Consider the following 57,671-nt stretch of genomic DNA (forward strand, 5'->3'; position numbering starts at 1 on the left):
AAAAATATCAACTTCATGACTACTTGTTTCAAAACCTTCAGGAAAATAATATGACGTTTGAGCGAGTCTTTGAGCATATCATTACGTTTATGAAATTAAATCCCAGCGGCAATTATCGCTTAATGGTTGGAACAGATTCACAAGTTCATAAATCCTATACCGTTTTTATTACTGGAATTGTGATTCAAAACGAAGGGAAAGGAGTTTGGGCGTGTATAAGAAAAGTGATCATATCAAGAAAAATGACGCAGCTGCACGAGCGAATTTCTCTTGAATTATCATTAACCGAAGCAATTGTTTCGATGTTTACCGAGGAAAGAAAAAATCAATTGATCAATATTATTCTACCTTATCTGTATAATGGAGCTACATTTTCTATGGAAGGTCATATCGACATTGGAGCCGGAAAACGAAATAAAACTAGTGAGTTTGTGAAAGAAATGGTTACACGAATGGAATCAATGGGTGTTGAACCGAAAATAAAACCTGATGCTTTCGTAGCTTCAAGCTATGCTAATCGCTATACAAAATAGTTTAGTTATTTATGATGATATAAACCGACTCCCTCACAAAAAAACCGCTTATTCCAATATCCCTCCTATTCCCATTTATCAATAGATCCCTGGTAACGCATTAACGCGATGGGAGACTGTCCTTCGATATGGTAATGCACTATCTTCCCATCGCTTTAACGTACCAAAATGTGAAGTCCAGTCCCCGGTTAGATATAGTATAATTCTACTTTTACTGTTGTACCTTTGCCTATGTGGCTTTCTATTTTCATTGTGCCGTTGTGTTCTTGAATGATTTTATTACTGACAGTTAGACCAAGCCCGATTCCTTTATCCTTTGTTGTATAAAACGGTGTCCCTAAAAACCTTAATAAGTCCGTTTCGATACCGGTTCCTTCATCAATAAAGCTAATCATCACTTTTTTATCTTCCCTTTTTTCTACATCTATATGGACATTTCCTCCGTTAGGCATAGATTCTATCGCATTTTTGAGAAAGTTTACAAAGACTTGTTTTAGTTGATTTGGGCTGCAAAGCAGTTCAATATCGTCTTTTTCGAATATGCTATTAATTTGGACATTATGTAACAGGGCTTGCGGATGCAGGACATTAACCGTGCTGGCTAAGATTGAAATTAAGTTTTCACGTTCATATTGAATAGCTTGAGGTTTCGCCAATGACATAAATTCATTTACAATTATGTCAATTCGATCTAATTCGTCCATTATAATTGATAAATAGTGATCCTGTTTCTTTTTGTGAGTTGTTTTTTTTAATAGTTTCGAAAATCCTTTTAAAGAAGTTAGCGGATTCCGAATTTCATGGGCTACACCCGCTGCTAACTGGCCAATGATGGAAAGCCTGTCTAAATTACGGAGGGCCTCATCATTTTTAATCCGTTCTGTAATATTTCTCCCAACCGTGACAAACGAATCGATTTCTTTTTGGTCATTATAAATGGGAGAAACACTAAACTCAGCAAAAATAACATCGTTTTCAATTGTTTTTATTTTTTTTTGAAATAATTGCGGTTCTCCTGTATCCAACAGTTTTTGCAAGGTTTTTTTATAGGTTTCTACTTCTTCGGGAAAGAAAAATTCATGCAGGTCCCTGCCTATAAATTCCTCAGGAGGTATCCCCACCACTTTTTCATATGAAGGAGATGCATAAATGATTTTTTTGTCCTTCGTAAAAACCTTAATCATATCTGTAGTGTTTTCCGTAATTAATTTGTACAGTTTACGTGTCCTTTTTAATTCTCTTTCCAAGTTTACAAATTTTGTTATATCGCGAAAAATAGCAATTACAGCAATAATTTCTCCGCTTGAATTTCGAAAGGGGGAATAGGAAACAGCAATATCCAGGATGCTGCCGTTTTTATGAAATCGTTGGGTAATCAAATCGGTAAAGGTTTTTCCATTTTTGACTTGATTGATTGTTTCTACAGCTGTTTCCAGATGGGCCAACTCATCAATTCGTTTTCCGATTAAATCTTCTTCTGAATAGCCGAAAATCTTTGTATACATATGGTTTATTCGAATAATCCGATTTTCTATATCTATAATTGCAAATCCGTCCGCCGTACAATCAAGAAATAAATCAATTAATTCATCAGGATTATATAATTCAGTTTCAATTTCATCTCCAAAAATCGGAAAATTTTTCGACATAGAAATCTCCCCAAACAAAATTATCATTACCTATTATTTTACTGAATTTCACGGTAAAGGAAAGAATTTTTTCAGACTGCTGTATTAATACAGCAGGGGTCAGTCAACCGCTGCAAACAGGAATAATGCAAGGGGGACTGTCCCCGGCGCCTCACTATTAATGCGCTAAGTTTCAGTCCCCCATAAAGGTTTTCTTATTCAAGTTCATTGGTTAGGTTTTTTCTTAGTTTACCGACTAGTGAGTATAGTACTGGAACAAAGACTAGTGTTAATAGTGTCGATGTTGTTAGCCCCCAATCACGGCTTAATTATGTATCGCCCCCTCTCCATAATTATAACCAAAAAGGTGCCTGTCACCATCGAAAGACACTTCGCCAAAAGTGTCCTTCTGCGGCGCTCAGATAAATAAACAAAGGACCAAAATGGAAAATAGAGAAATGACCCAAGGTATAAGAAATAGTGACAGGCACCGTCCAAGGACATTTGTCCACGTACGGTGCCTGTCACCTTCATCATTTGTATTCGATTATAAATTAGTGTGTAAAAGGTCTAAAACCTTTCGTAGTTCCGTAACGCCCACTTGGCCAGGTGCGGATGCTTTCTTTGCCGCCCCAAAGGTCAGTGCAGAACCAAACACCTCGCCTGCCAAACGACTGATGACCCCTTTGCCGGCCATGGACATGGTAATGATGGGGCGGTCAGCATACTGTTCATTCATCGTATTGGTTGCATCCAACAGAATCAGCACGTCTGAAGTACTTGTTGGCATTACCGCAATTTTGGGCAAGTCTCCTCCCAATTCCTGTGCCTTCCTTAGCCTTGAAACAATTTCATCTTTTGCAGGTGTTTTGTCAAAATCATGGTTAGATATAATGACAAACACGTTGTTTGCATGCGCTGCTTCAATCAGTGCTTTTACATCATTTTCATCGTTAAATAACTCAACATCGATAATATCCACCAAACCTGTTTCGACTACGAATTTGTTTAATTCAACATAAAATGCCGTGCTTACTTCCTTCTCTCCGCCTTCTTTCGCACTGCGGAACGTAAATACAAGCGGCGTGTCCGGTAGAATCGCACGAATCTCAGCAAGCGCCTGCTTTACTTTCGTGATATCCTCTACATCTTCAAAAAAATCAACGCGCCATTCAACCACATCAAAGTCTGCTGTTTTTAGAAATGCTGCTTCTTCTATCAATTGTTCAGCCGTTTCACTCACCATTGGGACACAAATTTTCGGAGGTCCTTCTCCAATGGTGATGCCTTTAACTATAACTGTTTTTTTCATCCCGCTGCACTCCTTCTTCATTCTTGAATATAAGTCCGGAAAACTAAAATGTCTAATTAAACAGCTGAATTATTAATCTGCAAATTATCAAATAAAGAACCAATCATTCTACAAAATGTAGTGACAATTGGTCCTTCACAATAAAGATTAATTTGATTCATATAATTCCCAAGCCAATTTTAACGATTCGACAATATAATCGGCTACTTCTTCGACATCGTGATTGTCCGTTTCCACTTTTGAGTGATGTACGGAGTAAATTTCCTGTCTTTTATAAAATAGCTCTTCTATTTCTTCAGGAGACTTCCCTTGAAGGACGGGACGGCTATCAATAATGAGGCTGATTCGATCCTTCCAGCTCTCCCAGGATAAATCCAAGAAAAAAACAATACACGAAGAAAGGCATACATTCCTAATTTCTTCTTGTAAAAATGCTCCGCCTCCAACCGAAATAATCTGAAGCTTTTGGTTACATATCTTCGTTATCACGCTTTTTTCCTTTTCACGAAAAGCTTTTTCACCAATTTTATTAAATATTTGTGACACGGGCATATTGAATTCTCTCTCTATTACTTCATCAATATCAATAAAATCCCGGTAAAGCTTTTTGGCAACAAGCTTTCCGATAGTTGTTTTTCCAACACCCATAAATCCAATAAAAACGATACTTTTTTCTTTTAAAGGTACTGCATGATTTGGCAAACTAATTCAATCCCCCTTAAAAATAAAAAACGAACAAAACTACTTTTTCATTATTATATTCCTTCATTAAGTAGAAACACAATTTATTTTATTAGGAAGGGTATCTTTTAGAAATTGACTGAACCATAATAAAATAACCTTTTGTATGTTACTTTAATATAGATGTAGCTTAATTTTTTCATAAAAACTAACCAAGAAGGTGTTCGATATTGGATATCAAACATTTACAATATTTTATTGAGGTGGCAAAATCTAATAGTTTTTCGCGCGCAGCAGACCACTTATTTATCACGCAGCCGACCATTAGTAAAATGATTAAAAACCTGGAGGAGGAGGTGGGAGTTGCTCTTTTTGACCGCTCCAGAAAGCAATTAACCTTAACAGATGCAGGCCGGATTATTTTGGAGCAAGCAAAGTTAATTGATAAAGCCTTTATTAATTTAGAAACGGAATTAGACAATCTTTTTGGGTTAAAAAAGGGGCATATTCGAATTGGATTGCCTCCCATATTCGATGCATATTACTTTCTTAAAATAATGGGACGCTTTCATGAAAAATATCCCGGAATTACTTTTCAATTATTGGAAGACGGTTCAAAAAAAATAGAAGAGGAGGTTAGCAACAACCTTCTTGATGTAGGTGTCGTTGTTCTTCCGACCCAAAATAACAATTTTGAGTATTTCTCATTTTTAGAAGAAGACTTTAAACTAATCCTTCATCCATCACACCCTTTAGCAAAAAGGGACGAAGTCAGCTTAGAAGAATTGAAAAATGAGTCTTTTATATTGTTTAATAAGGACTTTGTCTTAAACGACCGGATCATCTTTTCTTGTAACAGCGTTGGTTTTACTCCTCATGTTATCTCTGAAAGTTCCCAATGGTCTTTTATACAAGAGATGGTGGCTTCAAAACTTGGTGTTTCCCTTTTGCCTGAAAGTATTTGCAGTCATCTAAATAAACATGTAGTACCTGTAAAAGTAATAAACCCTTCCATCCGCTGGAACCTCGCCATTATTTGGGAGAAAAATCAATACCTTTCCTATGCGGCCAAAGAATGGCTGCAGTTCACAAAAGAACAGCTCAAATGTTGATAAGTCTAATTCCGGCAAAAATTCCTTAAAATTATTTTTACTAAACTTGGTTAAACGGCTCCTTCAACGTGGAGCCGTTTCTTTTTTATTATATATATATTGCATAATTGAAAGCATTTACATAGATAAAAGCTATACTACAGATGAAATTTAACCATTTTACTTACCAAACAAAGCGGCGTACACTTATTTCAGGCAAGAAAAACCTTTTAATAATGTGGATATAGTATTTTTTGTCTAGAATCCCAACATGAAAGGAAGCAACTTAATGAAAGCAAAAAAAGCGAAAGAAAGCCGCATTATTAATACTGCTCAAGTATTATCCTGCGATTTAAATAACTATAATACACTGTTTGGCGGAGTTTTAATGAAAAAGCTTGATGACGCCGCAACCTTATCAGCACGGAGGCATTCCAGAGTGAAAGAATGTGTAACGGCATCTACAGATTCAATCGATTTCTTATGCCCTATTCATCAAACGGATTCAGTCTGCGTCGAATCATTTGTCACATATACAGGGAAAACCTCTATGGAAATTTTTTGTAAAGTTATCGCCGAAGATATTATGGACGGAGAGCGCCGAATTGCTGCCACGGCATTTTTGACTTTTGTAGCGTTAGATGAAAAGAAACGTCCGGTTGAAGTTCCAAGCATTATTCCAGAATCAGAAGAAGAAAAATTTCTATACGATACAGGGAAAGAAAGAGCAGAAATGCGCAAATTAAGAAGACAGAAAAGTAAAGAATTAGCTGAATATATTTCAGTGAAAAAACCCTGGGATAAATAAGAGGAGGAAAATATAATGATCACTTTGACTAGTCTTGATGAGTTAAAAGCCACTAGCGAAGCCTTACAGAATCTAAAAAAAGACTATCCTGCGCTTTTTAACAAATTTTTGGATATGGTTAATCTTACACGGGCCTTTCAGTTTAAATATAATTACATGGGATGCTTAATTATGGATGAAGACCCAGGTGAAGATAAACCGAATTATGTGTACGGTTCTGTTCTACGCCTGTATAAAAAAGAATTACAAAAATTAAAAGATGATCTCGATTCCCAAGTACTAAAACAATTTTTAACTAAATTCAGAGGTACCGGTTTCGCAAAAATCAGTCAATTAATACTTGGTATGACTCCTGAATCATTAGTAGGTGCCTCAAGTATTAGGTAACAGATTTTAGAAAACAAGCCTACTATTTAAAATAATTAATAACTGACTTAATGCCGGTTCCCCCTTTTTTAAAAATTTATGCTTTCCCTCTATTTTCCGCTTAAACGCAGGAACCACCCATATGGGTTCCTGCGCTTTTATTAAATGGAACCCATTTATTTTGTCATTTTTATCTAACAGCCATTTTTTTCTTAATAAACTGAACATAGTTAAACAACTAAACATATTTTAACAGAAAAAGCATAATAAAACCGTGGTCCCTGAAACCACGGCCTGTTATTATCATAGGAAACGAAAGAGTAATCCATCTTAGTTCCGCCAATAACTTGATGGATTATTTTTTTTGACTGGATTAATGTTATTCAACAGGCAGTTTAAAGTAATCAACATTTTTACCATCATTTATCACGGTAAATGGATCATTTTAATATGTTCTAAATTCCGATATATTGTTTCTCTTTCTGCTGTGATCAGAGTCATTTTTATGCATATATAGGCTCATATGCACAATTTTTAAGGCAATTAAATTTACAATATTGCTAACCCCGATCGGTGCACTCGATGCGGTGGCAATCAAGCCGCCTGAAAGTAAATAGGGTATTTTTTGATGGTTTTTTAAACCCATATTGTTTAGTAACATGACTAGAATTGGGGTTGTGATTAAAATACTTCCGTCATTATTGAAAAATAGTGTCATGAGAAAGCATAACAGATTAACATACCAGAATAAGCGAATACCTGACCCCTTAGCCTTAGCCGCGAGCTTCTCCGCCACCCAGTGAAAGAAACCAAAGCTCTCTAAAACAATTGCCATCACAATTGTCGCAATAATCGTGATAGCCGCCCCGCTGATTGTTTCGGTTATTTGTCCAAGGTCTGACAAAGAAACACTTCCACTGAGGATAACTATAATTGCACCTATTGTGGCAGGAATGGCCTCATTCATTCCCCTAGGCCTCCAAAGAATAAAGGTAAGTGTAACCACAAATGAGAATATGGTTATCCATACCACAGGTTGAAAAATCATTGTGATCTCCTTTCATACAAGCTAGTGATTCATGATGTCCATGAGAGACCTTACCTCCTCTTTTCGGGCAAATCCGCACCTGTCCCCCCCTTCCATCTATCCCTCTCGTCAGGTTGTACTATATCTATATGTATCACAATGTAGACAATCTTTAGGTTTGTACCCTTTTTTACAACAATGGTGCCTGACACCATAAAAAGACACTTTATCCAATCTGTACACTGAAGGTGGACACTATCTTAATGTTTTAATATGGGAAATAACGTAATGAAATGTGGGGAAGCTATTAATGAGACTTTACGAAAAGGACTCCTAAACATGAAAAAAAGCATTTGGTTACCACTGTTTAGCCTTGTTATTTTTATAGCTGTAAGCCCGATAGCACCTGCAGCCCGCGCAGAAATTACTAATTATTCAATTACAGTTGATAAAAAGACAACATCCAAAAAGGATAAGCCGTCTCCTTTAACCAATTTACCAGTGGTGGTTCATGGTTTGGGTTATATAGATGGCCATTTAGTAACAAACTCACTCGATGCTCTCCTAGTCAATTACAAGCGGGGATTCCGTGTATTTGAAATCGACTTGAATATGACGTCGGATCATCGGTTAGTTGCCCGTCATGATTGGACGCCTGAGCACTATCAATTTTTAGGGCAGGTGTATCCGCCTGTTGCGGGCCCCATTCCTTTTCAAACTTTCATGTCCCTAAAGATTCATGGTAAGTATAGTCCCGCTTCATGGGAACAAATCTTAGCATTGATGCAGATGTACCCGGATATTTTCATCATCACAGATACCAAGGAAATGGATAAAAAGAACGTTCGTTTGACCTTTTCCTACTTAGTAAATACAGTGAAACAATTAGATCCAACATTATTAAATCGTATCATCCCCCAAATCTATCACACCGAAATGCTTAGCTATATAAAGTCGTATTATGACTTTAAGTATGTTATTTACACCTTGTATCATCTAATCGATATCCCATCCCCGGAAGAGTTGGCAAATTGGAGCGAGCGCCACCATATTACTGCTATTGCTGCATTTCCTTTCCGTATTACGGAAGAAATGCGCACGGCATTGCAGAAGAAGGGAATTATTATTTATGCACATACGATTAACAATCCGAAGGAAGCTGCGATGTTTAAAAAGAAAGGAATCGGGATTTATACAGACTATCTCTTTTATAATGGAAATAATTTTACCGGACCGACTAACGAACGTTTACAATCCAACATTAAAAGCGACTGGTTTTACCAATCGCTTTTAATGTCCATTGCATAAGTTTATTCTGTGATACCAGTGTAAATGCGAATGGCATCTCTTAAAAATTCAGCAGCACCCGGCTGCTCTTTATCATAATAGGCTTTAAACCGTTCATCATCCACATACATCTGTGCAAGACCGGTGTGCGCTTCTTTACTGTACTCACTCCAATAAAAAGTAAGCCATTGCTTATGCAAATCTGCTGCCTTTTGCGCTAATTCACCTGCAGGGTCTCCGGTGGCGAAGGCTTGGGCCAATGTTTCCTTAACTTGTTTCTCCAGATTAGTGACTGCCTTAAATTGTTCCTGAGTCATGTTTTTTACTATTGTATTTGATTTGTCAATCGCTTCATTTCCGTATTTTCCCCGTATTTCCTCTCCGTACTTTTTCTCATTATCATCAATTATTTTTTGCTTAAATCCTTCAAACTTTTCTTTATCAGACATTTTCATTCTCCCTTCTGTTAAGGCAATGGTTTTCTCCACATTGGCAATTAACAAATCTAATTGTTTTCTTTTTTCCAGGAGTTTTTCACGATGTTCTATTAGTGCAATTGCTCCATCAAAGGAAGGTGCCGTAACCATATCCCTTATACTGTCTAAACTTACACCTAATTCTCTGTAAAAAAGTATTTGCTGTAGCCTGTCAACTTCCGCTTGCCCGTAAATCCGATATCCTGACGAATTGATTCTTGCCGGCTTAAGAATCCCAATTTCATCATAATACCGAAGAGTTCTCGTGCTAATACCGGCTAACTTCCCTAGCTTTTGCACGGTGTATTCCATTCGTTCACCTCCTAAAATAACGATACACCTTAACGTAACGTCAAGGTCAATTACTATTTTTAATTTTATCCAAATTATTTACAGGAAACTGCAAACAAAAAACACCGACTTTGGTAAGTAGGTGTTTGGCTACATCCTTAAAAGTTAGTAATTATTGTGAATTACCCGGATTGTAGATGATAGGAATACCGAACCAAGGAGCTACCGACATTAACGGGAAAATGCTGTTTATAAAACGATTAGCCGGGGATCACTTGAATCTGTACAGCTTCAGTCTATTTTCCTTTCATTTCATTCAACTCATCAATAAGCTGTTTCGTCCTTTTCGCATTTCCTTCAGCAAAATTTTCGAGGCGTTCCTTTAATTCATCATCATTGTGAATCCGTTCTGCGCTTATGAGATACGTCCGCATTAAATCTTCTTCAATTTCGATTGAATTTTCAAGAATTTTTTCAAGATTTTCCTTTTCTTCCCGATTCTTTCCGTTAAACATATTTAAACCCACGGGAATACCTCCTTTTCACCTTAATCGTTCTCTATTCCATTTACAGACAACCATTGATCCAAAACTATTCTTGTATTAAGGTTCCACGAAACCTTAAGATCTACTCGATAAACTAGAGGGATTAAGATATTTTCATTGATTTCTCAAATAAAATACATCATTTAACTTAAAAAGGAGATTTTAGTTAAAAAGTTGCTTTTATCTTCCTCCATTATTTCAATGGTTAATTAGCATTTTTTCCGCTTTCTGAACCCACTTGTAATAGCCTAACAAAATAAGAAAAAGAATTGGATCAACGATAGCGGAGTGCCATAACTTCCACCAACCATTATGAAAAAAACCCCATGGTTCAGGAAGTAATGTTATGGCTTCGTAAAATAAGATAACGATTACAAATACAAAAATGTAAGAAATTTGTTTAGTTAATTTATACTGAAAGGGATACCAATTTAAAAACATCATATTAACAGGTGGGATTAATATTGTATGGGGGAAAATTCCTATCCAATCGATTTCTTTTCTAAAATACCAATACCCATGAAATTTAAATTCAATGATGGTGTCGAATATCGTCTGGAATGCAATCGTAAATACCCATATATGAATAATTTGATTAGTGGTCAGTCTTTTGTTTGTTTTAAATGCCATGATATTAAATATAATTATCGAGGTAAAAAGTCCGATCATTTATATACCTTCTTAAATAAAATCTTCCACCCCAACAGCCAAGATCACTATGAAAATTTCTTGATTATTCTTAATTTGCTAATACAAGAAATCCTTATTCAAGAATTGTTCGTAAATTTCTAAATGATGTTGCTTTTTAAAGACAGATTATTAGCTGATATTCGTCTACCCCTGATATCCTTCATCAATAGAAATAAAAGCCGATAGGGTTTGAGAATCTTTTATAGGTTCTCGAACCCCATCGGCTTTTATTTAACGATATTTCAGCAGCACCCAGTACTCAACGTGGTTTTTAAATGTTTACTGCTAAACAGTCATTTTCCAATTTGATATAGCCAACCAGTTTTCCTTTTCCTTATAATCGGGCATTATTTTCCCAACAAGGCGCCAAAAGGAGCGGTCGTGATTCAGATGGACCATATGGCACATTTCATGAACGACTACATAGTCGAGCACCTCACGCGGTGCCATTGCCAGCCTCCAATTAAATGTTAACTGCAGCCTTGAATCACAGGTTCCCCAGGTAGTATTACTATCCGTGATACGTATAGAACGTGGTTTTGTTTTAAAGTGGCTTTGATAGGAGGTGACACTCTTTTCTACTAAGGCTTTACACCGGTGATAATAGAAGCGTTTTAGAGCTTGTTTTATTTTCTCATCCTCAAGCTGCTTCACATATATTTGTAACTCATCTCCCTCAAACACCACATAGTCCTGCTGAATATTTTTGTCTTGAAAGATCTGTATGGGATAGGTGTTTCCTAAATAAAGAAAGCTCTCACCATGCTCATAGACCTTTTTCTGCGGCCCATGCAGCCTATCCTTCATTTCTTTTAATTTTTGCTGAATAAGATCCCATTTTCCTTCTAATAACTGAAGCACTTTTTTATCAGGTGTCTCCTTCGGAGCATGGACTTCAACATTTCCATAGCTATCTATCGTTATTCCTATGGAGGTTCGGTTTTTGTACTTTATATCAAAACGTATTGTCTTACCTGAGTAAGTATGTATCATGTCATCACCTGTAGATCCTTTAATGCGTTATCCCCTGTATTTAATAGCTAGTCCTTTTAAGAAGTTCCTGGCGAATTTATCTCCGCACTCTTTATAATTCTTATGCCCTTCTTTTCTTAATAAAGCACCGAGTTCTCCTTTTGTTACCGTGATTCCCGCATTTTCGAATATATCCAGCATATCCTCAGTAGTTAATGCCAGTGCTATTTTTACTTTCTTTAACAGGAGATTATTAACGTTTGCGCTTTTCTTTAAAGCAGGTTCCTGTGTATCAGACTGTCCTGGTTTGGGCTCTTGTTTTCCTCTTTTAAAAATAATAAAGCCATTTAAAAATGAATCGAACATACTGTTATTACATTTTATTTGAAAGTCATTTTCATCATCATCATCATCTGATTTTGTTAGAATCTTTATCACTTCCGGCACTGTTACTTCCACGCCGCCAAGTTTAAATATCTCTGCCATTTCTTTATTTTTTAATTCTAGAGCATATCTCAATCGAATTAATATATCGTTATTATCCATCAATAAACCTCCTATTTTTAAAACTAGTGCCTATCCCCTAATGCAACAGGCACTACCTTAGTTCAATTTTTGCAACTGCCTCGACATGTGTAGTCTGGGGGAACATATCCACCGGCTGCACTTCCACCGTTTTGTATCCTCCATCCTCTAAAATCCTTAAATCCCGTGCCAGGGTAGCAGGATTACAGGATACATAGACAACCTTCTTCGGCTTCATTTCAATGATGGTTTGCAGTAAAGCTTCGTCACATCCCTTTCGCGGCGGGTCTACTACAAGTACATCCGCAGCATTTCCTTCTTTGTACCACTTTGGTATGACAACCTCTGCTTCCCCAACAGCAAACTCGGCATTGGTAAATTCGTTAAGCTCCGCATTCCGTTTTGCATCTTCAATTGCTTCAGGTACGATTTCCACACCGAATACCTTCTTCGCTTTTTGCGCTAAAAACAACGAAATTGTACCGATACCGCAATAAGCATCAATTACGTTTTCATTTCCACTTAGGTTCGCATACTCCAGTGCTTTATCATATAACACCTTTGTCTGAACAGGATTCACCTGGTAAAAGGATAAAGCGGAGATGGCAAATTTCACATCCCCAATATAGTCATAAATGACTCCATTTCCCCAGAGAACGGTTGTTTTTTCGCCTAAAATAACATTTGTGCGCTTTGAATTTATATTATGAACAATCGACTTTACCTTAGGGAGTCGCGTGCGGATTGCTTCGACCAGTTTATTTTTCTGAGGGAGATCCGCTGTTCTCGTAATAATCACAACCATGAGTTCTCCCGTTTGCTTTCCAAAACGCGCCATAATATGGCGGAGAACCCCTTCATGGTTTTCTTCCTGGTAGGCAGGAACACCGAGATCACTGCATATTTCCTTCACTGCCTGCACTGCTTCATTGATTTCCGGCAGCTGAATAAGGCTCTCATTGGTATCCACTATTTCGTGACTTCTTGGTTTAAAAAAACCTGCGATTAATTTCCCGTCTTTCTCCCCAACAGGGACTTGAGCTTTGTTTCGGTAATGCCATGGTTCCGCCATGCCTAAAATCGGATGAACCTTCACATTCTCCAATTTGCCGATACGGGTCAGCACTTGCCGAACTTGATTTTCCTTATATTTCAGCTGGCCTTCATAGCTGATATGCTCCAATTGGCAGCCGCCATACATATGAAAGTCACTGCCGGCAATATCAACCCGATAAGGGCTTCTATCATAAAGCTCAATCAAACGGCCAATTCCGTAACCCTTTCCAGTCTTAATGACTTTTACCTTCGCCTTTTCCCCCGGTAAGCCACCCGGCACAAACAACGGGTATCCTTCAACCTTCGCTACACCTGCTCCGTCATGGGTTAAATCCTCGAAAACTACATCTATATATTCATTTTTTTGTACCGGTATTGTTTTGTTCATCGATTTCTTCCTTTGCGCTATTTTGACTAGCAAAATTGTAACATATAATGAGGTCAACAATGAAATGAACGGTGATGAAATTCTTCCGGAAAAGCTATTCCGCCGGGTTTGGCAGGAATCTGCAGACTTAAACATTTATTTCGCGCAAATCCTTATTAATTCCGCGAACTTTCCCAATAATTCCGCAAGTTTCACACAAAATCCCGCAAACACCTATTTTCAAGTAGGTCAAACTTCAAAAACTGATTTTCCCCCTAAAAATAAGAGACGCCCTATCCCTAGGACGCCCCATCAATCTATTCTCTCATTTCAACCACTTTTTCTTTAACCTCTTCGATATTTTCCATTTTGTTATCCCAGCATTTTTGGCTAAGGTCGACCGGATAATCTTCGGGATTCATGATCCGCTTGTACTCATCCCAAAGTGCGTCGAGGTTTTGCTTTAAATAATCACGAGATTCTTCAAGGCTCGGAATTTCATAAACAAGCTCACCATTGGTAAAAATATCTTCATGAAGCTCTTTCGCTGTAAAATTAGTAACCACCTTATTAATGTAAGTATGGGTTGGATGGAACATTCTTAGTTTCTTCTCAGGAAACTTTTCGTCCTCCATCGCAATATAATCCCCTTCGGCATGGTGGTTTGTATTATTGATAATTCGGTAAATTTTCTTTAGTCCCGGAGTCGTTACTTTTTCCGGATTGGAGGAAATCTTAATGGTATCTTCCATAGTCCCATTTTCATTTTCAATGGCAACAATTTTATAAACCGCCCCCAATGCAGCTTGGTCGTAAGCGGTAATCAGCTTCGTACCAATTCCCCAGCTATCGATTTTTGCCCCTTGGGTTTTCAAGTTCATAATCGTATATTCATCCAAATCGCTTGATGCGACGATCTTTGCATCTTTAAAACCAGCTTCATCAAGCATTTTGCGTGCTTCTTTTGAAAGATAGGCAAGGTCACCGCTATCAAGACGGATACCGATAAAATTAATTTTATCACCTAATTCTTTTGCAACCTTGATGGCATTTGGCACGCCAAGGCGCAATGTGTCATACGTATCTACTAAAAACACACAGTCCTTATGTGTTTCTGCATACTTATGGAAAGCTGTATATTCGTCCTTATAAGCTTGTACCATTGAATGGGCATGAGTACCTGAAACCGGTATTTGGAACATTTTTCCCGCCCTAACATTACTCGTAGCTTCAAAGCCGGCAAGGTAAGCTGCCCGTGTTCCCCAGATAGCTGCGTCCATTTCCTGCGCACGTCTTGTCCCAAATTCCATTGCCACTTCATTACCGACAACCTGCTTGATTCGAGAGGCTTTCGTCGCAATCAATGTTTGGTAATTCACAATGTTAAGCAAAGCTGTTTCGATTAATTGGGCTTCCGCGAGCGGAGCATCAACACGTATGATTGGCTCATTGCCAAAAACCAGCTCGCCCTCTTTCATGGAACGAATCGTTCCCGTAAAACGCATATTTTTGAGATATTCTAAAAAATCATCCTTGTAGCCTACTTCATTTTTCAAATATTCCAGGTCTTCTTCGCTAAAACGAAAGCCTTGAATAAACTGAATCACCTTTTCCAAGCCAGCGAAAACAGCATAGCCGTTCCCAAACGGAAGCTTTCGGAAAAACAGTTCGAAAACCGCACGTTTATTATGTATTCCATCTCTCCAGTACGTCTCTGCCATATTAATCTGGTATAGATCCGTATGCAGTGTAAAACTATCATCCTGATAAATGTGTTTCATAATAGACCCCCGAATACTATTGCAGCTTTTTCAACATTATTACCCATTCTACCATTTTAAAAACTATTTAACCATAGCCCCAAATGATTGTTCAAAATGTCACAAGGCCACTTATAATCTTTTTGGTTTAAAAAGCAACTGAACAACAATCTTAAAGCCTTTTTTGTAAGCAGCTATACCTCTAACTATCCTGTTTATATAATTGTCCTTATTTAAATTTCTAGACAGGCTACGTTTTTTCCTTTAAAAAAGTCCGCCCCATTTGGAACGAACTTTTCGTTAACTATATCTCATTCCCGGCACCCAATCAGTTGGCCGGTCAAGCGGGCGAATATCATCAATTGGTACGAATACCTCTAAATGGCGGTACAGGTTTTCAAACTCAGATGGAAGCAATCCGCCAAATTCACCATCCAAATTAAGCTGCACTGTTTCTCGGGAGTGCACCTTAATACGATTTGCCTGGGTGTAAATAACATTCGGATCATTTACATGCTCTCCTCGAACGGCTAAAGTGGCAATTCGGATAAACTCAGCAAGATTAATTTTTTTCAAAATTAGCAATGAAAATAATCCATCATTAATCGAAGCATCCGGAGCAAGCTTTTCAAATCCGCCAATTGAATTAGTTAATCCTACAAGAAACAGCATTGCTTCGCCTTCAAAAAGCTTCCCGTCATATTCAATCGTCACTTCTGATGGTTTAATAGAAGGAAGCATTTCCATTCCTTTTAAATAGTACGCCAGTTGGCCAAGCATTGTTTTTAATTTGCTTGGTACTTCATATGTAAGTTCTGTAATTCTGCCTCCGCCGGCAATATTAATAAAGTATTTATCATTTATTTTTCCGATATCAACGGGAATCATATCCCCTTTTGTTATAATATCAACAGCGGTTCCAATATCCCTGGGAATTTGCAGTGCACGGGCAAAATCATTCGTTGTACCAGCAGGGATGATTCCCAATTTGGGCCGATACTCCTGTTCTGCCAGACCGTTAACCACTTCATGAATCGTTCCGTCCCCGCCTGCTGCAATGACAACATCATACTGACGCTCAACTGCAATCTTTGCTGCCTGAATCGCATCTCCTGCTCCGGTTGTGGCGTGACACGATGCCTCATATCCGGCCCTCTCCAACTTTTCAAGAATCTCGGGTAAATTGCGCTTAAGAATTTCCCGTCCTGATGTAGGATTGTATATTAGTCTTGCTCTCTTCATCATTTCATCATCCTATTATTTGAAATCAACTATTGGTTTTGCTGTTTCTATATTCTACCAATGAATATCATACCTTACAAACATTCTGCTAAGCCATAAATACTATTCTTTCCTTTAACTTCCGTCTATTATCATAACAATTTTTTATTTTTTTGCCAAAAAAACGAGCCAAATTTTTTTACCCCCCAAAAAAACGCGCGATACGGCTCGCACGTTATTCTTTAATGGTTAACCCCAATAGCTTTGCAAATCCTATTGCCTGTTCCGAGGAAACTGTACATCCTGCCAAGCTATCAATAGATGCATTAAGACTGCTAAATGTGCAGCTGCTGAGATCAATTCCCTTTAATGAGGTCCCAGTAAAATTCACCTCATTTATATCACAATTTTTAAAATCCACTTTATCAAGCTTAGCTTCATAATAATCAACATTTCGGAGGGAGCAAGAATCAAAACTAACTTGCTTCAAATCAGCATACCCAAATGCGCCTAAATTCATGTTACACTGCTCAAACAATACATTACGAACGGTAGCATCTGCAAGATTCAATCCTAATAGTTTTGATTCTTTAAACACAGCGCGATGGATAATCGCATCATTTAAGTTTGCATTTGACAGGTCGCACCGTTCAAAGAGACAATCCGTTAATTGAAGATATCTAAAAGAAACATCGATAAAGGTAACATTTTTAAATATTACCTCCTCAAAGCGAAGCTTTTCAATATCCTCACCAATTATAGTACAATCACTTATGATCGAAGCATAAATATAATCTTCTTCCCTATCGTTAAAATTCATCGGAGTTAAACCTTGGGGAATATTAGGCTGTTGTATTTTCAAACTTTTAGTCAAAATGATCATCCTCTACATTAGAAAACTTTATAAAATGTGAAAGAGGACACTTTCTGCCCTCTTTCACCATTCATTATAACCAGTTCAGCATTGTTATTCTACTAATCTCAAAATACAAACATTGCAGTCATGCGGTATCAAATATGGTTCTTGCTCGGGTAATGCTCGAAATAGTTCCTCAAGAGCCTTTTTCTGAACCTCTTCACTTAGACCGGATAGCCACGAAATTGATTTAACTCGTTCTACCCATTCCTGTTTTGTAAAACTGACCGAATAATTTAGCCTGTAAAAATCTCTTAATTCAAATCCGTTCTGTTTCCACTGTTCAAACCATTCAACAGGGAACCCGTTGATACAATGCTTATACTCTGCCATTGAACCAGCCGGTTTCAAACCGCCTTCTACATATTTCGGTAAAACCTCAAAAGTCTTTTCAACGGCCGCAGAACCAGTTAGGAAACCTGAGTCAATGACGATTAACGTCCCTTTTGCTTTCAAAATTCTTTTCACTTCTTGAATGGCTTTCTCGCGATCGAACCGGTGCCATGCCCTCATGACCGTTACAAAATCATATTCTGAATCCGGCAAACCTGTATCCTCAGCACTTCCCTGCAAAAATGGGATTGTGAAATTTTTCCTTCGGTTTAGGTCTTTTGCTTGTTCCATTAATTCTGATGAAGGTTCAACACCGACAACATCCGCTTTTCTCAAGGCTAGTTTCCTTGTTAACGCACCTGCCCCGGCACCGATATCAACGACCTTTTTTCCGGCAAAATTTATATTTCGAATAAACAGACCATCCATTAAATTTACTGGTATATCATCTCTTGACTTCGCATAGCTATAAGCAACTTGACCAAAATCAATTGGTTTCATGTTTATGCTCCTTTAATTATCCAAAAATTGAGATTTCAACAAAATAATACCACTTATATATTGTAAAATGCTATTAATAAGCTAGTATATTTAACAAAGGAATGGTTATTATGTTTTGGTTGTTACTTATCGCTTCCTACTTGATTGGAAGCATTCCTACTGCCCTAATTGTGGGCAAGCTGGTCTACGGAGTCGATATTCGCGACCATGGCAGTAAAAATCCAGGGGCAACCAATACCTTAGTGGTTCTTGGAAAAAAAGCAGCATTGTTTGTTCTGCTTGTAGACGTTGGAAAAGGAATTGCTGCTACCTATCTGCCTATCTGCTTCAACCTTGACTTCGAACCAGTATACTTTGGGTTTACCGCAGTTTTAGGTCATTGCTTTCCAATCTTTGCAGGATTTAGAGGAGGAAAAGCAATCGCCACAACGGCCGGCGCTTTAATAATTGCCAATTTCCCCTTGTTCCTCATCACGTTTATTACCTTCTTTTTGGTGATTTTTTTAACAAAGTATGTGTTTTTAGGCTCTCTTTCTGTCGGCCTTAGCATTTTTACCTATTCCTTTCTTTCACCGAAGCTGGAATCAGAACTGATCTTTTTCTTCTTTTCATTATTTTTAATTTTTCTCCACCGTTCCAACATCCGCAACTTCATCCTTGGAATTGAACCAAAAATCAACGATAAAAATTTAAACAAGAACCGCATCCCTCCAAAAAGCGGCTTTAAAATGTAAAAAAAACCCTGGGAGCAATAGCTGTCAGGGTTTCCCATTTATTTTAAAAGAGTGGCGATAAGGCTTTTGGCAACAATTTTCCAAATGGACCCATCTTTCTGGTAAGAAGCCACTAGATGCGTATACATTTCCATTTGCTTCTCCTGAAAATCTGCAGCATCTTTATCAGGCAAGGCAGCTCGTCTCTTTTCCACAAGCGCCTGCAGTTCAGGTGCCCTCGGCCCCCATACTCCAATTTCATTTCCTTCTTGATCGATAAAAATAAAAATAGGAATCGCTCTTGACGTACCGTTCGTTAAATATTGGTCCATTAACTCAAGATTTTGGTCACGTAACACGAAACGAACATCAATTCCGGCTGCTTCTGCAACCCGTAGCAAAATCGGGTTGTTAAGCAAGGCATCCCCGCACCAATCCTCTGTTAATACAATTGCCCGCAATTCTTTTGGTCTTAAAGACTCCAATCTGTTACTGTCCTCATCCTTTAATGTAAACCCTTCAAATATGGTAAGCATCTCTTCTTTATTTTTCGTCATCGAGTTTATGTACTCTTCTGCTGTTAGTCCTTTTTGAAACCATTCATTTAATCCCATCTTCAAACACTCCTTCCATTTTCTTCTTATGATAATCGTTTCAAAGATAACTAACAAATGTAACAGCCTACCAAGGCCTGTTAATGTTATTTCGTCATCACTTTTTATTATTTTAAAAAACTAATAAATATACACTAGAAATAGTATTAATTAGTTGATAGAATATTTTATATATAGAAAATATTATTTTGAATTTTTTCAAGAAATAACAAAGGGGGAACATGCATGTCTAATGAAACATTACAGATGATTTCGATTGGGATTTACTTAGCTGCTATGCTTTTCATCGGTTGGTATTCTTATCGAAAAACTAGCAATCTCACGGACTACATGCTTGGCGGCAGATCTCTAGGTCCTGCAGTAACTGCTTTGAGTGCCGGTGCTGCTGACATGAGCGGCTGGCTTTTGATGGGATTGCCCGGCGGGATTTATGTAACCGGTTTGGCAGATGCTTGGATTGCCATTGGTTTAACGATTGGCGCCTATCTCAACTGGTTGCTGGTTGCACCGCGATTACGTTCCTATACTCAAGTGGCAAATGATTCTATTACAATTCCAAGCTATCTTGAAAACCGTTTTAAGGACAAAACAAAACTACTCCGTATTGTTTCCGGTATTGTTATTCTTTTATTTTTTACTTTCTATGTTTCTTCGGGGATGGTTTCAGGAGCAGTATTTTTTGAAAGTTCTTTCGGAACCAGCTACCATACCGGCCTTTATATTGTCGGCGGCGTTGTTGTTGCCTACACCTTGTTTGGCGGCTTTTTAGCTGTAAGTTATACAGACTTTATTCAAGGGTTAATGATGCTTCTTGCCTTATTTTTTGTTCCGGCTATCGGTATTTTCATTACAGGAGGACCAACTCATACGTTTGATACCATTCGTGCGATTGATCCCTCAAGACTCGACTTATTTAAAGGAACAACCTTTATTGGAATTATCTCCGCAATGGCATGGGGGCTGGGATACTTCGGACAGCCGCACATCGTTGTACGCTTTATGGCCATAAAAACAATTAAAGAAACAAAAAGTGCCCGCCGTATTGGAATGAGCTGGATGATCATCTCTTTAATTGGCACCATCTTTACCGGTCTTATTGGTCTGGCATATTTCCATAATAATGCAGAGCACACACTAAAAAATCCTGAAGCAGTCTTTATTTCCTTAAGTCAGATCTTTTTCCATCCGTTATTTGCCGGATTTGCCCTGGCTGCTATCCTAGCAGCAATTATGAGTACAATTTCTTCCCAGTTAATCGTAACATCAAGTGCACTGGTAGAAGATTTATACAAAGTGGTCATGAACAAAAATGCCAATGATAAACAGCTTGTTTTCTTAGGAAGAATGGCCGTCCTACTCGTCGCTGTTGTAGCTTCAGCCCTTGCATTTAAGCAAAACAGCACTATCTTAAGCCTTGTTGCATACGCATGGGCAGGATTCGGAGCTTCCTTCGGTCCGGTTATTCTTTTAAGTCTATTCTGGAAGAAAATGAACAACTGGGGCGCCCTTTTTGGTATGATCGTTGGAGCGGTTACCGTTATCGTTTGGAAAAATGTTGGTCTTGGTGACACACTTTATGAAATCGTTCCTGGTTTCGTCCTTAACTTTATCGTCTCTGTTATTGTGAGCTTAGTTACTTACAAAAAGAACGCAGAAATCGAAAACGAATTTGACGAAAGCGTCCGGTTACTAAATAATGCCTCATAAGAAAAAAAACGCTCGGATTGTCCGAGCGTTTTTCCATTAAATTCAATTAAGCGTTCATCGCCTCAACCATTGCAGCAAGCTTCGTTACTGTTTTCCAATTTCGGACTGTTGCTTGGACACCTAACTTTGGCAGTTGGGTCGCCAGCTTGGAATCAAGGATGCTTTGACCAAAATATAGATACACATCCTTACCTTCGATTTTATATTCATCCCTATTACTTTCAACAGTGCTCAAATATTCGATTCCTTCTTCTGAAGGTACCCCTGATAAAAATGCTACGTTCACACTCTCTCCTTGAGGTAATGATTCTGTAGGGAAAGGGCAGCTTTTAAAAATCCGTTCAAATTCCTGCGCCGTTCTTAAAATAACAGGTACAGGGAAACCAAAATTCTTATTAATTTCTTCCTCCATCCGCTGACGCAGCTGATCAGTTTCTGCTTCCGATTCAAACAAAACATTCCCACTTTGGATATATGTTTTCACATTACGTAAACCGATTGTTTCAAGGAGCTGCTTTAAATCTGCCATTTTAATCCTTTTATGTCCTCCGACATTAATGCCGCGTAAAAGAGCAATGTAAATAGTCATCCCGGGACCTCGCTTTTTATTTATCTTCTTTAAATCTTACCATTTTGAAGATAAACTAAACGATTTTTTGATTATTATTTTAAAAATCTATGTCTTTACTTTTTTAGCAAATTATATTTAACCGCCTCTTACCGTATTACCTTTTAATCATTTACAAAAAAGATTAATAAATCTCTTTAATACTAGATAGACTAATGGAGAAGGTCTGTTGTTGTTCATCCTTTAAAGAAAGAATTTGTTCAGTAAGATTAAGATTACTAACGCAGCCCTTACATGTTTGTAACAAACCTTTTTTGTAATAAATAATTGTAATTAACCGATTTTTTCTTAATGCTTTGAGAATCATCAGTTTATATCCTTTCTTTAATCGCTATAACTAAATAAAGTGGCAGTGGTATAACCCCCATCCTTTATAACATCATCATAATATTTAATAAACCGCTTTCACAGTTTATGTAAATTTAATAATTATTTTTGTAATTAAAAAAAGCAAGCAGTGTGCTAAACTGCTTACAAAAAATTTTTGATAAGATGTTCTTTATATTTATTAAATTCATGATTGTAAACAGGTCTTCCAACCGTCCCATAAATCACCTTCACTTCAAGGATCCCAATATCTTTTAAAAAATTTAAATACTTTCGGGTGGATACTCTTGAAATTCCGACTTCTTTTACAACCTCTTCTGTTGAAAACGGGGCTTCCTTCATTTCCTGAATGACTTCCCAGATTTTTTTTAATGTATCTTTTGTTAATCCCTTTGGAAGCTCCTCTAGAATTGTTTTTTCTTCTCTTCGTAAAATTTGACTGTCAAGCTCTTCCTGATTAATCACTTGTTGTTTTTGAATAAACCTTGTTTTCTCTTGGTAAGCAGCTAACGCCGTGTTAAACCGTTCAAATTCAAATGGCTTAATTAAATAATCAACCGCTCCGTATCTTAATGCTTTTTTTATCCTATCCATGTCTGATGCTGCTGAAATAATAATAACGTCCGTTTCTTTCTCATTTGTCCGCAGGTAGGTTAACAACTCAAGTCCATGTTTCCCCGGCATAAAAATATCCAATAGTATGAGATCGATTTCCTGCTGTTCAATGATCTTAATGGCTTCATCTACTGTACGGGCCATCGCAATCAGCTGAAATCCATTCACCTTTGCAAGATAGCTTTTATTAAATCCCGCTACCATTGGATCATCCTCCACTATCATTACTCGGATCATCGCTCTCCTCCTCCGCTTTATATGGTAAATACACAGCAAACAAAGTTCCCTTCCCGGACTTAGATGAAATAATTAATTCTCCTTCCAATTTTTCAATCGCTTGCGAAATTAAATATAACCCTAAACCTCTATTTTCCCCTTTTGTTGAAAACCCTTTTTGAAAAACTTTATTTTGCTGATCTTCACTCATCCCGGTTCCTGTATCTTTTACCTCAATTGTCAGAATTTCATCTCCATACTCGAATTTTACGTCAATTTTCTTGACAGAACAATTGGTTACAGCCTCGACTGCGTTATCAATCAAATTACCAACAATCGTGATTAACTCATGGGTGATATCGGAATCTTCAGGCTGTGGCAACGGATGGTCACAGGATACATATAACTCTACTCCGGATTCCCTTGCATAACTTAGTTTCCCAATAAGAAAACCCGCTAACACCGGGTCCTGTATTTTTTTTGTAACGAAACCAATTTCGTTTTTTCGATGGTTTACCGTATCATTAATAAACTCTACTAATTTTTCATAATACCCCATATGCGCCATTCCCAGAATGACATGAAGCTTATTCATAAACTCATGCGCCTGTGCACGAAGCGTGTCTGCGTAAATACGTACTCCTGTCAGTTGTTCCGCCAGTAACTGGATTTCTGTTTTATCGCGAAATGTAGCAATGGCTCCCACTGTTTTATTGCCTACTATTACAGGAACCCGATTTACTAAAATGGTAATCCCATTTAAATTCTGTTCTTCATCCAATTCTGCTTTGCCTGTTTTTAAAACTTTGCTTAAGCGAGTTGTAGGCATATACTCCCCTATATGTAACCCAATAGGCTTTTCACTTAATCCTGCCTTTTGAAACAACCTTAAGGCAGCTCGATTGACAAGGGTAATCCTAGACTCCCGGTCAACTGCAACTATGCCCTCACGCACCGATTGCAGCATGGCGCTTCGCTCCTCAAAAAGACTGGCAATGGCAACAGGTTCCAACCCATGTAAGATTTTTTTAATATACCTGGCTAAAACAATTGCTCCAAGAACACCGATTAAAATGCCAATTAATGTACCTATATAAATACCCATTCTGCTCTTATTGACAGCCTTTTCTACATTATCCAGAGATATCCCGACTGCGACTGCCCCTATCTGTTTTCCTTCCGGATCTTTAATGGGTGTAAACGAACGTAATGAAGTTCCCAAGGTCCCTTTTGAGTAGGATACATGTTCTTTTCCTTTTAGAACAGGACCTTCATCTCCGCCAATAAAATGCTTCCCTACTTTATTAATATCCGGATGGGATTTGCGTATCCCCTTCATATCCATTACAACAACAAAATTAACATTTGTAACCTCTCTAATTTCATTTGCAAACGGCTGGATTTCCTTATCACTCCGTTTACCGCTCATGGCTTCAATGACAAGAGGACTACGAGCCACCATTCTAGCAACATTTTTCGCTTTTTCTGCCTGAGTATCCTCGACACTTACTGCTACCCTTTTACTGATAAGTAAATCTGTTATGAGAAGTGAAACAGCTACAACAAGACAAACAAAAATAATAATGATTGACTGTAAACTCCATCTTCCTTTTTTCATTTTCTCCTCCGTATTATAAGAAAGACCAGGGTTGGAGAAAATCATCTCCAAAGCTCTTCCGGTTAAATATGAAAAGACTGCGAAGCTTTAAAAAAGAAGCGCTTTGCAGTCTTAGTGTCCCTTATTTCTATTGGATTTATTTAGGTGCCTGATTTACACATGAACAGGCTTTTTTTCTTCTACTGATGTTATTAGACGTACTTTGATTTCATCTGTATTGATATATTTTCGTGCAACACCTGTTTTCATCGCAGCGTTAGCCACTGCTACTGCTACGTGAGCTGCAACTCTAGGGTCAAATGGATCGGGAATAACATAATTAGTATGAAGCTCGTTATCAGAAATTAAACCGGCAATAGCATAAACAGCAGCAAGCTTCATTTCCTCATTGATTTCTTTCGCATGAACATCCAGAGCACCACGAAAAATACCAGGGAATGCAAGTACGTTATTGACCTGATTCGGAAAATCTGAACGCCCTGTACCTACTACTAGTGCTCCTGCTTTGATTGCCTCTTCCGGCATAATCTCCGGTACCGGATTGGCCATGGCAAAGATAATCGGATCAGGATTCATCGAACGAACCATTTCTTCTGTAACGGCACCTGCAGCAGAAACCCCAACAAACACATCCGCTCCTGCAAGAGCATCTGCTAAAGTTCCCTTTTTATGTTCTTTATTTGTAATTCGAGCCATTTCCTCTTTAAATCTATTCATTCCAACAGGACGGTCTTCATAAATGATTCCTTTTGTATCACATAAAATGACATCATTTACTCCCATTTTAAGCAAGAGTTTGACAATCGCCACGCCTGCAGCACCGGCACCGTTTGCCACGACGCGAATATCTTCAATTTTTTTATTCGCCAGTTTAAGAGCGTTGATTAACCCCGCTGCAGTTACAATAGCTGTACCGTGTTGATCATCATGGAAAATCGGGATATCACAAGCTTTTCGTAAACGATCTTCGATTTCAAAGCATTGAGGAGCTGCGATATCTTCTAAATTCACTCCTCCAAAGGTCGGTTCTAATAACTTTACAACCTCCACGATTTTATCCGGGTCAGTTGTATCTAAACAAATCGGGAATGCATCTACATCTGCGAAGGATTTGAATAACACTGCTTTTCCTTCCATAACCGGCATGGCAGCACTCGGGCCGATATTTCCAAGCCCAAGTACAGCCGTTCCGTTTGAAACAACGGCAACGAGATTCCCCTTCATGGTGTAATCATATACTTTACTTTCGTCCTCATGAATGTCCAAGCAAGGTTCAGCTACACCCGGAGAATACGCAAGGCTTAAATCCTTGCCATTATTTACTGGAACCTTAGAAAAGACACCTAACTTTCCTTGATATTTTTTATGCATCTTTAATGCTTCGTCCCGTAAAGTTGTCATTCAGTATCTCTCCTCTTTGTGTGGTTTTCTCATTTACCCCAGATACGTAAGCGTTTCCACTTGTTTCTAAGATTTTTAAAATTGCACTCTTGTCTTTTTTCTCATTTTACTTTCTTTGTAAGTTCTAATATAGATTTTGTAACTTTAATAACTATTTTTGTAATTAAAAAAAGTAATCATTTGTAGACTGTGCCATATTCACATGGCTGTTCGGACTAATATGAAAGTAGTCTCCTCTTTTTTTCCGATCAAATCAAGCGCACGATTGGCAATGACCTCATTCGCATTCATGTTACTCTCATTTCATTCTCCTCATATCTCTTATGCAACATTTGATTCTTTAACAGAATCCATATAGTGCTGCGCCTTGTCTCTATCAAATTCGCCCTCCCATTTCGCCACTGAGATGGCAGCCAATGAGTTTCCTAATACGTTCACTGCGGAGCGAATCATATCCAAAATACGGTCGATGCCGGCAATCAAAGCGATTCCCTCTAATGGCAATCCCATAGAACCCAGTGTCGCCAGCACAACAACGAACGATGCACCCGGGACGCCTGCCATGCCTTTTGAAGTCATCATAAGTACAAATAACAATGTAATTTGCTGCATCAACGACATGTGTACGTTATACATTTGCGCAACAAACAGCGAAGCAAGCGCCTGATAAATTGCTGATCCCGTCAAATTGAATGTATATCCTGTCGGAATGACGAAAGAAACAATTGCCTTCGGACATCCGAATTGCTCCATTTTTTTCATGATGTTCGGGAGCACTGCCTCAGAACTCGCAGTTGTAAAAGAAAGGATAAGTTCTTCCTTTAAAATCTTAATAAGCGTAAAAATATTTGTTCCTGTCATTTTCGCGTTTATACCTAAAATCACAATAGCGAAAAACATTACAGTTACATACACAGCCAATACAAGCTTTCCAAGCGGAAGTAATGTGCTCACTCCGAAATGGGCAACCGTCACCGCAATAAGAGCGAATACTCCAAAAGGAGCAGCCTTCATTACTTGATTTGTTACCCAAAACATTGCTTCTAATACACCTTCAAAGAAATGAAGCACCGGCTTTCCTTTGTCCCCGATTGCCGCGACCCCTAGGCCGAATAGAACACTGAAGAAAATAATAGGCAATAGATCCCCTTGCACCATTGATTCAAACACATTTTTTGGAACGATGTGAACGATTGTTTCCGCAAAGCCTTTGTTTTGTGTAGCGCTTGCTGTTTGTTCGTATGATGAGATATCTCCTTTTGCCAGATGGCTCATATCTACACCAGAACCTGGGTGGAACACGTTTGCAGCCAGCAATCCAATCCCCAGCGCAATCGTTGTAATGATTTCAAAATAAAGAATCGTCTTGCCGCCAAGCTTTCCTAACTTTTTTATATCACCTACACCCGCCACCGCCACTACAAGTGCGGCTATTACAATCGGCATAACAATCATTTTAATTAAATGAATGAAAATGTCACCGATTGGCGTGATGTAGGCAATTGCTGTTTTGTTCCCGTAAACAGCAGCTCCAACCACTATACCTAATATAAGTGCAATAAAAATTTGCGCAGCTAATCCAAATTTTTTCATGTGTATCCCCCTTGTTAAACGCTTTCAATTTATTTCAATTTATATTAATGAATACTTAACTAAGTTTATAAGCAAAATTACATAACCCTACAAAACCCTACAAATCGATCTGAAAAAATTTTAAGTGTTAGAACAAAAGGCGCAAGCGCCCGGTTAGCGCACGACAGGACTGGAGCGCTTCGACTGAGATAAAGGAAACACGGAGAGCGTTAGCGATTCGATGTTGACTTATCGTGGGGAGAAGAGCGAAGTCCACTAGCCGCTGGGCGCTCCTCGAAAAAGCTATCGCTTTTTCTTCGTGCGATGCTAATGCTGCCGAAGCTTTCCTTATGGAGCTGGATTCAGATAACTTTTTCAAGTTATCCACACCAAATTAATTTATAGTTTCCTAAACGACAAAAAAAGCCCGACCGTAGTGTCCGAGCCTTCTCGTTGAGAACCCTGCGAAGGAAATAAAACAACTGGAATTATGACAATACCAATAATCACTTAACACGTCTTATAATAGGTTCATCTGCCATTTTTCGACCTGTTTTCCTTTTAAAAAACACTAATCAAACGTTTGATTAAATATGCCTCGATCCCTTTATAATAAAGACATTTTTCTTTCCAACATGAAAAAACAATGTCGAATCACAGGTTTACTTTTGTGAAGTGCAAAAATGTAAATCGCGGATGAAATCTTTACCACTAATCACAAACAATTCTCCAAAGAAAATGCAGTAAAATACACTTAAAGAATGCCTCTAAGTTTTCTCCAAGCCCTTTTTTCTTTAAAAAGCTATTTTGGGATTGACTGTTGTTTTAAGAAATCACCCTAATCTTGACCGTTTTACTTTTAAACGGTTATAAAATAAAACAAGTTATATGATGTGACCGGGAGCTTTTGTTCTGACCGAATAAGCCTTGCATTCGGACTGCCACAGCCTATTTCCAATTTATCCTGTCCGAATAAGCTTAAAATTCGCTATGCAAATATCTGCAAAATTTTTAAATACTAGATCGATTACACACCTCTGAAGTAACCCCTTATCGAACCATCGGAGTTGTTTTTTTCCATTATGGCTCGAAACCCTCCTGACTCAAAAAAAGCTGATCTGCAGAAAAAACGTGGTTGAGTCTATCAAAAACAATCCGATAGGCTGAAGGTTCATACCATTCTTCCAAACCCAATTTCTCATACAATGATTTCATCCCTAACTTCCTGGTCCGTTTACCGCCGCTGCCGTCTCCCATATAATAATCATCCACACAGACACGGCTGACCAATAACCTTAGTTTTTCCGGAAAGGCCTCACTGCTAGGCAAAACCGGGGCAATCGTTGCCTGAGTCGGTACTCCTGCTTCTCTTAATAACTGAAGTGTCTTTAATCTCGCGTTAATCGACGGGGCATCCGGCGTAAATTGTTTTCTTATCTCTTCTAAGTCCGTTTCTACGGTTATGCTTACCCGAACTCTATTCTTTAAGAGAAGCAATAAGTCTATATCTCTACGGACGAGCGGACTCCTCGTCTGCACAAATAAAAAATCAGGCGGGTCTTCCACCATCACTTCGAGTAAAGATCTCGTCACCCTCTCTTTATACTCGATTGACTGATAAGGGTCTGTACTCGATGACATAAAAATAGTTACCTTCCCTTTGGCCTTAGCTTTCTGAAGTTCCTTACGCAATAAAGCGGCTGCTTCCAACTTGATATCAACCCATGTCCCCCATTCACCCTTTCGGAAAAGCGAAACCGGCATTTGACGGACATAGCAGTATGAACAGCCAAAAGAACAACCCGTATAGGGATTCAAAGAATGAGTGTAACCACAAAGATACCCCGTTCCTTTATTAAGCAGTGTCTTTGGATTTTTGTAGAAAAGCTCACTTTTCATCCTGAATCCCCGCTTTCAAATTACTTTGCATCATGAAATATGATCCCCAATGTATATCTCGTTCCTGACGTAACCTTGCTGACTCCATGTCTAAGTGTTGTTCGATAATATCCGCGTGTTCCCATTACTGGTCTATTATTCGTTGGAAAAATAAGTCCTGCACCTTGTTCCAACGTAATCACATGCCCCTTGCTTTGCGCCCTCGGCCGCTGCTCCACCAATAAAAACTCTCCGCCTGTATAATCCGTCTCTTTTTGATTTAAGGCGAAAACCACCTGAAATGGAAAAAATACATCGCCATACAAATCCTGATGCAGACAGTTGTAGCCACCCACTTCATATTTTAAGATTAGGGGTGTTGAGCGGAGCTGGTTCTGTTGGTGACACTGTTCAAGAAATTCCGGAAATGTAGCAGGATAGGCGGCTTCTCGCCCCAGCTGTTCCTGCCAGCGGTTTGCCGTTTTAGCCAATTCCGGATAAAAGCCTTCACGAAGTTGTTGCAGCAAATCCGGCAGAGGGGCTTGGTAATATTTATACTCACCTTCACCAAACCGATAACGGGCCATATTAATCGTACTGCGGAAATAGCTTGCTTGCTCGTACGTATTCATGATTTCACAGCATTGGTCTTTGTCCAATAATACCGGAATCTTAGCGTATCCCTGCTCATCCAATGTCTGTTGCAATTTAGACCAATCTAAGGAAACAATACGTTCTTTCATACTCTCAGACATGCAACGCGCCACCTTCAACCGGCAAACCTTCCCGCTCCAACTTTAGTAGTTGGTTTTTCATTTCCAAACCGCCTCGATAGCCGGTAAGTTTACCGCTTTTTCCAATTACCCTGTGGCATGGAACGGTAATCAAGACAGGATTGGCACCAATCGCTGCCCCAACCGCACGTACCGCCGCCGGTTTTTGAATATGTTTCGCAATATCCGAATAGGACTTGGTCTGTCCATATGGTATTTTACAGAGTGCGTTCCATACTGCAAGTTGAAACGGCGTACCATTATAATCAATCGGTTTAGTAAAGCACTTTCTTTTTCCGAGTAAAAACTCGATAAGCTCTGCCACATACGGCTGTATTTTTTCATCATCACGAACAAGAGGGCTGCCGGGAAAATGTTTGTTAACCCAATTTGATAATTCCTCAAAAGGCTGATTTCCTACGAAACAAAGTCCTTTTAATGTTACAGCGAGATAAAGGTTCCATCCGTCATGTACCAACAAGGTCCAATATATCGTTGGTTTAGTCTTGGATCCCACTGTTTTTCACCTCCGAGGTTTTGTTACCGTTATTTAATTGACGAAATTCTGTAGGTGTATACCCCGTTTTCTTTTTGAACAAGGTAATAAAATAGGCAGTATTGGGCATTCCCACAGAAGAAGCAATATCAAGAATCGCATGATGAGAATCGATCAAGTACCCGATAGCCTTGTTAATTCTCGTTTGCTGAATATATTCAATGGGCGTTATCCCTTTAATTCTTTTAAAAGTGCGGTGCAAATGGTAAGGGCTGCCATGGCAGCTGTCAGAAAGGGTTTCCAGTGTCAGCCTTTCATTATAATTATTATCAATATACTTGGCAATCTGAGCTACCCAATCATAATCCGGAAGCCTCTCACCAGTTGGTTTGCAGCGTTTACATGGGCGAAAATTTGCTGACAAAGCTTGATGTGCATTTTGAAAAATGAGAACATTTTCTTTTTTAGGAGCTCTTGATTTACAAGATGGCCTGCAAAATATTCCCGTAGTCTTGACTGCATAAAAAAACTTATTGTTGTAATTTTCATCATTGTGAATGATTGCTTGCCATCTTTCATCTGTCATGCCGCTTTCTACATCGGCTTGATTTGCATCCATATTCTCCATTTCTATCACCTCTGCCACTATTATACCCCCGGTAAAGGCAGGATTTAACGTTTCACTAATGTAAGAGCAAGATAGTGAAATTATAATCGTACTGAATGTGATATAAATGAAACTATAAAATAGGGTTATACGGAGGATTATGATGCAAAAAGAAAACAATACTGAACTAAAAATAGTTGTTCCTAAAGAATTCAGCTTTGATGAAAACTTGAAATACTTGTCTAGAGCTCCGAATGAATGCTTATTTCATATTAAAGATCGGCGGCTATACAAAGCGTTACCGATAGAAGAAGAAACAATCCTTATTGAAATAAGTGCTGATCATGAAAACGTTATGACTATCCGTTTTATTGAGAAGACAACTCCATCATGTGAACGGATACATGCTGCTGTAGTTCGCTATGTAAGAGATTGGTTTGATTTAGATAGAGATCTCCTTCCGTTTTATGAAATGGCGAAAACCGATGTACTTTTAAATAATGCTGTCGATTCGTTCTATGGGTTACGCTTAATGGGGATTCCTGACCTTTTTGAAGCGCTATGCTGGGGGATTATTGGCCAGCAAATTAATCTGACTTTTGCCTATACATTGAAACGCCGTCTTGTGGAAAAATTCGGGAAACATATCGAGTATGATGGAGACGACTATTGGCTATTCCCATCACCATCTGATATTGCAGCATTAACACCGGAAGACCTGGTTGGATTACGTATGACTGTTAAAAAGTGTGAGTATCTTATTGATGTAGCCAAACTAATGGTTGAGGGAAAACTAACAAAAAAGCTATTGCTGGATGCCGGAAATGTAAAAAATGCAGAAAAAATGCTGGTCAAAATCCGCGGAATTGGTCCGTGGACAGCCAATTATGTTTTAATGCGTTGTCTAAGATATCTTTCCGCATTTCCGGTTGATGATGTTGGTCTTCACAATGCGATAAAACATCTGATGGGAACAGAAAATAAACCGGTGAAAGAAGAAATTATACAACTGGCTGCAAACTGGGCTGGCTGGGAATCCTATGCCACTTTTTATTTATGGAGATTTCTTTATTAAAAGTGTACGTTCTTCGGCAAATTTCAACCTAAGGTTCTACTAATCAAACGTTTGATTATATTTGGCTTTAACAGTAAAAATAAAGGATTTCTCTTTCCAAACATAAAAAAACAATGTCGATTATTTTCTTTTAAAAAACTAATCAAACGTTTGATTAAATATCCCTTTAACCCTTATACATAAAGACTTTTTACCTAAAAAATAAAAAAAAAGCGTCGATAATTAAACCCATTTAATTAATTAAACTGCAACTCTAAACGAAAAATGAATAATTATCTCTAACTATCAGCTCTTTCGACAGTATTTCCACTCTTTCGATTCTAATCAAACGTTTGATTAAACCTAACACAAACCCCTATACGAACAAGCTTTTTTCCCGGGAAATTGCAAAAAGAATGTCGTTTGTATTTTCGACAAAAAATTAGCTGACAGAAAAAATTCTGCCAGCCATGTCTTACCGTTTACTTAATTCTTGTTGCAACAATTGATTGACCAATTGTGGATTTGCTTGCCCCTTTGTGGCCTTCATAAGCTGTCCAACCAAGAAGCCGACAGCTTTATTTTTACCATTCTTGAAATCTTCAATTGATTGCGGATTGGCATCAAGAACCTCTGAAATAATTTTCAGAAGTGTTCCTTCATCGGAGATTTGCACAAGCCCCTTTTCCTTCACAATTTGCTCAGCATCGCCGCCATTTTCGATCAACTCTTTAAAAACTGTCTTCGCGATCTTTGATGAAATCGTTCCGTTTTCAATAAGTTTAATCATGCCGGCTAAACCGGCCGGGGTTAGAGCAATCTGATCGAGTTCCATTGATTCCGCATTCAAATATCCGGAAACATCGCCCATAATCCAGTTAGAAGCCAATTTGGCATCTGCGCCGGCATAAACTGTCTCTTCAAAGAAATCAGCCATTTCTTTTGTAACTGTAAGTACCTTTGCATCATAAACAGGTAACCCAAGCTCTTCCACATAACGCTTTTGACGCTGATCCGGCAGTTCAGGGATTTCGGCACGAATCATGGCTTTCCAATCCTCGTCGATGTATAAATCGAGTAAGTCCGGTTCCGGGAAGTAACGATAATCATCGGAACCTTCTTTTATACGCATAAGCAGGGTTGCCCCTGTAGCCTCATCAAATCGGCGTGTTTCCTGGTCGATTTTCCCACCGGAGGACACAACTTCCCTTTGACGCTTTTCTTCATATTCCAGTCCTTTACGGACAAAATTGAATGAGTTTAAATTCTTCAACTCGGTTTTCGTTCCAAACTCCTCTTGTCCAACAGGACGAATGGAAATATTGGCATCACAACGGAGTGAGCCTTCTTCCATTTTGCAATCGGATACGCCTGTATATTGTATAATTGATTTTAATTTTTCAAGATACGCATAGGCTTCATCCGGTGTACGAATATCCGGTTCGGAAACGATCTCTACAAGCGGCGTTCCCTGGCGATTGTAATCACATAAAGAATACCCTTTCTCGTGGTTCAGCTTTCCGGCATCCTCTTCAAGATGAATTCTTGTAATTCCAATCCGCTTTGTATAGCCGTTTACCTCAATTTCAATCCAGCCATGCTCCCCAATCGGCTTATCAAATTGCGATATTTGATAGGCCTTCGGATTATCCGGGTAAAAATAGTTCTTCCGGTCAAACTTAGTGTGAGTTGCAACTTCACAATTTAAAGCCATCGCCGCTTTCATCCCGAATTCTACAGCCTTCTTATTAATGACCGGCAGCACCCCCGGGTAACCCAGATCGATGACAGATGTATTTGTATTCGGTTCGGCTCCAAAATGGTTTGGGCTAGCAGAAAAGATTTTTGATTCTGTTTTTAACTCTACATGGACCTCAAGTCCAATCACTGTTTCAAATTCCAACGTCTACACCCCCTACAATCCCGGCTTCTGTTTATGAAAGTCTGTTGCTTGTTCAAATGCATGTGCTACCCGATAAACGGCTGCTTCATCAAAATGCTTCCCGATAATTTGTAATCCCAATGGTAAACCGCCATCAAATCCACACGGAATAGAGATTCCCGGCACACCGGCAAGATTCACAGGGATCGTTAAAATATCATTGGCGTACATCGTTAACGGGTCTTCAATATTTTCGCCAATTTTAAAGGCCGGAGTTGGCGTTGTCGGTCCAACGATCACATCATATTTTTCAAAAACATCCTCAAAATCCTTTTTAATCAAAGTCCGAACCTTTTGTGCTTTTTTATAATAAGCATCGTAATACCCAGAGCTTAATGCGAAGGTTCCAAGCATGATCCGGCGTTTTACTTCGTCACCGAACCCTTCTGCTCTTGTCTTTTTATATAAATCGATTAAGCTTTCAGCGTCCGGCGTCCGGTACCCATAGCGTACGCCATCAAAGCGCGCAAGGTTTGCTGATGCCTCTGATGATGAAAGCAAATAATAGGCTGCGAGTGCATACTTCGAGTGCGGCAGAGACACTTCTTCCCAAACAGCCCCAAGGCTCTCGAGCACCTTCAAAGCTTCCAGTACGGATTGACGAACTTTCTCATTAACACCTTCACCTAAGTACTCTTTCGGAACTGCGATTTTTAAACCTTTCACATCACCTGTTAAGGCACTCACGAAATTGGGAACGTCGACATTTGCCGATGTGGAATCCATTGGATCAAGTCCGGAAATAGCTTGTAATAGGTATGCATTATCTTCAACTGTTCTCGTAACAGGTCCGATTTGATCAAGTGATGATGCAAAAGCAACCAGACCGAAACGGGAAACACGTCCATAAGTAGGCTTCATTCCTACAACACCGCAAAAAGCGGCCGGCTGACGGATGGAACCGCCTGTATCCGAACCAAGGGAAAACAGGACTTCTCCCGCAGCGACCGATGCCGCAGAACCACCTGAAGATCCCCCCGGTACTCTTTCAAGATCCCATGGATTACGAGTCATTTTGAAACCTGAATTTTCATTAGATGAACCCATTGCAAACTCATCCATATTTAACTTACCAATCGTTACCGTTTCTGCCAGCTGTAGCTTTTGAACAACAGTTGCATCATAAATCGGGTTAAAATTCTCCAGAATTTTACTTGCGCAGGTTGTTCTTAACCCTTTTGTGACAATGTTATCCTTCACGCCAATCGGCATCCCAAACAGCAATCCCTTTTGAGAGTCAGTTGCCAGCTTCTCATCTAGCGATTTTGCCGTTTGACGGGCGTGGTCTTCATCTAATGTTAAAAACGCCTGAACCTTATCCTCAACCTTGCTAATTCGCTTATAGGATTCATCTACAAGGTCGGATACTTTTAGTTCTTTTTTATGTAAAAGCTCATGAAGGTCTGAAACTTTATAATCAAATAAACTCACCTTTTTAATCCTCCTTACTCCCCTAAAATCGATGGAACTTTAATTTGACCGTCCTGATGCTCCGGCGCATTTTTAAGTACTTCTTCACGCGGAAGCCCTTTTTGGGGAATGTCTTCCCGCATAACATTTTTCATATCAAGTACATGATAGGTAGGCTCCACATTTTCTGTATCCAATTCGTTTAGCTGTTCCGCAAAGGTAATAATCGCATCAAGCTGTTTGGTAAACTTGTCTGCTTCTGCTTCCGTTATCGCCAATCGTGCCAAATTAGCAACGTGTTTAACCTGTTCATTTGAAATTCGTGACATTTTCATGACCTCCAATCCCTTTAGTCTTTACTCATTTAATATTGATAATAACAGACTTTTCCGCTTTACCGCAATAATTCCTCAACCATTATAGGCAAGAGAACGTATTTTTAGATTGAATTTTCATTAATTATTTAAACAAACGTTTGATTAAAAGGAAGAAAGAAAAAACTACGGTGCGATTTACGCCGTAGTTTTTTCTTTTTTATTCTAAAACGTTTTATTTAATCCCTTTCATATAGGTTTGCATTTTTGGTGAAAGGGCAAATAAAATTACTGATAAAACGATTGATGCTACCCCGATAGTTCCAAAGTAAGCCATTTCGTTTTGAGGTGTGTAAAATTTAACAAGCTGCGCGTTAAGTGCCTGGGCAGCAGCATTTGATAAGAACCAAAGACTCATCATTTGTGCTGAGAAGGCCGAAGGTGCTAATTTCGTTGTCGCTGATAATCCAACCGGTGACAAGCACAATTCACCAATAACACAAATGAAGTAGCTTAGTACCAACCATAATGGGTTAACAAGAGCATGCTGGCCGCCAATCATTGCCGGTAAAAGAATCACGACGAATGACAATCCTGCGAACAATAAACCAAATGAAAATTTCTGCGTATAGGTCGGCTGTTTTTTGCCCATTTTTACCCAAATCCAACCGAGAATCGGGGCAAAAACAATAATAAACAACGGATTTAACGACTGGAACCAAGCCGGTGAAATATGCATTCCGGCAAAGTCTAATTGTGTCCGTTTATCGGCGAAGTTTGCTAAAATCGTTGAACCTTGTTCTTCAATCGACCAGAACATAACAGATGCGATAAAGAGCGGAATATATGCAATCAGACGAGAACGTTCTTCTTTGCTCGTTTTCGGGCTGCGATACATAAATAAGAAATAAAGGATTGGAATAACACAACCCAAGATACCAACTAGGTTAATAAATGATGAAATGGTTAAAGTGCCAGTAGAAACAGCAACAGCAATTAATACAACTAGAATAAGTGCACCAAGACCAATTTTAGTAAAAGTCTTTTTCTTTTCTGCCGCTGGCAGCGGATTGGCTACAAAAGTACCGGCAAGACCAAGATTCTTTTTCTTTGTCGTAATATAAACTACTAACGCCAGGAACATACCAATTGCAGCTAGACCAAAGCCTAAGTGGAAGTTATATTTCAGTCCGATTGTACCGACAACTAACGGTGCAACAAATGCACCAAGGTTAACGCCCATGTAAAAAATGCTGAAAGCAGCATCGCGGCGAGCGTCGTTAATTTCATACATTTCCCCTAAAACCGTAGAAATATTTGGTTTCAGGAATCCAGTACCGATTACAATCAGTACCATCGAAACAAAGAACATCATCATGCTACCGGGTATCGCTAAGGCAATATGACCGAACATAATCAAGATACCGCCGTAAAACACGCCCTTCGTTGCTCCAAATATTCTATCAGACAGCCAGCCGCCAATGATTCCTGACATATATACCAATGATCCATATACAGACGCAATCGCAAGAGCTGTTTGCTGATCAATTCCTAATCCGCCTTTTGAAACTGAATAATACATATAAAATACAAGGATTGCCTTCATACCATAATAGGAAAATCTCTCCCAGAATTCCGTGAAAAATAACGTAAATAAGCCTTTAGGATGACCAAAAAAGCCCTTTTGCGGAACGCTTTCCACAATTTTCTGTCTATTTAAGACTCTTTGGGAAGCGCTTTCAGTTGTTTTCTCCTTTTTTAAAGTAGACATAGTTTAACCTCCTTTTTCTATATCATAATAGTATTTTAATATTTTATAATTGTCAATTATCATTTTTTTCTAAATGCATTTCTTTGTTTTGAGCATTGTAATAACCAATAATTGCCAAAATAGAATAAATAATCTGATAAACAATAATATTTTTCTAATATAATTAACAGCAATAACCTTTAGTTAATTGGATTATTTTGAAAATAAGTAAATAAAAGCAGGAATCATTGTCCTAAAAGTATTATTAGCAGACACGGATGCTATCATGCCTTATAATAGTCGAAGGAGAAAGTGTAATAGAGGAGTAAACCAATGAAACGAAGACGGAAGAAGTTCAAAACCATTTTCGTGCTGCTGATGCTTTTTTGCGTTTTAGTCGCGATTCAAAATTATTTTCAACATAGATCCCCAAAAACAGTAAAAATCGATTCGTTTGCGGATGTTAAAAAGTATAGTCCATTAATTCATAATGAATTAGAAAAATATCATCTTGAAAATTACACGACCGTTCTTATTGCCCTAATGCAGCAGGAAAGTCACGGAAAAGGCGGGGATCCGATGCAGGCCTCCGAATCCGCAGGTTTAGCGCGAAATACCATTAAGGATCCCAAGCAGAGCATCCAAGTGGGGGTAAAGCATTTTCAGCGGGCACTAACTTACGGGAACCAGAAAAAGGTCGATTTCCCCACCATTATACAGGCATATAATATGGGCATCGGCTACATTGACTATGTCGCACAGCATGGTGGCAAACACAGTGAGGAATTAGCAAAAAAATTCTCCCTCCTACAAGTGCAAAAAAAGCCTAACATCTATACTTGCGGAGATAATAAAAATAATTTTCGCTACCCCTACTGCTACGGTGATTTTACCTATAGCACTAAAGTAAGTAAAAATGTTCAATTGCTTGCAGATACGGTTACAGTAACTAGTACCAAAAAAACAACCGGTGAATCCTTTTGAAGATTCATCGGTTGTTTTTTTAGGCTCTTTCCTAAAATTTTGGTGCTGAAAAGAAAGGCTGTTCGAAATTAATATTAACTCCTCATCCATATAACCCCCATCTTCCTTTAATCATAAAATTTCATATGCACCTTTTCCTGTTTATAATAGTTTAATCTGTCCTGCAATGTACCTGTATGAAATTCGAACTTATGACCATCAGGGTCTGTAAAGTAGATCGATTTTTTATCTTTTTCGTCTCTTAGACGACCGGAAAGAATGGTTACGTTCAAATCCTTAAGTTTCCCGTACATATTTAAAAATTCAGCTTCATCTATTGAAAAAGCTATATGTGTGTACGAATAGCAAATTTCATTTCCAGGAATATCTTTTTCTTCATTTAAAGCAAGCCACATCCCATTAAGATCAAAATAGGCCGTACTTCTACCCTTAACTAACAGCTTTGCACCAAATACATTTTGGTAAAATTCAATAGAGTTCTCTAAATTTGAAACGGAGAATAAAAAATGGTTTAAACCTTTAATTGACACCTAATCACCTTCCATTTTAAATTAGGGATACCTTATTCACTAAAAATACATTTTCGTCGTATTTCTCATCTAACAGGCTTACACTAAAAAAAGAAGCATTCAAGGAGGCTGAGCGAATGGCTGAACATCTTTTTTCATTAAAAGCAAACTGGCCCGGATTACGGAATGGCGTAGGCGAAATTGAAACCGGTCATTTAAAAACAAAAGTTTCAATCCCGCCGGAAATGAATGGACCTGGTGTCGGGACGAATCCCGATGAAATGCTCCTGGGGGCTGCAGCTACCTGTTATATCATCACACTGGCCGCGATGATGGAGCGAAGCCACTTAGAGAAGGAACAGTTAACGATGGAGTCTGAAGGAATTGTTGATGTAACGAATGGAGTTATTACTTATAAAAAAATTATTCATCGGCCATATATTGTCTTGAAAACGAATGCCATTGACAAAGACTACCAATTGGCGCAAAAGCTTGCCAAAAAAGCTGAAACCTCCTGTATGATCAGCCGCGCCGTTCAAGGAAATGTAGAGATTGAATTACAGGCGACGGTTGAAGTGGCAGCGGAAGGTTAACTAGTGAAAAAGGAGTAGAGCCTACTACTACTCCTCTTCCGGTATTTAAGTTAGCTTAAGTGTTTTCCCTGTTTCCACTAATGATTTTGTATTGCTCAAAATCATCCACCACGCAGCATCACTTGCCTCATAGTGTGGATCACCTTCCTGCCATTGATCATGAATCAGAGTCAGCTTAGTACAGGCACCAACAGGCTCCAGCAGATAGGAGATTCTCGACTCATATTCCTCCTTATCACCTTGTGTATACGACTTCCCGGCAAAGTGAGTAAATCGCAGGACTTGATTCGGTTCGTACTCCAATACATTTCCATAGACATGAACCGTTTCATCCCCATCAGCCCCCGGCCCTACATATTCCAAAGGGTCACCCACTTGAAATGTGGACTTTATTACGCTTCCATAAAATATTTGCTTCGTTCCCTCAGGTGAGATTAATGCCTTCCATACTTCCTCAGGTGTACCCGCAATATAAAATACATACTTTAAATCTGTCATGTGCACTATTTCCTCCTTTTTTTCTTTACTTACCTATACATCATAAACAAACTCCACTGACATATACGGTCAGTGGAGTTAGAAGTTTTGATAATGATTAACTAATTCCGAGGCGACTGCCGCCAATCTCTCCTTTAAAAAAATTGGTTCAAGGATGCTTAACGCTTTACCATAAGGAAGTAGAAAATATGGAACAAGGGTATTAATAGATTGCTCATCCAACTGAAAATGAGCTTGATTTTTTGAACGTTCGATAAGGGTATGTCCAAATAGCCAATGCCGGCAAAGATCATCGAGGGCGTGCGCATGTCCTTGAATATAGACAGAAATATGTTGTCCATCTTGTTTTTTTTCAGGCAACAGTCCCTTTAGAAAAAAAGAACGCGCAGAAAAGTCTGACGGCCGTTCAAATTCATGAACCGTTTTAGATAAGCCTATAATACGCTCCACTCGAAAACTGCGAATTTCAAGACGAAGATGACAATAAGCGACGACATACCAGCACCCTTTCCAATAAACCAGCCCATAAGGGTCAATGTTTCGTGATTGCGGCTTGAGCTCACTCCCTTTTTGGTACTCTATTAACAGGGTATAACCTTCTGCTACAGATATTTCAATTTCTTGGAGAATCGATTCTAAAGAAGTATTTACAGGTGGATGAATTACATCAAAGCCTATTAAATGTCGATTGATTTGATCTAATTGTTCCTTATTCGTATACAATTTCAGTTTAGAGACTGCACCATCCAAAACCTCGCTAAAAGGGTACCCTGCTTCTTTTGCAAATGCGGCCGCATGAATCAGTGCTTTTTGTTCGTCTAGGTCAAAAAACAGCGGTGCTTTCGAAAATTCATGAAGCAAACTGTATCCACCGTTATGGCCGGCATCCGAAATGATAGGAACTCCACTCGCACATAAGGCATCAATATAACGGTAAACCGTACGGATATTGATTTCTAATTCCTCTGCTAATTGTTTGGCAGTCATTCGTTTCCCCGTTTTGAGCAGCCATAAAATTGAGAGCATATTGACAGCTTTAGACATTGGTATCGTTATTCCTTTCTTTTATTGAACCAGCTCAATTAATATATATTAATTCATTAAATTACTGAGAAATCCCTTTTTGCTTATGGAAATAAACACCTTAGCTTACAAAAAGCGATCTTCATTAATGAAGAATCGCTCCTGTTAAATAAAAACTCATATTCCACTTATAGGTTAGTTGTTCTGCCCTATCCTTTCCGTTTAAATAATTTTGCAAAAAGACCTTTTTTCTTTTTGATTTCAGTTTTTTTTGGCTCTTTTTTACTAATATAAATTTCTTCTTTATCAATCGCATGGTCCATGGCTAAAACTAACCCGATTTCCGTGTTGTGCTCTTTTTTGGTCACAATCGTATGTTCAATTTTATATTTTGTTGCCAGTTTAACATACTTTGATAATTCGCCGTAATTCATGTTTCCATTTAAAAAAAGATGGGACTGCGGGAATTTCTTCATATAAAGTTCGACTTGAGGATATATTTCTGTTTCTCTTACCTGACTCTTCATAAGGGCGACAATGATTCGTTCACGTAAAGTCCCCAAAAATTTCCGCCGTTCTTCCGGTTTTGTTTCCGGCACTCCATAAATCCCTTGTTGTAAAATCTCGTCAACGGTAGGCTTTTTCAAACACATCAACTCCAATTACAAGGCTATTACTATGTATGACTTTACCTTAAAAAATGTTACCTATAAAAATCCTTCCCTCCAAAAGGAGAGAAGGATCCGCCGTTCTAGCATTATTTTTTAGAGGAGCCGGTAAATTGTTCTTCCTCCGTTGAACCTTTCAATGCCGTTGTTGAAGAGGTTCCACCCGAGATAATCATCGATACTTGGTCAAAGTATCCTGTCCCCACTTCACGTTGGTGGCGTGTTGCAGTGTAACCATATTGCTCACTGTCAAACTCCGCTTGCTGCAATTCGGAGTAGGCTGCCATGCCGCGCTCCTTGTAACCGCGGGCAAGAGTGAACATGCTGTGATTCAATGCGTGGAAGCCGGCAAGTGTAACGAATTGGAACTTGTAGCCCATTTTTCCAAGCTCTTGTTGGAATTTCGCAATCGTTTCTTGATCCAGTTTCTTTTTCCAGTTGAAGGAAGGTGAACAGTTATAAGCCAATAGTTTACCTGGGAATTTTTCATGAATAGCTTCGGCAAATTGTCTTGCTTCCTCAATATTCGGCTCGGAGGTTTCACACCAAACAAGGTCTGCGTATGGTGCATAAGCCAATCCACGGGCGATCGCTTGGTCAATCCCTGCTTTTGTTCGGTAAAATCCTTCAGCAGTCCTCTCACCGGTAATAAACGGCGCATCATTCATATCGATATCACTTGTGATCAAATCTGCTGCGTTTGCATCAGTTCGGGCAACCAGTACAGTTGGAACACCCATAACGTCCGTTGCCAGGCGGGCTGCTATCAAGTTGCGCACGGCAGTTTGTGTTGGCAGCAATACTTTACCGCCCAAATGGCCGCATTTTTTCTCAGAAGAAAGCTGATCCTCGAAGTGAACACCTGATGCTCCTGCTTCAATCATCCCCTTCATCAATTCGAAGCAGTTTAGCTGCCCACCAAAGCCAGCTTCCGCATCTGCCACAATTGGAGCAAACCAATCAATAGAATTGTTTCCTTCAGCATGATGAATTTGGTCGGCACGCTGAAGGGCCTGGTTAATTTTTTTCACAACGTTTGGTACACTGTTTGCAGGATACAGGCTTTGGTCAGGATACATATGTCCGGAAAGGTTTGCATCCGCAGCCACTTGCCAGCCGCTTAAGTAGATGGCTTTAAGACCTGCTTTTACTTGCTGAACTGCTTGGTTTCCTGTGAGAGCACCAAGAGCATTTACATAGTCTTCTTCATTTAATAGCTTCCAAAGTTTTTCAGACCCTTTTTTCGCTAACGTATGCTCGATATCAATCGATCCTCGGAGCTTGATTACATCCTCCGCAGTGTATGGTCTTGTTACACCATTCCATCGCTTATCCATTTCCCAGCTTTCCTGCAATTGATTTACTCTTGAATTTGTCATTTTATATTCCTCCTATTAATCTATTAAAATATTTTTTATAGAATCTCATATCCGGGCAGGGTTAAAAACTCAGTAAATTCATCATTTAATATGAGCTGATCAAACAGTTCGACAGCTTCTGTGAACCGTCCATCCTCGTACGCTTGCTCACCGATTTCCTGCTTAATTTTTTCTAATTCCTCAACCTTGTATCGCTCATACAATTCAACGGTTACTTTCCGACCATCCTGCAAAACGCCCTTCGGATGGCGAATCCATTGCCAAAGCTGGGCCCTTGAAATTTCAGCCGTTGCAGCATCCTCCATTAAGTTATGGATGGGTGCTGCCCCTCTTCCGGACAGCCATGAAGCCACATATTGAATACCAACATTGATATTGACCCGTACACCGTCTTCCGTTATGGTTCCACCGGGTACTTCAAGTAAGTCTTTAGCATTAACATCTATTTTCTGTTGTTTGGTTGTATAAATTTGGTTTGCTATCGGCATTTCGCGGTTGAATACTTCTAAGGCAACCGGTACCAGACCCGGATGGGCGACCCATGTCCCATCATGTCCATCCCGTGCTTCGCGCTCTTTATCGGCACGTACCTTTTCAAAAGCTTCTTCGTTTGCCTTCGGGTTATTACGAATTGGAATTTGCGCTGCCATCCCGCCAATGGCCGGTGCCTTCCGGCGATGACAGGTTTGAATTGTCAATAACGAGTAGGAACGCATGAATGGAACCGTCATCGTTACCCGGGAACGATCCGGAAGAATGACATCCTTGTGGTTACGCAGCTTTTTCAAGAAACTGAAAATATAATCCCATCTTCCACAATTCAATCCTGCAGAATGTTCTTTCAACTCATATAAAATCTCATTCATTTCAAATGCGCCCATGATGGTTTCTAATAATACAGTCGCTTTAATCGTTCCTTGAGCGATCCCAAGCTTTTCTTGCGCAAATACAAATACATCATTCCAAAGCCTTGCTTCTTGATGACTTTCAAGCTTTGGCAGATAAAAATAAGGACCTGTTCCTCTTGCAAGTAAGGTTTTTACATTATGAAAAAAGTACATCCCGAAATCGAAAAAGCTTCCCGAGATCCTTTTACCATCCAATAACACATGTTTTTCCTCAAGGTGCAGTCCGCGTGGTCTTACAAACAGTACTGCCGTTTCTTCGTTTAATACATAGTTCTTACCGTTTGGATTTTCAATAGAAATGGTCCGATTTACCGCATCTCGCAAGTTGATTTGTCCCTCAATGATGTTTTCCCATGTCGGTGAAGTGGCGTCTTCAAAATCGGCCATAAAAACTTTTGCACCCGAATTCAAGGCGTTAATGACCATTTTCCGCTCTGTAGGGCCTGTAATTTCTACCCTGCGATCCTGAAGGTCTTGAGGCAGTGGAGCAATCGTCCAATCTCCATGCCGGATATTTCTTGTCTCAGGAAGAAAATCCGGGAGCTTTCCATTGTTGATTTCCACTTGGCGTTTTTGTCTGTACTGTAACAGTTCTATTCTTCTTTCTCCGAACTTTCGCTCAAGATCTTCAATAAAATTTAATGCCTCGGGTGTCAAAATCTCTTCGTATTGGGCTCTTAGAGCCCCGACCACTTCGATACCCGTCGTTTGCGTCGACATGAACTAAATCACCTCTTGTTATATTACAGTTTATATCCTCGTTTTGTATTATATAACACGAAAATCAAAAAAGGAACTACTTTTCAGAAAATTTTATAAAAATAGGAAAAATAAGCCTAAAGTAGTATTTAATCTTTCTTTTTCACTTAGAATAACGGGGATTTAGGAGTTTGGCAGGTAAATCATGCAGCCTGGCAGGTATTTTATTAAATGTGGCATGTAAGTTACAAAAACTGGCAGATAAATGACCGAAAGCGGCAGGTAAATCATTTAAACAGGCAGATAAATTAAATTTCGAAGCAATTTCGCACAGCAAAAAGGCTGTCCAAGTACTCTTGGCAGCCTTTTTAGCTACATCATTCTCTCATATCTCTCTTTTGCTAAAATGTACATTGCACTTCCCCACCCTAAAGGTGTATTCGTATTATAGTTTGTTGATTTGGCAAAATACAGTTCAGGCAAACTTCCATCACTGAGCATTACATTCTCAGTTTTTTTTATATAATCGCCTGCTTTTTCGATGTTTCCTAATTCTAAATGGCATAGTGCCAGCCATGGAAGACCAAATGTCCACTCTGCTTCCGTATCAAAATAAAATGATAGCTGACGGTGTCTTCCTTCATGTTCCAATGTTGAATAATAGGAATCTCCCTTATATCGTATGACACCACGTTCTCTCAGCAAATACCTTTCAGTTTGCCTGACTACCACTTTCGCATCTTCACCGCTCAAAACACCGTATGGGTATATTAAACTCATTTGTGCCAGGTCATAGGGGCGGTCTTTACTTTCACGCGGAAACAGTGAGGATAGGGTTTGAAATCCATTTGCAATCCATTCTCCCGGGACAAAGACGAGATCTCTAACAGCCTGAAGCCCTGCTACACAAGCACCAACAGAGCTGGAATGCACCTCTCGCCACTCCTCCCACATTCCATTATCAGGATCATCCCAAAACTCTGCACAGCCTAAATATCCAACGAGCTTCTGCACAATTTCATGGTCTTTTGCATCACGGATGATTCTTTTTCCACTTTTCTCACCCGCGCCAATTCCCCAAAGGATTGCTCCAACTGCATCATGCTGGGCATGCCCCCAGGGTGAATCCATTTCTTTTACATCATCTGCGGAATACCTTGCATGAATGTATTCCCATTGTTCCTTCGGTCTTTGCTGAATATGTATGTCCAATTTCCATTCATATTCTTTGAATAAATCCAATATTCGATGATAGGTCATCTCGTATATCCCCTGATCCTGATGTAAATAAGGCAAAGACATATAGAAAGAGTCGCGTAACCAGACATAATGATAATCATTTGAGGAAGAAGCTAAATATAAACCATGCGGCAGACGTAAATGATCTAAAATTTGGTAGCTATTGAAAACTTTCTCGTTCATGTGACACCTCTTTTACCTTCCTTTCTTGCCACTCCGATAACTTTTTATACAAAAAAACAGGTACCCTTTATCACCGGGTACCTGCTTCACATTAACTCTTCATATAATCGTTGAAAATCTTCTTCCCGATTTTCACTGTTTAAAAACTCCTGGCTCACAATCGCTTTTAATAATTTTTTTCTAATAAACGCATTATCCACTTCATTCAGTATCCATTTTCGCGTCTTAAAAAGAAATTCGAGATAACTTTCATACGAGTCATCAAATTGTACATCAAGTTGCTGACGGATTTTCCTTGCCAGTGTCGGACTCGCGCCTCCTGTAGATACAGCAATACATAAACGGCCTCTTTGCATGTGGGCCGGTACATGAAAATCCGAGCCATCAGGGTCATCCGCAATGGTAACCAGCTGATGCTCCGCCGCTGAATTTTTCACTAAACGATTTAGTTCCGCATCATTTGTAGCCGCAAAAATCATAAAGGCATCTTTAATATCACCTTCAGAAAAGGGCTTTTGTCGCCAATCGATTTTCCCTTCTAAAGCAAGCTGCTTAAGTTCATCGGTTACTTCAGGACTAATTACATATACTCCCGCTCCCGTTCGAAGCAGGCCGGTCACTTTTCGCTCCGCTACTTTACCGCCGCCGACAACGGCGACTGTTTTCCCGTCAAGCCGCAGCATAATCGGATAATTTGCCTTCATTCTCTCACCTCACTGACCTTCTTTTTGATAAGCGGAATTAATTTTTCATCAAAACCAACAGGGTCGCAAAACTTGATAATCCCATCGAACGTCTCTAAATCTTTCTCGATTTTGACCGTGTATCCTCCGGAAAACAATAAATAAGGTAAAATATATATTCTTTTATCCACTAGCTTCTCTACCATTTCATGATAGAAAACAGGGGTAGTTAAATAGGCAGTGTGGACTTCCACGTTAATTTTCCCGGCCAGGCACCGTGCAAGTGTTTCAAATTCAAGTGCCGCTTCCTGCTCTCGGCTACCGTGCCCAACTAATAATACAGTATCATCCTCTTTTTTCTTAAATCCTGCCGCCTCAAGCCTATCCATTATGATCTCAACCATTATTTCATCTGCACCAAGCGGCTCCGCATATCGGAACACAATGTTCGGATAGCCTTTAAATACGCTCGGAATATCCTCATTCGCATGAATTCCCGGCAAGAGCAATAGTGGGACAACAGTTATTTCGTTCGCACCTTTTTCAATGCAACTCTCAATTGCCTGAGAGATAGAGGGTTCGGCGTGTTCCAGAAATCCATAAGCATGGATAGCACTCCCGGGCTTATTTCTCAGCTTTTTTATAAAAGTAATAAATTTCTCATTTGCAGCTGTCCGACGGCTTCCATGGGCAATATAAATGATCGCTTTCATTATCATTCAGCCACAATGACGTGACTGGCTAAATAATCAATCATTGCTTGTTTTGTAGCTTTTTCCGGCATCTCTGCTTGCTGCAGCCCAGCAGTTTTAACAGCATTCATCGTTTGTTTTCCCATGCAAACCACTTGTAAACCTTTTAAAAATTCCTGCGCATCGATGTCACATTCTCTTAACCCTTCAATAAAAGGTTCGACAGCTGCACTACTTGGGAATACCATCGTATTTACCTCTGCTTCTTCTAACATTCTTTTAAAAATCGGAAAAAACTGCGGATCCATTTCCTTATTGCACGTAACCAAGGTGTCTTTATTTTCCGGTTTATTTTTCAATATGCTGTCATCACCGACAATAAGCATTTTGCCTGACTCAGGCATCTCAGCAGACAAACTAGCAATAAATCCTCGCTCATTCAACGCTCTAATCGTTTTGATAGAGGCACCAAAGAAGTCGGCCCTTATTTTCCGAATATCAACTCGATTCACCACTAAAACTGAGAAAAATTCTCCCACACTTTCCGGAGAAGCAAAGAGAATTTTTTCATAGGCGGCCGCTTTTTCAAGATCAACCGGCACAGCTGTCTTTTTCCATTTAGGAAACTCAATCACATCCGCACCTTGCTCCATTAGTTCTTTTGCCAGTTGACTAGGGCCATCACCTGTGCGAGCAAGCACTATTTGCCGGCCATGCAATGGCTTTTTCTCAAACCAGCTAATTTTTTCACGAAGAGAAATGACTTCGCCCACGAGGATAATCGCAGGATTGCTAAAATTCGCTTCCACAACCTTAGCTGCAATATCTGCCAACGTCCCTTGCAATGTTTTCTGACGGCCAAATGTACCCCATCGAATTAAGATAACGGGGGTGCTAGCCGGCTTGCCATGCGTGATGAGATTTTCACAAATAAAAGGTAAATTTGCGACACCCATATAAAAGGCAATCGTATCAACACCACGGGCTAGACCTTCCCAGTCAAGTAATGGCTTACCGTCTTTTGATTTATCATGTGCGGTTACGATCGCAAACGATTCCGCATACTCGCGGTGAGTAACAGGAATTCCCGCATAAAGGGAGGCTGCAATCCCCGATGAAATACCAGGAACGATTTCAAAAGGAATCTGATAGCGGGCCAGGGCCGCTGCTTCTTCTCCAACACGACCGAAAATACCCGGGTCTCCGCCTTTAAGACGGACAACCATTTTATCTTCTAACGCTTTCGCTACTAAAAGATCATTAATCTTCTCCTGTCTTAATGTATGGCGGTCAGGCAATTTGCCGCAGTAAATCAATTCACAATCAGCCGGTGCAAATTCCAATAGCTTGGGATTTGCAAGACGGTCATATAAAATGACTTCCGCCTGCTTAACGGCTTCCAACCCTTTTACCGTAATTAAACCAATATCCCCGGGCCCTGCACCTACTAGAAATACTTTTCCTGTTTTCATCCTGCAGCCTTCCTTCCATTAAACCGATACTTGTTCTCTTAGATTACTATAAAAACAATGTCGTTATCTACCTCAACCTGAAATGTCCGTACTTGACCTAAGTCCGGTGCCTGCACCTTACCATCTGTTAATAAAATTTTCCAATCATAAACAGGACAAAAAACGTATTCTCCACTTACGAGTCCTTCGGTAAGCACCCCGCCTTTTGGATGCGGACTGCGGTTTTCAATCGCATATACGTAACCGTTTGTCAATTTAAATAAGGCGATTTCTTTGTCATCGATTTTAATTGAATAGCCTGCTCTTACTTTAAGATTAGAGTAATTTGCTACCGGAATACGGGTTATTGTTGAATTCATTTATTTTCACTCCCAACCATAATTGTGTGTTTTGCGTAATATTTATCCTGGATTTCTTCACTTTGAATTGCTTCATTCCAAGGCTCAATGTATTTTTGTAATGTCCGGTCCATACGACTATTTAATGCCTTACGTGTTTCTTCATTTGCCAGAACCTCTTGCACATGGTTCAAGCCGATACGATCTATCCATTTAGAAGTACGTTCAAGATAATTGGCTGTTTCACGGTAGTATTGGAGATAAGCACCTGTCATTTCCATAACCTCATCCTGAGTTTTCACAGTGCATAATAATTCTCCCGGGCGAAGATCAACCCCGCCGTTACCGGCAACATAAATTTCCCAACCGCCGTCAATACCAACAAAACCAATATCCTTAATTCCTGCTTCAGAACAGTTTCTTGGACATGCAGATACGCCCATTTTAACTTTATGCGGTGTATCGAGACGTTCAAACTTTTTCTCCAGTTCAATACCAAGTGCCATAGAATTCTGTGTACCATATCGGCAAAACTCCGCACCGACACATGTTTTAACCGTACGAAGAGTTTTTCCGTATGCATATCCGGATGGCATATTAAGCTCTTCCCACATGCTTGGAAGGTCTTCTTTTTTCACTCCGAACAAACCGATTCGTTGTCCGCCGGTTAATTTTACTAATGGCACATCATATTTTTCAGCTACTTCTGCAATCTTTTTCAAATCTGCTGCAGTTGTTACCCCGCCATACATTCTTGGAACAACAGAGTACGTTCCGTCCTTCTGGATATTGGCATGCATTTTTTCATTTACAAGACGGGAATCCCGTTCATCCTTATAATCATCCATGTAAATCATACCAAGGTAATAGTTCAATGCAGGACGGCATTTGGTACATCCTTCTTCATTATTCCATTCAAGCACATTCATGATTTCTTTAATGCTTGTTAACCCCTTCGCTTTAATTTCAGCGACCACTTCTTCGCGGCTTAGGTGCGTACAACCGCAAAGGCTTGTCTTTGCCGCTGCAGCTGCATCAAACTTGTCTCCAAGCGTATGGGCAAGAATTTGACTTACCATCGGCTTACAACGTCCGCAAGAACGGCCGGCATTCGTACAATGGCTAACCTGGTCAAGAGTAGTTAACCCTTGCGCTTGAATAGCATCAACGATTGCACCTTTGGTAACCCCATTACAGCCGCAAATTAATTCATCATTCGCCATGGAGGCAACATCGTCACTTCCTCCAGAGCCGCATTCAGATTGCAAAATAGAAATACTTGTCATTCCGCTGACATCTTCTTTTTTTGTCAGCATCCGGAATAACTTGGTGCTATCTTTTGTATCACCATATAAAACAACACCGACAATCAGATTTTTTCTGATTAAAATCTTTTTATAAACACCATCAAATTCGTTGTGAACTTTAATTGCTTTTGTCGTTTCGTCTTCAAAGATCTCTCCTGCAGAGAAGAGGTCTACGCCTGCAACCTTTAATTGTGTCCCTGTTATAGACCCTTCATATGGAGCGCTTTCCATACCGCATATTTTGCCGGCGAGTACTTTACCCTGCTCATATAATGGTGCAACCAGGCCGTAAACAATTTCTCGATGTTCTGCACATTCACCTACTGCGTATACATTCGGTGCACTTGTTTCCATATAGTCATTGACGACAATTCCGCGATTTACGTAAATTCCGCTGTTTTTTGCAATCTCGGTATTGGATTTAATCCCAATTGCCATGACCACAAGGTCGGCTTCAATTTCGGAGCCATCTTTAAAACGAAGACCTGTTACCCGTTCATCTCCGAGGATTTCAACGGTCTGTTTTTCCATTAAAAAGTTCATACCCTGTGCTTCGAGTTCTTTTTTCAGCATCGCGGATGCAACTGAATCTAACTGGCGTTCCATCAAGTCCGGCATCAAATGGACAACATCCACTTCCATTCCAAGGTTTAGTAATCCTCTGGCCGCTTCTAGTCCAAGCAGTCCGCCGCCAATAACAACCGCCTTTTTAAATTCGCTTGCTGACTTGATCATCATTTCACAATCTTTGATATCACGAAACCCTGTAACACCTTTTTTGTCCGCACCCGGAATTGGTAGAATAAAAGAATTTGATCCCGTTGCAATAATCAATTCATCGTATTCAACAGCACGGCCTTTTTCAGTAAAAATCATTTTCCCTTCCGTATCAATCCGTTCAGCTGCTTCACCTGTGAATAATTGAATGTTGTTTTCTCTGTACCAATCTAATGGGTTGATAATGATTTTTTCAAAGCTTGTGTCCCCCTGAAGGATATTGGATAACTTGATCCGATTATAGTTTGGGTACGGCTCTTGACCAAAAATAGTAATTTCAAATTGATCTTGAGAAACTTTTAGGATTTCTTCAATGGTTCTTATACCAGCCATTCCGTTTCCGATCATAACCAGTTTTTTCATTTTGGTTCACTCCCTATATTTTTAATCAATTAATGTTGATGTATAAAGTAGTTTTTTATATAGCTAAATTGTAAACTCCCATGTTTTAAAAATTTGTGAAGTACGTCACATCTTAACAATTTTTGTGAAAAGTTTCACATTATTGTCATATTCTTTAACAACAAAAAAGGATGCCCCTTAGTCATTAATTGGGAACACCCTCTTTGATTATTGAAGTTCTACGCTGTCTGTTTATTTTTTTCCCTAAATGAGATACCTTTCACCAAGGAACTAACAATTGGTACTAAAATGCCAACGATTGTCACCGGTATGAGCTCCCATAATTTCACCGGAGGTGTAATCAGCAAGCCAAACCGATTAATGGCAAACAAAGCAAGGAAGTAACACACAGTGCCGGCAAGCCCCGCCAACCAACTTTCCCTTCTAAACACTAAATAGAAAATCGGGATAAATAAAAGTGTAATAGGAACATACGATGTTGGATAATGGACTGCAAGAAAAATGGTTTTGCCGACAAATCGTAATAAAATATAAAGAGCTGTAGCCATTACCGGTATTGTATAATCACCTAGCAACCGAATGACAAATACAGTTAGTAAGGATACCATTGCTACGGAATAAATCGGATAAACCCATTCGGGAATGCCGCCAAAAATTTGTGATGCAGGGTTTGAAATCAGTGCCAGGATTTCCTTTGAAGCAATCGATTGATGATGAATATATTGGTTATACGAAATTGCTCCATTCTCCTGCTGCATATTCGGGAATACCAAGCATTCAAGCAGGAACATTGCAAACCAAGTATGCAGTGTCCTCCAAGTCGGTTTTTCATTTTCCTTAAAGTTATAAAATCCGCGCCACACACCAATAATCATAATATCTGTTGCAATATAATAAATAAAATGTGTTGGGCTCCAAGTGGTTAAATCAATGCCATAAGCGATATGATAGCTAAAATCTAAGGGAATCCCAATTAAAAATAAGGCATAGCCAATGGTAATCAGGTTCCTGGAAAATCGGTCCATATAATGTTGCTGTCTCCATTCCTTAACCAGCAAAAATGCTCCAAGCGCAAAACCGCTAAAATTCACAATATGCGGTATCGAATATTCTTCAAATAAATATTTAAAATGATAGGATGCATCCCATGCAGAGCCAATAAATTTTAATAAAAATGCAGTTACCCATAAGCGGTAATATTTCAAACTCTCTACCTCCCTATAAACCTTAACCTAACAGGTCAAAAATCGTTCCGTATATTACCACAAGGATATAATTAAGAAGCAGCGCAATTCCAAAAGTAATTCCCGATATTCGAATATTTTTTTGTTTAAATAATTTATAGATAAATACAATTCCTGCAATCACCAGAAAGAGATTACCCGCGACTAATGACCAAATTAAACTTGGGCTTTCAGTATGAGGCACTGCTGTTACATGCAGTAAATAATGTGGTAACAATTTTTTGACCCCTTCCAACATAATCATTCTTGAGTTTAACCTTATTTTTGCCCTTATTGAATTAAACTATTATTCCTTACATATTATCCCTTACATATCTTGGGCCAATCGGGTGAAATAGGCAAAAGATACCAATTCTATTATAAACGATGCTTGTGAATTAAGGATTAAATAATAATTAAATTTTCATAAGACTGCAAATGAACCACAAACTCCTTTGCTTCTTTATATTGTTTTTTTTAAAATAAAAACCTCTTCCCAAGGTGAGAGAAGAGGTTTTTTCTAATTTTATTTAGTACATCTCAGATGTTGTTTTTGCTTGCATATGAAGTAACAAGTAGTCCGGGCCGCCTGCTTTTGAGTCCGTTCCGGACATATTGAAGCCGCCAAATGGCTGATAACCAACGATGGCACCGGTACATCCGCGATTGAAATAAAGGTTACCAACATGGAAGTCTTCACGAGCTTGCTCCATGTGGGCACGGTTTGTTGTGATAACCGCTCCTGTTAAACCGTATTCCGTATTGTTGGCAATTTCGATTGCTTCGTCAAAATTCTTCGCTTTTGTGAAACCAACAACCGGCCCGAAGATTTCTTCCTGCATGATACGAGCTTTTGGATCAAGATCAGCAATGATAGTTGGTTTAATGAAGTAGCCTTTCGAGTTGTCCCCTTCACCACCGGCCATTAATTTACCTTCTTGCTTGCCAATTTCAATGTATTCCATAATTTTTTTGAAAGCATTGTTATCGATAACCGGACCGGTATAATTTCCTGTGTCTACCGGATCCCCAATCGTTAATTGATTCGTTAATTCAACAACGCGGTTCAATACTTGATCATAAACATCCTCTACAATAACAGCCCGGGAACATGCTGAACATTTTTGCCCGGAAAATCCGAATGCTGATGCCATGATGGATTGTGCAGCAAGCTCAAGATCTGCTTCACTGTCCACAACAATGGTATCTTTTCCACCCATTTCAGCAATTAAACGCTTCATCCAAATTTGACCTTCGTTCAATTTAGATGAACGTTCGAAAATGCGAAGTCCCACTTCACGTGAACCTGTAAAACTAACGAAACGAGTATCTTTATGGTCAACTAAGTAATCGCCAACTTCTGCACCGCTGCCCGGTACGAAGTTTAGTACACCTTTTGGAAGTCCTGCTGCTTCCATTACTTCAACGAATTTAGCTGCTACAATAGGCGTTGTGGAAGCCGGTTTTAATAAAACAGTATTACCCGAAACAATGGCTGCCACCGTTGTACCTGCCATAATCGCGAATGGGAAGTTCCATGGTGAGATGATAATTCCTACCCCAAGTGGAATATAGTGATAACGGTTGTATTCGTTTGGACGGCTATTAACCGGTACGCCGTCTTTTAGAGCCAGCATTTGGCGTCCATAGTATTCAAGGAAGTCAATTCCTTCTGCTACCTCAACATCGGCTTCTCTCCATGATTTTCCCGCTTCTTTTGTTAAAAGGGCAGAAAACTCGCTCTTCCGACGACGAATCATCGTTGCCGCTTTAAACAACACATCGGCGCGAACTTCCGGTTTAGTTTTTTTCCATGTTTTGAATGCTTCAACTGCGGCCTGCATTGCTTTTTCAGCAAGATCTTGGTTTGCTTTGGAAACGCGGCCGATTACTTCTTCTTTATTCGCAGGATTAAAGGAAACAATTTTGTCCTCTGTAGAAACTCTTTCTCCGTCGATGACAAGATCGTAATCCTGACCTAAATAACCTTCAACTGTTTTTAATGCCTTAAGATAGGCCTGGCGGTTTTCTTCTGTCGTAAAATCTGTGAATGGTTCATGCTTGTAAGGTTGTACCATTTCTTAAACCCTCCTATGTATTAAAAACGTTTACATCCATTGTCCATTCTAACACGTATCATTTCTCTGTATCAATGATTCCGAAGAACAAAAAGAACCGGCATAATTGCCGGTCCTTTTAATAAATATGAACAAACGGTTCAGTTTCATTTGCTTTTCGGACAATAAGTGCTTCGGGACCGTCAACAGAAGTAACACTAACTGAAACGGCTATATACTTAGGGAAATGCTCCATAACAAGCCCCGTAACATATTGGGTAAAACCAATTGCTTCAGTTTTACCATAGAACTGAATTGGAATCGTAATCTCCAAGTTCTGTAATTGGTCACCAACATAAAATGCTTTGCCAATAACCCCATTAAAGTTCGGAAAATACTGCTCCACGTCTTGTTTAAAGTTTAAAAAAGCAGTTACATCATCACGATGGGCATCTTGAGCGTCAGTTGAAGGAAACAAATAGTACTTTTCATTAACGGGCTCCCAGCTGCCAATATCTGTGCTGCCCTTGTTAACTGTAGCATAAGTGAAGAAATTCCCGGGCACCACCGAAGATTTACTTTGCTCCGCAAATAAGGCGACCGTAATGGGAACATCCTTCAAATCCTTCATATTACGGAGGCGCTTGATTACCTCTGCTGCAATACTTTTCCCTTGGCTTTCCATTTCAATAACAGGGATTTTTTTCTCATATGTTGGTCCGTATTGTACGGTTTGATAATAATAAATCGAATTTAAGGCAAGACCAATTGTCACTCCGCCCAGCGATACATTTCCTTTATCATCCTTCGTTAAATAATCATGCTCTAAAATCTGCGATAAATAAATCGGGGTAGTTCCGCTTCCATCATCAGACGGGTTTAATCCGATATTATCAGCGTCAGATATTTTATTAGCTGCTTGTTGGGCAGGGGTAAATTTTCGATTTAACCAAAGCTTAACCGTATTTCGTTTAATTTCCTGACCTTCACGAAACAAATATTTGTCGGTTGAAAAATTGTTTTGGGCAATTCTTATCAAACCTGTTTCAAATTCATCAATGTCATACCGTGTATTAAGATTACTGACTGTCATGCCGCGCGTTTCCCCTGGTTCAAACGGCAAAATCGTCCGATAATATTTATCTGAAATATTATATTTTGGAATAATCGCTTTCCCTTTAGTTGTATCCTTTGTTTGTACCACTTGATCTTGCTTTTGAAAGCTTGGGGCACAGGCACTAAGCAAAAAAACAAGGGAAAGAACGAGCAATGAGAGTTTTCTCACGTCGATAACACCTCTTATTTATTTAATTCCACAAGGAGCTTCTCCTCGTCCCACACTTCAATTCCCAGTTCTTGTGCTTTTGTTAATTTGGAACCGGCATCCTCTCCGGCAATAACCAGATGCGTTTTTTTGCTGACGCTCCCTGCTACATTACCGCCGAGTGCTTCAATTTTTTCCTTGGCTTCATTCCTGGATAACTGCTCTAGTTTCCCTGTAAGAACAACTGTTTTCCCGGCAAAAATGGAATCGGACTCTTCAGCCGATACCTGCCTGGAACCCTTGTATTCAAAATTAACGCCACACTCTTCTAATTCAATGATTAGGTCTTTCGCTTCTTCTTTTTCAAAAAAGGTAACGATAGAGTCAGCCATTTTATCACCAATTTCATTTATTGAAATTAATTCTTCTTTGGAGGCTGTAGCCAGTTGGTTCATTGAGCCAAACTGCTGGGCAAGTGTTTTGGCTGCTTTGGCCCCAACATGACGGATCCCAAGTCCAAATAAAAGCTTTTCAAGGGAATTTTCTTTTGAAGTCTCAATTGCTTTTAAAAGATTAGAAACAGATTTTTCTCCCATTCGTTCAAGAGCTAAAAGCTGCTCACGAGTCAGTTTATAAATATCCGCGACATCCGCAATTAATTTTTCAGCAAAAAGCTGGCTGATTACTTTCTCACCGAGACCGTCAATATTCATCGCATCACGCGATACAAAGTGAATCAAACCCTCCCGAATTTGCGCAGGACATTTCGGGTTGATGCACCTAAGAGCCAC

At 39.3% G+C, this 57,671-nt stretch carries 55 protein-coding genes and 2 pseudogenes (2 of these 57 only partly in view); 10 read left to right on the top strand and 47 right to left on the bottom strand.

The features are described from left to right. Positions 1-533, top strand: partial view of a ribonuclease H-like YkuK family protein gene (locus AC3ANV_RS25470; protein WP_488311367.1) — the 3' portion only. The gene continues 4 nt to the left of window position 1, outside the view; the window shows 533 of its 537 coding nt (coding positions 5-537); the start codon falls outside the window, past its left edge; it ends in the stop codon at positions 531-533. A 188-nt stretch (positions 534-721) separates the two neighbouring features. Here AC3ANV_RS25470 and AC3ANV_RS25475 read toward each other — a convergent pair whose 3' ends face one another. The 3 genes from AC3ANV_RS25475 to AC3ANV_RS25485 form a co-directional block, all read right to left on the bottom strand. Continuing rightward, positions 722-2,182: a PAS domain-containing sensor histidine kinase gene (locus AC3ANV_RS25475; protein WP_488311368.1), complete on the bottom strand. Its 1,461-nt coding sequence runs from the start codon at positions 2,180-2,182 to the stop codon at positions 722-724. A gap of 526 nt (positions 2,183-2,708) precedes the next feature. Then, positions 2,709-3,473 carry a type I 3-dehydroquinate dehydratase gene (gene aroD, locus AC3ANV_RS25480; RefSeq protein ID WP_488311369.1) on the bottom strand — a complete coding sequence of 255 codons (765 nt, stop codon included), beginning with the start codon at positions 3,471-3,473 and terminating at the stop codon, positions 2,709-2,711. A gap of 147 nt (positions 3,474-3,620) precedes the next feature. Further along, the gene (locus AC3ANV_RS25485; protein WP_488314337.1) at positions 3,621-4,121 is read right to left on the bottom strand and encodes a shikimate kinase; all 501 of its coding nucleotides are present in this window, start codon (positions 4,119-4,121) and stop codon (positions 3,621-3,623) included. A 263-nt stretch (positions 4,122-4,384) separates the two neighbouring features. Here AC3ANV_RS25485 and cidR point away from each other — a divergent pair, with 263 nt between their 5' ends. The 3 genes from cidR to AC3ANV_RS25500 all read left to right on the top strand — a co-directional run bounded on the left by cidR (position 4,385) and on the right by AC3ANV_RS25500 (position 6,440). After that, positions 4,385-5,266, top strand: coding sequence for a cidABC operon transcriptional activator CidR (cidR, locus tag AC3ANV_RS25490; protein WP_488311370.1), 882 nt, complete (start codon positions 4,385-4,387; stop codon positions 5,264-5,266). Between the two features lie 268 nt (positions 5,267-5,534). After that, complete coding sequence (locus AC3ANV_RS25495; RefSeq protein WP_488311371.1) at positions 5,535-6,053, top strand: acyl-CoA thioesterase; 519 nt, start codon at positions 5,535-5,537, stop codon at positions 6,051-6,053. Between the two features lie 15 nt (positions 6,054-6,068). Further along, positions 6,069-6,440 (top strand): hypothetical protein, encoded by a 372-nt coding sequence (locus AC3ANV_RS25500; RefSeq protein WP_488311372.1) that lies wholly within the window; start codon positions 6,069-6,071, stop codon positions 6,438-6,440. A 484-nt stretch (positions 6,441-6,924) separates the two neighbouring features. Here the strand turns inward: AC3ANV_RS25500 and AC3ANV_RS25505 are convergent. Further along, positions 6,925-7,467, bottom strand: a pseudogene (locus tag AC3ANV_RS25505) (ArsB/NhaD family transporter); the annotation flags it as partial. A 318-nt stretch (positions 7,468-7,785) separates the two neighbouring features. Here AC3ANV_RS25505 and AC3ANV_RS25510 point away from each other — a divergent pair. Then, complete coding sequence (locus tag AC3ANV_RS25510; RefSeq protein ID WP_488311373.1) at positions 7,786-8,754, top strand: phosphatidylinositol-specific phospholipase C/glycerophosphodiester phosphodiesterase family protein; 969 nt, start codon at positions 7,786-7,788, stop codon at positions 8,752-8,754. Positions 8,755-8,756: 2 nt separating this feature from the next. On the opposite strand, the gene AC3ANV_RS25515 is transcribed toward AC3ANV_RS25510, so the two are convergent. From AC3ANV_RS25515 to AC3ANV_RS25560, 10 genes are all read right to left on the bottom strand, one after another. Beyond that, positions 8,757-9,521: a MerR family transcriptional regulator gene (locus tag AC3ANV_RS25515; protein WP_488311374.1), complete on the bottom strand. Its 765-nt coding sequence runs from the start codon at positions 9,519-9,521 to the stop codon at positions 8,757-8,759. 275 nt (positions 9,522-9,796) lie between these two features. Beyond that, positions 9,797-10,027 carry a hypothetical protein gene (locus AC3ANV_RS25520; RefSeq protein ID WP_488311375.1) on the bottom strand — a complete coding sequence of 77 codons (231 nt, stop codon included), beginning with the start codon at positions 10,025-10,027 and terminating at the stop codon, positions 9,797-9,799. A gap of 216 nt (positions 10,028-10,243) precedes the next feature. Next, entirely contained in the window at positions 10,244-10,714 is a 471-nt protein-coding gene (locus AC3ANV_RS25525; protein WP_488311376.1) for a hypothetical protein, read from the bottom strand. 306 nt (positions 10,715-11,020) lie between these two features. After that, positions 11,021-11,728 carry a M48 family metallopeptidase gene (locus AC3ANV_RS25530; protein ID WP_488311377.1) on the bottom strand — a complete coding sequence of 236 codons (708 nt, stop codon included), beginning with the start codon at positions 11,726-11,728 and terminating at the stop codon, positions 11,021-11,023. A 27-nt stretch (positions 11,729-11,755) separates the two neighbouring features. Next, positions 11,756-12,253: a YehS family protein gene (locus AC3ANV_RS25535; RefSeq protein ID WP_488311378.1), complete on the bottom strand. Its 498-nt coding sequence runs from the start codon at positions 12,251-12,253 to the stop codon at positions 11,756-11,758. A 52-nt stretch (positions 12,254-12,305) separates the two neighbouring features. Beyond that, positions 12,306-13,676: a 23S rRNA (uracil(1939)-C(5))-methyltransferase RlmD gene (rlmD, locus tag AC3ANV_RS25540; protein ID WP_488311379.1), complete on the bottom strand. Its 1,371-nt coding sequence runs from the start codon at positions 13,674-13,676 to the stop codon at positions 12,306-12,308. 296 nt (positions 13,677-13,972) lie between these two features. After that, positions 13,973-15,436 (bottom strand): nicotinate phosphoribosyltransferase, encoded by a 1,464-nt coding sequence (locus AC3ANV_RS25545; RefSeq protein ID WP_488311380.1) that lies wholly within the window; start codon positions 15,434-15,436, stop codon positions 13,973-13,975. Positions 15,437-15,715: 279 nt separating this feature from the next. Further along, on the bottom strand, positions 15,716-16,657 hold the full coding sequence (locus tag AC3ANV_RS25550; RefSeq protein ID WP_488314338.1) for a diacylglycerol kinase: 942 nt from the start codon (positions 16,655-16,657) through the stop codon (positions 15,716-15,718). 214 nt (positions 16,658-16,871) lie between these two features. Then, positions 16,872-17,510: a pentapeptide repeat-containing protein gene (locus tag AC3ANV_RS25555; RefSeq protein ID WP_488311381.1), complete on the bottom strand. Its 639-nt coding sequence runs from the start codon at positions 17,508-17,510 to the stop codon at positions 16,872-16,874. A 93-nt stretch (positions 17,511-17,603) separates the two neighbouring features. After that, entirely contained in the window at positions 17,604-18,386 is a 783-nt protein-coding gene (locus tag AC3ANV_RS25560) for a class I SAM-dependent methyltransferase (RefSeq protein WP_488311382.1), read from the bottom strand. Between the two features lie 110 nt (positions 18,387-18,496). On the opposite strand from AC3ANV_RS25560, the gene plsY reads away from it, so the two are divergent. Continuing rightward, entirely contained in the window at positions 18,497-19,120 is a 624-nt protein-coding gene (gene plsY / locus AC3ANV_RS25565; RefSeq protein WP_488311383.1) for a glycerol-3-phosphate 1-O-acyltransferase PlsY, read from the top strand. Positions 19,121-19,158: 38 nt separating this feature from the next. On the opposite strand, the gene AC3ANV_RS25570 is transcribed toward plsY, so the two are convergent. Further along, positions 19,159-19,713 carry a thioredoxin family protein gene (locus tag AC3ANV_RS25570; protein WP_488311384.1) on the bottom strand — a complete coding sequence of 185 codons (555 nt, stop codon included), beginning with the start codon at positions 19,711-19,713 and terminating at the stop codon, positions 19,159-19,161. Positions 19,714-19,938: 225 nt separating this feature from the next. Between AC3ANV_RS25570 and putP the strand changes: the two genes are divergently transcribed. Beyond that, a complete protein-coding gene (gene putP, locus AC3ANV_RS25575) occupies positions 19,939-21,420 on the top strand; it encodes a sodium/proline symporter PutP (RefSeq protein WP_488311385.1) in 1,482 nt (493 codons plus the stop codon). Between the two features lie 46 nt (positions 21,421-21,466). Here the strand turns inward: putP and AC3ANV_RS25580 are convergent, their stop codons facing one another. From AC3ANV_RS25580 to AC3ANV_RS25630, 11 genes and pseudogenes are all read right to left on the bottom strand, one after another. Beyond that, positions 21,467-22,009: a DUF1697 domain-containing protein gene (locus tag AC3ANV_RS25580; protein WP_488311386.1), complete on the bottom strand. Its 543-nt coding sequence runs from the start codon at positions 22,007-22,009 to the stop codon at positions 21,467-21,469. A gap of 163 nt (positions 22,010-22,172) precedes the next feature. Next, positions 22,173-22,355, bottom strand: a complete 183-nt coding sequence (locus tag AC3ANV_RS25585; RefSeq protein ID WP_488311387.1) for a YolD-like family protein — start codon at positions 22,353-22,355, stop codon at positions 22,173-22,175. 164 nt (positions 22,356-22,519) lie between these two features. Next, a complete protein-coding gene (locus AC3ANV_RS25590; RefSeq protein WP_488311388.1) occupies positions 22,520-23,227 on the bottom strand; it encodes a response regulator in 708 nt (235 codons plus the stop codon). Beyond that, complete coding sequence (gene dcuS, locus AC3ANV_RS25595) at positions 23,199-24,824, bottom strand: DcuS/MalK family sensor histidine kinase (protein WP_488311389.1); 1,626 nt, start codon at positions 24,822-24,824, stop codon at positions 23,199-23,201. The genes AC3ANV_RS25590 and dcuS overlap by 29 nt, the downstream gene beginning before the upstream one ends. Positions 24,825-24,977: 153 nt before the next feature. Further along, a complete protein-coding gene (gene ystJ, locus AC3ANV_RS25600) occupies positions 24,978-26,225 on the bottom strand; it encodes an NADP-dependent malic enzyme (protein WP_488311390.1) in 1,248 nt (415 codons plus the stop codon). A 169-nt stretch (positions 26,226-26,394) separates the two neighbouring features. Next, positions 26,395-26,519: pseudogene (locus AC3ANV_RS25605) on the bottom strand (hypothetical protein); the annotation flags it as partial. Between the two features lie 27 nt (positions 26,520-26,546). Continuing rightward, positions 26,547-27,818, bottom strand: a complete 1,272-nt coding sequence (locus AC3ANV_RS25610; protein ID WP_488311391.1) for a cation:dicarboxylate symporter family transporter — start codon at positions 27,816-27,818, stop codon at positions 26,547-26,549. A gap of 1,059 nt (positions 27,819-28,877) precedes the next feature. Continuing rightward, the gene (locus AC3ANV_RS25615; RefSeq protein WP_488311392.1) at positions 28,878-29,696 is read right to left on the bottom strand and encodes an SPL family radical SAM protein; all 819 of its coding nucleotides are present in this window, start codon (positions 29,694-29,696) and stop codon (positions 28,878-28,880) included. A 20-nt stretch (positions 29,697-29,716) separates the two neighbouring features. After that, the gene (locus tag AC3ANV_RS25620; RefSeq protein WP_488311393.1) at positions 29,717-30,430 is read right to left on the bottom strand and encodes a 2OG-Fe(II) oxygenase; all 714 of its coding nucleotides are present in this window, start codon (positions 30,428-30,430) and stop codon (positions 29,717-29,719) included. Next, positions 30,423-30,965, bottom strand: coding sequence for a methylated-DNA--[protein]-cysteine S-methyltransferase (locus AC3ANV_RS25625; protein ID WP_488311394.1), 543 nt, complete (start codon positions 30,963-30,965; stop codon positions 30,423-30,425). The genes AC3ANV_RS25620 and AC3ANV_RS25625 overlap by 8 nt, the downstream gene beginning before the upstream one ends. Beyond that, positions 30,949-31,572 (bottom strand): bifunctional transcriptional activator/DNA repair enzyme AdaA, encoded by a 624-nt coding sequence (locus tag AC3ANV_RS25630; RefSeq protein WP_488314339.1) that lies wholly within the window; start codon positions 31,570-31,572, stop codon positions 30,949-30,951. The genes AC3ANV_RS25625 and AC3ANV_RS25630 overlap by 17 nt, the downstream gene beginning before the upstream one ends. Before the next feature lie 139 nt (positions 31,573-31,711). On the opposite strand from AC3ANV_RS25630, the gene AC3ANV_RS25635 reads away from it, so the two are divergent. After that, positions 31,712-32,626: a DNA-3-methyladenine glycosylase family protein gene (locus AC3ANV_RS25635; protein WP_488311395.1), complete on the top strand. Its 915-nt coding sequence runs from the start codon at positions 31,712-31,714 to the stop codon at positions 32,624-32,626. Between the two features lie 454 nt (positions 32,627-33,080). On the opposite strand, the gene gatB is transcribed toward AC3ANV_RS25635, so the two are convergent. From gatB to AC3ANV_RS25655, 4 genes are all read right to left on the bottom strand, one after another. Then, entirely contained in the window at positions 33,081-34,508 is a 1,428-nt protein-coding gene (gatB, locus tag AC3ANV_RS25640) for an Asp-tRNA(Asn)/Glu-tRNA(Gln) amidotransferase subunit GatB (RefSeq protein ID WP_488311396.1), read from the bottom strand. A gap of 12 nt (positions 34,509-34,520) precedes the next feature. Next, positions 34,521-35,978 (bottom strand): Asp-tRNA(Asn)/Glu-tRNA(Gln) amidotransferase subunit GatA, encoded by a 1,458-nt coding sequence (gene gatA, locus AC3ANV_RS25645; RefSeq protein ID WP_488311397.1) that lies wholly within the window; start codon positions 35,976-35,978, stop codon positions 34,521-34,523. Positions 35,979-35,992: 14 nt separating this feature from the next. Then, entirely contained in the window at positions 35,993-36,286 is a 294-nt protein-coding gene (gene gatC / locus AC3ANV_RS25650) for an Asp-tRNA(Asn)/Glu-tRNA(Gln) amidotransferase subunit GatC (RefSeq protein ID WP_488311398.1), read from the bottom strand. A 220-nt stretch (positions 36,287-36,506) separates the two neighbouring features. Beyond that, positions 36,507-38,042: a peptide MFS transporter gene (locus AC3ANV_RS25655; protein WP_488311399.1), complete on the bottom strand. Its 1,536-nt coding sequence runs from the start codon at positions 38,040-38,042 to the stop codon at positions 36,507-36,509. Positions 38,043-38,354: 312 nt separating this feature from the next. Between AC3ANV_RS25655 and AC3ANV_RS25660 the strand changes: the two genes are divergently transcribed. After that, entirely contained in the window at positions 38,355-39,005 is a 651-nt protein-coding gene (locus AC3ANV_RS25660) for a lysozyme family protein (RefSeq protein ID WP_488311400.1), read from the top strand. 107 nt (positions 39,006-39,112) lie between these two features. Here the strand turns inward: AC3ANV_RS25660 and fosM are convergent, their stop codons facing one another. Beyond that, complete coding sequence (fosM, locus tag AC3ANV_RS25665; RefSeq protein WP_488311401.1) at positions 39,113-39,535, bottom strand: FosM family fosfomycin resistance protein; 423 nt, start codon at positions 39,533-39,535, stop codon at positions 39,113-39,115. Positions 39,536-39,651: 116 nt separating this feature from the next. On the opposite strand from fosM, the gene AC3ANV_RS25670 reads away from it, so the two are divergent. After that, positions 39,652-40,107, top strand: coding sequence for an OsmC family protein (locus AC3ANV_RS25670; protein ID WP_488311402.1), 456 nt, complete (start codon positions 39,652-39,654; stop codon positions 40,105-40,107). A 45-nt stretch (positions 40,108-40,152) separates the two neighbouring features. Here AC3ANV_RS25670 and AC3ANV_RS25675 read toward each other — a convergent pair whose 3' ends face one another. From AC3ANV_RS25675 to ligA, 16 genes are all read right to left on the bottom strand, one after another. Next, a complete protein-coding gene (locus AC3ANV_RS25675; RefSeq protein ID WP_488311403.1) occupies positions 40,153-40,605 on the bottom strand; it encodes an SRPBCC family protein in 453 nt (150 codons plus the stop codon). 78 nt (positions 40,606-40,683) lie between these two features. Continuing rightward, positions 40,684-41,649, bottom strand: coding sequence for a helix-turn-helix transcriptional regulator (locus tag AC3ANV_RS25680; protein ID WP_488311404.1), 966 nt, complete (start codon positions 41,647-41,649; stop codon positions 40,684-40,686). Between the two features lie 188 nt (positions 41,650-41,837). After that, on the bottom strand, positions 41,838-42,275 hold the full coding sequence (locus AC3ANV_RS25685; protein ID WP_488311405.1) for a YueI family protein: 438 nt from the start codon (positions 42,273-42,275) through the stop codon (positions 41,838-41,840). Between the two features lie 110 nt (positions 42,276-42,385). Further along, complete coding sequence (gene aceA, locus AC3ANV_RS25690; protein ID WP_488311406.1) at positions 42,386-43,675, bottom strand: isocitrate lyase; 1,290 nt, start codon at positions 43,673-43,675, stop codon at positions 42,386-42,388. A gap of 35 nt (positions 43,676-43,710) precedes the next feature. After that, positions 43,711-45,303 (bottom strand): malate synthase A, encoded by a 1,593-nt coding sequence (aceB, locus tag AC3ANV_RS25695; RefSeq protein ID WP_488311407.1) that lies wholly within the window; start codon positions 45,301-45,303, stop codon positions 43,711-43,713. Between the two features lie 351 nt (positions 45,304-45,654). Beyond that, positions 45,655-46,704, bottom strand: a complete 1,050-nt coding sequence (locus AC3ANV_RS25700) for a glycoside hydrolase family 15 protein (protein WP_488311408.1) — start codon at positions 46,702-46,704, stop codon at positions 45,655-45,657. A gap of 86 nt (positions 46,705-46,790) precedes the next feature. After that, entirely contained in the window at positions 46,791-47,408 is a 618-nt protein-coding gene (locus AC3ANV_RS25705) for an NAD(P)-binding protein (RefSeq protein WP_488311409.1), read from the bottom strand. Next, on the bottom strand, positions 47,405-48,100 hold the full coding sequence (locus AC3ANV_RS25710) for a sirohydrochlorin chelatase (protein ID WP_488311410.1): 696 nt from the start codon (positions 48,098-48,100) through the stop codon (positions 47,405-47,407). The genes AC3ANV_RS25705 and AC3ANV_RS25710 overlap by 4 nt, the downstream gene beginning before the upstream one ends. 2 nt (positions 48,101-48,102) lie before the next feature. Then, positions 48,103-49,551 (bottom strand): uroporphyrinogen-III C-methyltransferase, encoded by a 1,449-nt coding sequence (gene cobA / locus AC3ANV_RS25715; protein WP_488311411.1) that lies wholly within the window; start codon positions 49,549-49,551, stop codon positions 48,103-48,105. A 38-nt stretch (positions 49,552-49,589) separates the two neighbouring features. Next, complete coding sequence (gene nirD, locus AC3ANV_RS25720; RefSeq protein WP_488311412.1) at positions 49,590-49,910, bottom strand: nitrite reductase small subunit NirD; 321 nt, start codon at positions 49,908-49,910, stop codon at positions 49,590-49,592. Beyond that, a complete protein-coding gene (gene nirB / locus AC3ANV_RS25725; protein WP_488311413.1) occupies positions 49,907-52,336 on the bottom strand; it encodes a nitrite reductase large subunit NirB in 2,430 nt (809 codons plus the stop codon). The genes nirD and nirB overlap by 4 nt, the downstream gene beginning before the upstream one ends. 218 nt (positions 52,337-52,554) lie before the next feature. Next, positions 52,555-53,541, bottom strand: a complete 987-nt coding sequence (locus tag AC3ANV_RS25730; protein ID WP_488311414.1) for a hypothetical protein — start codon at positions 53,539-53,541, stop codon at positions 52,555-52,557. Between the two features lie 22 nt (positions 53,542-53,563). Continuing rightward, entirely contained in the window at positions 53,564-53,797 is a 234-nt protein-coding gene (locus AC3ANV_RS25735) for a hypothetical protein (protein ID WP_488311415.1), read from the bottom strand. A 292-nt stretch (positions 53,798-54,089) separates the two neighbouring features. Further along, positions 54,090-55,637, bottom strand: a complete 1,548-nt coding sequence (gene pruA, locus AC3ANV_RS25740; protein ID WP_488311416.1) for an L-glutamate gamma-semialdehyde dehydrogenase — start codon at positions 55,635-55,637, stop codon at positions 54,090-54,092. A 118-nt stretch (positions 55,638-55,755) separates the two neighbouring features. Continuing rightward, positions 55,756-56,901 (bottom strand): CamS family sex pheromone protein, encoded by a 1,146-nt coding sequence (locus AC3ANV_RS25745; RefSeq protein WP_488311417.1) that lies wholly within the window; start codon positions 56,899-56,901, stop codon positions 55,756-55,758. Between the two features lie 14 nt (positions 56,902-56,915). Further along, positions 56,916-57,671 carry the end of an NAD-dependent DNA ligase LigA gene (gene ligA, locus AC3ANV_RS25750; RefSeq protein WP_488311418.1) on the bottom strand. 1,251 nt of this gene lie beyond the right edge of the window, so the window shows 756 of its 2,007 coding nt (coding positions 1,252-2,007); its start codon lies off the right edge, out of view; the stop codon is at positions 56,916-56,918.

It is taken from the genome of Neobacillus sp. DFD-2R, from assembly GCF_057747865.1.

Excerpts from the sequence above, each read along its gene's own strand:
- AC3ANV_RS25615 (WP_488311392.1), bottom strand. The coding sequence starts at position 29,696 with ATGAAAAGTGAGCTTTTCTACAAAAATCCAAAGACACTGCTTAATAAA.
- nirB (WP_488311413.1), bottom strand. The coding sequence starts at position 52,336 with ATGAAAAAACTGGTTATGATCGGAAACGGAATGGCTGGTATAAGAACC.
- AC3ANV_RS25630 (WP_488314339.1), bottom strand. The coding sequence starts at position 31,572 with ATGGAGAATATGGATGCAAATCAAGCCGATGTAGAAAGCGGCATGACA.
- AC3ANV_RS25475 (WP_488311368.1), bottom strand. The coding sequence starts at position 2,182 with ATGTCGAAAAATTTTCCGATTTTTGGAGATGAAATTGAAACTGAATTA.
- AC3ANV_RS25515 (WP_488311374.1), bottom strand. The coding sequence starts at position 9,521 with ATGGAATACACCGTGCAAAAGCTAGGGAAGTTAGCCGGTATTAGCACG.
- aceB (WP_488311407.1), bottom strand. The coding sequence starts at position 45,303 with ATGTCGACGCAAACGACGGGTATCGAAGTGGTCGGGGCTCTAAGAGCC.
- aceA (WP_488311406.1), bottom strand. The coding sequence starts at position 43,675 with ATGACAAATTCAAGAGTAAATCAATTGCAGGAAAGCTGGGAAATGGAT.
- pruA (WP_488311416.1), bottom strand. The coding sequence starts at position 55,637 with ATGGTACAACCTTACAAGCATGAACCATTCACAGATTTTACGACAGAA.
- AC3ANV_RS25670 (WP_488311402.1), top strand. The coding sequence starts at position 39,652 with ATGGCTGAACATCTTTTTTCATTAAAAGCAAACTGGCCCGGATTACGG.
- AC3ANV_RS25660 (WP_488311400.1), top strand. The coding sequence starts at position 38,355 with ATGAAACGAAGACGGAAGAAGTTCAAAACCATTTTCGTGCTGCTGATG.
- AC3ANV_RS25550 (WP_488314338.1), bottom strand. The coding sequence starts at position 16,657 with ATGAAGAGAGCAAGACTAATATACAATCCTACATCAGGACGGGAAATT.
- AC3ANV_RS25495 (WP_488311371.1), top strand. The coding sequence starts at position 5,535 with ATGAAAGCAAAAAAAGCGAAAGAAAGCCGCATTATTAATACTGCTCAA.
- aroD (WP_488311369.1), bottom strand. The coding sequence starts at position 3,473 with ATGAAAAAAACAGTTATAGTTAAAGGCATCACCATTGGAGAAGGACCT.
- AC3ANV_RS25580 (WP_488311386.1), bottom strand. The coding sequence starts at position 22,009 with ATGACTATTTACATTGCTCTTTTACGCGGCATTAATGTCGGAGGACAT.
- AC3ANV_RS25675 (WP_488311403.1), bottom strand. The coding sequence starts at position 40,605 with ATGACAGATTTAAAGTATGTATTTTATATTGCGGGTACACCTGAGGAA.
- gatC (WP_488311398.1), bottom strand. The coding sequence starts at position 36,286 with ATGTCACGAATTTCAAATGAACAGGTTAAACACGTTGCTAATTTGGCA.
- AC3ANV_RS25655 (WP_488311399.1), bottom strand. The coding sequence starts at position 38,042 with ATGTCTACTTTAAAAAAGGAGAAAACAACTGAAAGCGCTTCCCAAAGA.
- AC3ANV_RS25510 (WP_488311373.1), top strand. The coding sequence starts at position 7,786 with ATGAAAAAAAGCATTTGGTTACCACTGTTTAGCCTTGTTATTTTTATA.
- AC3ANV_RS25525 (WP_488311376.1), bottom strand. The coding sequence starts at position 10,714 with ATGATCGGACTTTTTACCTCGATAATTATATTTAATATCATGGCATTT.
- AC3ANV_RS25680 (WP_488311404.1), bottom strand. The coding sequence starts at position 41,649 with ATGTCTAAAGCTGTCAATATGCTCTCAATTTTATGGCTGCTCAAAACG.
- AC3ANV_RS25620 (WP_488311393.1), bottom strand. The coding sequence starts at position 30,430 with ATGTCTGAGAGTATGAAAGAACGTATTGTTTCCTTAGATTGGTCTAAA.
- AC3ANV_RS25585 (WP_488311387.1), bottom strand. The coding sequence starts at position 22,355 with ATGATTCTCAAAGCATTAAGAAAAAATCGGTTAATTACAATTATTTAT.
- AC3ANV_RS25635 (WP_488311395.1), top strand. The coding sequence starts at position 31,712 with ATGATGCAAAAAGAAAACAATACTGAACTAAAAATAGTTGTTCCTAAA.
- ystJ (WP_488311390.1), bottom strand. The coding sequence starts at position 26,225 with ATGACAACTTTACGGGACGAAGCATTAAAGATGCATAAAAAATATCAA.
- rlmD (WP_488311379.1), bottom strand. The coding sequence starts at position 13,676 with ATGAACAAAACAATACCGGTACAAAAAAATGAATATATAGATGTAGTT.
- AC3ANV_RS25570 (WP_488311384.1), bottom strand. The coding sequence starts at position 19,713 with ATGGGATTAAATGAATGGTTTCAAAAAGGACTAACAGCAGAAGAGTAC.
- plsY (WP_488311383.1), top strand. The coding sequence starts at position 18,497 with ATGTTTTGGTTGTTACTTATCGCTTCCTACTTGATTGGAAGCATTCCT.
- AC3ANV_RS25535 (WP_488311378.1), bottom strand. The coding sequence starts at position 12,253 with ATGGATAATAACGATATATTAATTCGATTGAGATATGCTCTAGAATTA.
- putP (WP_488311385.1), top strand. The coding sequence starts at position 19,939 with ATGTCTAATGAAACATTACAGATGATTTCGATTGGGATTTACTTAGCT.
- AC3ANV_RS25610 (WP_488311391.1), bottom strand. The coding sequence starts at position 27,818 with ATGAAAAAATTTGGATTAGCTGCGCAAATTTTTATTGCACTTATATTA.
- AC3ANV_RS25560 (WP_488311382.1), bottom strand. The coding sequence starts at position 18,386 with ATGAAACCAATTGATTTTGGTCAAGTTGCTTATAGCTATGCGAAGTCA.
- nirD (WP_488311412.1), bottom strand. The coding sequence starts at position 49,910 with ATGAATTCAACAATAACCCGTATTCCGGTAGCAAATTACTCTAATCTT.
- AC3ANV_RS25485 (WP_488314337.1), bottom strand. The coding sequence starts at position 4,121 with ATGGGTGTTGGAAAAACAACTATCGGAAAGCTTGTTGCCAAAAAGCTT.
- AC3ANV_RS25710 (WP_488311410.1), bottom strand. The coding sequence starts at position 48,100 with ATGAAAGCGATCATTTATATTGCCCATGGAAGCCGTCGGACAGCTGCA.
- AC3ANV_RS25545 (WP_488311380.1), bottom strand. The coding sequence starts at position 15,436 with ATGAAACACATTTATCAGGATGATAGTTTTACACTGCATACGGATCTA.
- AC3ANV_RS25700 (WP_488311408.1), bottom strand. The coding sequence starts at position 46,704 with ATGAACGAGAAAGTTTTCAATAGCTACCAAATTTTAGATCATTTACGT.
- AC3ANV_RS25590 (WP_488311388.1), bottom strand. The coding sequence starts at position 23,227 with ATGATCCGAGTAATGATAGTGGAGGATGATCCAATGGTAGCGGGATTT.
- AC3ANV_RS25705 (WP_488311409.1), bottom strand. The coding sequence starts at position 47,408 with ATGAAGGCAAATTATCCGATTATGCTGCGGCTTGACGGGAAAACAGTC.
- dcuS (WP_488311389.1), bottom strand. The coding sequence starts at position 24,824 with ATGAAAAAAGGAAGATGGAGTTTACAGTCAATCATTATTATTTTTGTT.
- AC3ANV_RS25530 (WP_488311377.1), bottom strand. The coding sequence starts at position 11,728 with ATGATACATACTTACTCAGGTAAGACAATACGTTTTGATATAAAGTAC.
- cobA (WP_488311411.1), bottom strand. The coding sequence starts at position 49,551 with ATGAAAACAGGAAAAGTATTTCTAGTAGGTGCAGGGCCCGGGGATATT.
- AC3ANV_RS25500 (WP_488311372.1), top strand. The coding sequence starts at position 6,069 with ATGATCACTTTGACTAGTCTTGATGAGTTAAAAGCCACTAGCGAAGCC.